This window comes from Eisenbergiella sp. OF01-20, from assembly GCF_003478085.1.
In the GTDB taxonomy this organism is placed as follows: Bacteria; Bacillota; Clostridia; order Lachnospirales; family Lachnospiraceae; genus Eisenbergiella.
Genome location: NZ_QUES01000031.1, coordinates 1 through 56,128 on the forward strand (window position 1 = coordinate 1; position 56,128 = coordinate 56,128).

Consider the following 56,128-nt stretch of genomic DNA (forward strand, 5'->3'; position numbering starts at 1 on the left):
CGTCCGGGGCAGACCAATGAAATCAGCCTGTTTGCCGGACTGATAAAATGCGGTGAGTGTGGGAAGTCGCTGACGATACGCTACACAAACGCAAAACATCCCCAGCAGATTTACTCCTGCAAAACCTACAATGCCTTTGGAAAGAACCACTGCACCCAGCACCGGATTGATTATGACACCCTTTACAGCCATGTGCTGCGGAAAATCCGGGAATGTGCCAGAGCTGCCCTGATGGACGGGGAAGCGGTTGCCGACCGCCTGACCAATACCTGTGAAGCAGAGCAGCGGGAACAGCGGGAAGCAATGGAACGCTCCCTTACAAGGGACGAGGAACGGATTGAGGTTCTGGACAAAATGGTAATGCGGCTTTATGAGGATATGATTGCAGGGCGTATCAGTGAGCAGAATTTCAGCACCATGCTGGAAAAGACACAGACCGAGCAGACGGAGCTTAAAACAAAAGTGTCCGAGGGCAGAAAGCGGCTGTCCGATGAAGTCCAGCTTGCCAATGACGCAAAACAATGGGTGGAAGCCATTCAGGAATACGCCAACATCACAGAGTTGGACGCAGCTACCCTTAACCGCTTAATCAAAGAAATCGTCGTGCATGAGCGCATTGACGAAGATAAAACAAGACACATTTCTATCGAAATTCATTTTAATCTCAAACCCATCCCGGAGGTGGAACAGGTCACTGCCTGACCTGTCCCGCCGGGACGGTTCTCTTAACAACACCATATAAATTTTTTGTACGCCGCCGCCCGCCATCGAGCAGAGTTTTACACCTAATTGGGTATAAAACAGCTCATGGCGGGCGGCGGCATCATCCTGCTGGGCACCACCCTGATCCCTCTGCTGAGCGGCCTGTTCTAAGGTAACGGCCTATGGAGTTTCTCACCGACTGGCTCACGGACTGGCTCAAAGAGCTGTTGATTGGCGGGATCATGGGGAACCTGGAGGGGCTCTTTGATTACGTCAATACCCAAGTCGGAGAGATCGCGGTACAGGTGGGGACTACCCCGGCGGCGTGGAACGCCGGGGTATTTTCCCTCATCCGCCAGCTTTCCGAAACGGTGATTTTACCGATTGCCGGGCTGGTACTGACCTTTGTTGCCACCTATGAGCTCATCCAAATGCTTTTGGAAAAGAACAATATGCACGAGTTTGACGTGGCGAATATCTACAAATGGATGTTCAAAACGGCTTGTGCCATCTTCATTCTCTCGAATACTTTTGATATTGTGATGGCCGTCTTTGACGTGTCGCAGACGGTGATTGCCCAGGCCGGAGGGCTCATCCAGGGCTCCACGGACATCACGCCGGATATGATTACGGAGCTGGAAACCACCCTGGAGGGGATGGATTTAGGGCCGCTTCTCGGCCTGTGGCTCCAGTCCTCGATTATCGGCGTTACCATGTGGGCGCTGGGCATCGTCATTTTCGTTCTGGTCTATGGGAGGATGCTGGAAATATATTTGCTCACCAGTTTGGCCCCGATCCCTATGGCGACAATCTCTCACCGGGAGGTGGGACAGATGGGGCAGAACTATCTGCGCTCCCTCTTTGCCGTGGGCTTCCAGGGGATGCTCATTCTGGTGTGCGTTGCAATCTATGCGGTGCTGATCCAGGGAATTGCCACGGGCGGAGATCCCATCGGGGCGATCTGGGGCACCGTGGGCTATACGGTTTTGCTCTGCTTCATGCTGTTCAAAACCGGGACGATAGCGCGCAGCATCTTTAGCGCGCACTAAGGAGGTTTGATTTTATGGCGAATATGCAGACAGCGGCACAAGGGGCCCCCGTTATGGACGAGGCGGCGATGGCGGAAATGCGCCGCCTGATTTTTGAAGCGCCCATCCAGGAGCTGGCGGACGCCCAGGGCATTTCCATTGACGAGGCCGTACAGCTCCGGGTGGAAAAGAACCTGGAGGCCGCCGAGGTGCCTATTGAAGTTTCGGTGCGGCCTATTGAGCCCCAGGGCAAGCTGATCGGCTTTGCCAGCGTGAATATTGGCGGCATCGTGATTGACGATTTTAAGGTAGTCAACGGGAAAAACGGGATTTTCCTGGGAGAACCCAGCAAGCCCGATCCCACAACCCGGACAGGCTACCGCTCCACAGCGCGGGTGACAAACCGGGCCTTGCAGGAGCGGCTGAGCGCGGCGGCGGCAGACGGCTATAACGTGGCTGTGGAAAAGCTGATTGCCCGCGCCGAGGCCCTGCGCCCGAAGCCGATCCGGGAGCAGATGGCAAATGCGGCAAAGGAGGCCGCAAAGGAAAACGCCGCCCGGCCTGCCCCGGCAAAGGGCAAGGAGGCCAGGGATGACCGATAAGGGCACCTCTGGACAAAGTGTCCAGAAGTCCCCGGAACTCTCAGAGGGGCTGTTCCTCAAGGATGGCATCGAGGGCCTGCGCTCTCTGCCCCGCCATTCTGTGGATATGCTCTTAACCGATCCGCCCTACGGCACAACCCGGAACTTTTGGGATGTGCCCCTGCCGCTCCCGGAGCTGTGGGAGGCGGTGAAATGGGCGGTCAAGCCGGATGGCGCGATCCTGTTTTTCGCGCAGTGCCCCTATGACAAAGTGCTGGGGGCATCCAACCTGTCCATGCTCCGTTATGAGTGGGTATGGTACAAAAGCCGCTCTACGGGCTTTCTCAATGCCCGCCGCGCCCCGCTGAAAAAGACGGAGAACATCCTTGTATTCTATCAGAAGCTCCCTCTTTACAACCCGCAGTTTGAACAGGGCAAGCCCTACAAGCGGAGCTTGACAAACAACGGGGACAGCCCGAACTATGGAAAATTCGTCCGTACCACGGGCGGCTCGGAGGACGGCCTGCGCTTTCCGGGGAATGTGCTCACGTTCCCCACCGTCCAGCACACCGTCCACCCTACGCAAAAGCCGGTGGCCCTGTGTGAGTATTTCATCAAGACCTATACCCGGCCAGGCGAGCTGGTGGCGGACATCTGCGCGGGCTCCGGCACAACGGCGGTGGCCGCCCTCAACACGGGCCGCCGCTTCCTCTGTTTTGAAACCGTCCCGGCCTACTATGCCGCCGCCAGTGAACGCATCCGCGTGGCGGGCGCGGCGGTGGAGGCCGGGGAGAAAGGAGTGTAACTATCGGGAAATATTCTGTAATCTATGCCGATCCCCCCTGGCGGTATGCTCAAAAGGGCTTGCAGGGGGCGGCGGAAAAACACTACCCCACAATGGGGATTGACGAGTTATGCACGCTCCCGGTGGCGGATCTGGCGGCCCCGGACAGCGTGCTTTTTTTGTGGGCTACGTTCCCGCAGCTCCCGGAGGCCCTGCGGCTCATCAAGGCGTGGGGCTTCACTTACAAAAGCGTTGCTTTCGTCTGGCTGAAGAAAAACCGCAAGTCCGAGGGCTGGTTCTACGGCCTGGGCTTCTGGACGCGGGGCAACGCGGAAGTCTGCCTGCTGGCAACACGGGGACACCCGAAACGGCAGGCGGCAAACGTCCACCAGTTTATCATTTCCCCAATCCAGGAGCACAGCCGCAAGCCGGAGGAGGCCCGTGAAAAGATTGTAGCCCTCATGGGCGATGTGCCCAGGGTGGAACTGTTCGCAAGACAGTCCCCGCCCGGCTGGGACGTGTGGGGGAATGAGGTGGAAAGCACGATCCCGGACTTCTGGACAAAGTGTCCAGAGGTGGCCGGGCCGGAAAGGAGTGATTAAAAATTCCCTATGTAAATGTCCCCAACGACTTATCCAAAATCAAGACCAAACTTGCCTTTAACCTGACGAAACGCCAGCTTGTGTGCTTCGGGATCGCGGCGGCGGTGGGCATCCCGTCCTACCTGCTGGCCCGGAGCGCCATCGGCAACACCGGGGCCATGTTCCTGATGATGGGAGTGGCGCTCCCGGCGTTCCTGCTGGCGATGTACGAAAAAGACGGGCTCCCCTTTGAAAAGGTGGTGCGGAACGTCCTGCGGGCAAAGTTCCTGCGGCCTGGGGTGAGGCCCTACCAGACGGAAAATATCTATGCCCCGTTCACCCAGCGGGGCGCTGTGAGAAAGGAGGATGCGATTGCAGAACGCAAAAAGCCCAAAGCGCGGCCCCGGAAAGGCCGCTAAACGGAAAGCGGCGCTCTCCGCCCAGCAGACGATCCCCTATCTGGTGATGCACCCGGACGGGGTGTGCCAGCTCCCCGGCGGGCTCTACACGAAAACCGTGGAATATGAGGACATCAATTATTCCGTGGCATCTACCGAAGATCAGACGGCGATTTTCAGCGGATGGAGCTCGTTCCTCAATTACTTTGACAGCTCCCTGCCGTTCCAGCTCTCCTTTATCAACCGCCGCTCCCGTTCCCGGAGCAAGTACAAGGTGAACATTCCCCCGGCGCAGGATGACTATGACAGCATCCGGGCGGAGTTCACGGGAATGTTAAAAAGCCAGATCGCCAAAAGCAACAACGGCATCGAGCGGTCAAAATACATCACGTTCGGCCTGCCCGCCGAGGGGATCGCGGAGGCCCGCCCCCGCCTGGAACGGGTGGAGGCCGACGTGACAGGCAACCTCAAACGGCTGGGCGTTCCCTCTGTCCCGATGGACGGGCAGGCGCGGCTGGCCCTGCTCCACGGCCAGATGCACCCCGGCAACCGGGAGCCGTTCCGCTTCTCCTGGCAGGACATCCCCAAAACCGGGCTCGGCACAAAGGACTATATCGCGCCGGACAGCTTCGACTTCCGGCAGTCCCGGACGTTCCGTATCGGCCAATACTGGGGCGCGGCGTCCTACTTGCAGATTTTGGCGTCCGAGCTCTCTGACAAGCTCCTGGCGGAGATCCTGGAGCTGGATGCGGAAATGACGGTTACGCTCCATATTCAGACGGTGGATCAGCTCAAGGCCATTAAGACCATCAAGGGCAAGCTCTCCGACATCGGCAAAATGAAGGTGGAGGAACAGCGGAAAGCGGTGCGGGCCGGGTACGATCCCGACATCCTGCCCCCTGACCTGATTACGTTTAGCAAGGACGCGGCGGAGCTCCTGGCCGATCTGCAGTCCCGCAACGAGCGGATGTTCCTCTTGACGTTTACGGTGATCAATATCGCGCCCACCCGCCAGCGGCTGGAAAACGATGTGTTCACGGTGGGCGGCATCGCGCAGAAATACAACTGCGCTTTGAAGCGGCTGGACTGGCAACAGGAGCAGGGCTTTGTGTCCTCTCTGGCCCTGGGATATAACGAGGTGGAGATCCAGCGGGGCATGACTACCAGCTCCACGGCGATCTTTATCCCATTTATGACCAGGGAGCTGCGGATGGCCGGGCCGTCCCTCTACTACGGCATGAACGCCCTTTCCCACAACGTCATCATGGCTGACCGCAAAAAGCTGAAATCGGCCAACGGACTGTATCTCGGCTCCACGGGCTCCGGCAAGAGCTTCGCCGCAAAGCGTGAGATCATCAACGTGTTTCTCGCTATCCCAAAAGACCGCATTATCATTGTCGATCCGATGGGGGAATATGCCCCGCTGGTGCGTAGGCTGGGCGGCCAGGTGGTGGAAATCGCGCCCGGCTCCCCCAGCCATATCAACCCTATGGACATCCAGCTTGATCTGGACGATGACGAAAGTCCGCTTTCCATGAAAGCGGATTTTTTGTTGTCCCTGTGCGAGTTGGTAGTGGGCGGCAAGGACGGTTTGCAACCTATCGAAAAGACGGTGATTGACCGCTGTGTACGGCTCATTTACCGGGACATGGCCCTGGGCCTGGGGGACGGCAAGCCGCCCTTGCTCCAGGACTTGTACGAGGAGCTTCTCAAACAGCCGGAGCCGGAGGCCCGCCGGGTGGCAACCGCCCTGGAGCTCTACTGTACGGGCTCCCTTAACCTGTTCAACCACCAGACCAACGTAAAACTGACGGCGCATATTGTCTGCATCGTCCTCAAAGGGCTGGGAGAAAACCTCCGCAAGATCGCCATGCACGTTACCAACGACTTTGTAACATCGGCGGTCAATGTGAATTTCCACAACGGCGTTTCTACCTGGTGCTACTTTGACGAGTTCCACATCCTGCTCCGGGACGCGCTCACCGCCAGCTACTTTGTGGCCGTGTGGAAGATGCTCCGCAAAAAGGGCTGTGTCCCCTCAGCTTTAACGCAGAACGTCAAAGACCTTTTGGCCAGCCGGGAGATCGAGGCCATTCTGGACAACACCGATTTTATGATCCTGTTGTCCCAGGCCCAAAGTGACCGGGCGATTTTGGCGAAACAGCTCGGCATTTCCGAGCATCAGCTCTCCTACATCACCCACTCCAATTCCGGCGAGGGCCTGCTGTTCTATGGCGATGTGACCATCCCCTTTGTGGATCGGTTCCCCAAAGGCGAGATCTATAACCTGCTCACTACCCGCCCGGAGGATTTGAAGAATGAAGCGAAAACCGAATAAACCCCAACAGGAGCCCAGGGAGCGCCCCGGCTCCTGGGAGGAGCCCGCCGATCCCGGCGGCGCTTCTTCCGGGGACGCTGGGGGCGGCTCCCCAGGCGGTGCCGGGACGGAGGACACTTCTGGACAAAGTGTCCACAAGTCAAAGTTCCGGCAGAAAAGCAAGCAGGAGCAGGCCGCCGCGTCTAAGCTCCGTATGGAAAAGCGCGGGGAAAAGCTGGAGGCGGCCAGGGGCAAGCTGGCAAAACAGAAGCCCCCGAAAAAGCCGGGCCCCGTCCGGCGGGTGGGCCGCGCCGCTGGCGGCACCGTTCACGGCTTTGTGCATGGAAAGATTTACGAAAACGAGCAGGAAAACGTGGGCATCGAGGGGGCCCACCGCTCCGAGCTGGTGGGCGAGGCCGCCCTGCGGCATGGCTCCCGGTTTGTGAAGCGGAAAGGCCGGGAACACCCGGCAAAGGCCGTTCAGCGGGCCGAGTCCAAATATGTCAAGGCCACGGCGGACTATCACTTCCGCATGGCCGCCCAGGAGCACCCGGAAATGTCCGGCAACCCGGTTTCCCGGATGTGGCGCAGGCACCGCTTGAAAAAGCAGTACCAGAAGCGGGCGCGGGAGGCGGTCAAGACCGGGGCGGCAGGCGCGGCGAAAAAGACAGCCGCCGCCACAGAAAAGGCCGGGGCAAAGGCGGTAGGCTTTGTGAAGCGGCATCCCGTGGGGGTGGTGCTGGCCCTGGCCTGTGTGCTCCTGCTCTTTATGATGCAGTCCTGTTCGTCCTCCCTGGTGACGCTTGGCAACGCTGGGGCGGGCGCGGTGGGCGCGACTACCTACCCATCCCAGGACGAGGAAATGCTGGCGGCGGAGGCGGCCTACTGTGGCATGGAGGCGGAGCTCCAGGACTACCTGGACAGCTACGAAAGCACCCACGACTATGACGAGTACCACTTCGACTTGGACAGCATTGAGCACGATCCCTATGTGCTGATCTCTATCCTGTCTGTGCTCCATGAGGGGGCATGGACGCTGGATCAGGTGCAGGGGACGCTGGAAACCCTCTTTGACCGCCAGTACATTCTCACCGAGGATGTGGTGGTTGAGGTGCGCTATCGGACGGAAAGCCGGACGGACAGCGAGGGCAACTCCTACACGGTAGAGGTGCCCTACAATTACTATATCTGTTATGTCACGCTGGAAAACCGCAACCTGTCCCATCTGCCCCTGGAACTGATGAACGAGGAGCAGATGTCCCGGTATTCCCTCTATATGTCTACCCTGGGGAACCGGCCTGACCTGTTCCCGGAGTCGGCCTATGTGGGGAAATACGTTACCAACCCGCCCGCCGGATATGATGTGCCGGGGGAATATCTGGACGATGAAACCTTTGCGGCCATGCTCACCGAGGCGGAGAAATACCTGGGCTATCCCTATGTGTGGGGCGGGAGCTCTCCGGCCACGTCCTTTGACTGCTCCGGCTTCGTGTCCTGGGTGATCAATCACTCCGGCTGGAATGTGGGCCGCCTGGGAGCCCAGGGGCTCTATAACATCTGTACCCCTACCAGCAATCCAAAGCCCGGCGATCTGGTGTTCTTTGTCGGCACCTATGACACGGCGGGCGTGTCCCACTGTGGCATCTATGTGGGGGACGGGATGATGATCCACTGTGGAGATGTGCGCCCAGCAGGGCGGAAGTAGAAGTAGAGAAAGGAGAGATGAAACAAGGCACTACCTCGGAAGATAACCCGAGAACTCACCTGTCTTACCGATGAGCCGAAAGGTGTAACGGGAACAGAGCACGACAGGAAAGCGGTAAATCATCTAAAGGTAATCGGATGCGACTGAACCGCAAGAGTAAGTGAATATAAGGATGAAACTGGATTTGTTGAATGCGAGTTTCGAGCCTCTGTTCAGTGTAGGCATAGGAAATTTACCTGAAACCTATGGTGCAGACGGTGAAAGGGAGGGTTGCCCCCTGACACGTTATCGAATGCCGGATAGGGTCTCCATTCGGCAGGTTATCAAAACGATGCACGGCAAGCCGGAGAACCGGTCTTAAAGAAACGAAAGCACATCCGAGAATTCACACAGCCTACTACTTCCGCAAACTGGGGATTGCCTAAATCAGAATGCCCGTTTGGGCTATGTGTAATCCGTCAAAAAACGGGATAAACCTCAAGGCTTTGCCAAGAGGAATGACACTGAAAATCTGACATGGCAACGGAGTCCTCGTAGTAGTCCGAGAACGGGAAAGCCGTTCACATGGCGAAGGAGGACAGTTTGAGCGAATTAAAATCGACATTGATTAGGGAGGAAAGCCTCAATGAAACCAACAATTGAGATTTTAACCAAGTTACAGGAGAACTCAGTTAAAAATCATGACGAAGTATTCACGAAGCTGTTTCGATATACGCTTCGCCCTGACATCTACTATGTTGCGTATCAGAACCTTTACGCCAATAACGGCGCGGCAACTAAGGGAGTCAACGAAGACACAGCGGACGGCTTCAATGAAGACTATGTAACCCGAATCATAGAATCTTTGAAGAACGGCACCTATACACCGAACCCGGTCAGGCGAACTTACATCAAGAAAGCCAACGGAAAGATGCGTCCATTAGGATTACCCACCTTTTCGGATAAGCTGATTCAGGATGTTATCCGCATGATTTTGCAAGCGGTGTATGAGCCAATCTTCTCGGATTTCTCACACGGTTTTCGCCCCGGACGGAGCTGTCATACAGCACTGTCACAGCTGAAGCACGAGTTTGTCGGTGCCAAGTGGTTTGTCGAGGGCGATATCAAGGGCTGCTTTGACAACATTGACCATACGGTGTTGTTGGAGATTATCGGCAGAAAAATCAAGGATGTACGCTTCCTGAATCTGATTCGTGTCTTTCTCAAGGCCGGATATATGGAGGACTGGAAGTATTACGGAACCTATAGCGGTTGTCCGCAGGGCGGTATCATTTCGCCTATCCTTGCCAATATCTATCTGAATGAGTTGGACAAGTTTGTGGAAACGCTTAAGGAATCCTTTGACGTAAAAACACCGTACACGCTTACCCCGGAATACAAGGCTCTTCAACAAAAGAGAGCCAATACCCGGGCAAAAATCAATCGCCGTCAGGCGGGCGAGGAGCGGAATCAGCTGATTGCACAGTATGAGGAGTTGGGGAAGGAATTACGTAAAACCCCGGCAAAACTCTGCAATGACAAAAAGCTAAAGTATGTGCGGTATGCTGATGATTTTCTGATTGCAGTAAACGGCAGCAAAGAGGATTGTGAGTGGATAAAAGCACAACTAACGGAGTTTATCCGAGGAACGCTGAGAATGGAACTCAGCCAGGAAAAGACGCTTATCACCCACAGCAATGAATCTGCACGCTTTCTTGGATATGATGTGCGTGTACGCCGTGACCAAACGGTTAAACCGTGGAAGAACTGCAAGCAAAGAACCTTGAACAATACCGTTGAACTGCTGATTCCATTAAAGGACAAGATTGAGAAGTATCTTTTCTCACATGGCGTTGTTCGTCAAAGGGAAGACAATGGAAAACTTGAACCTGTGGCAAGAGTGGCTCTGACCAGAAATACGGACTTGGAGATTGTAACAACGTATGATGCGGAGTTCCGCGGATTATGCAATTACTACTTCCTTGCGAGTAATTACCGCAGTTTGAACTACTTCAGCTACCTGATGGAATACAGTTGCTTGAAAACCTTAGCGTGGAAACACAGATGCAAGCTGTCGAAAATATATAACAAGTATCGCACCGGTGCCAAGCGTTGGGGTATCCCCTACGAGACGAAGAAAGGTAAGAAGATTCGCTACCTGACAAAATTCAATGAGATTGACGGGAAGAAATGCGAAGATGTTGAGCCCAAAATCGTAAAAATAATCGCTACAAGCAAAACAACAATCGACAGCAGGCTGAAAGCCTGCCGCTGTGAGCTGTGCGGTCACGAGGGGAACGATAGGAAATATGAAGTACACCATGTAAACAAGGTGAAGAACCTAAGGGGAAAAGAGCCTTGGGAAGTGGTGATGATAGCAAAGAAAAGGAAGACTCTGGTGGTTTGTCATGATTGCCATCAGATGATTCATCATGGATTTTGAGTTTGATTGTAATGGAGCAATACAACGGCGAGCCGGGTGCATTGAGAGGTGCATGCCCGGTTCTGAGAGAGGACTGCGCAAACCTGCCGCCGAAAGGCGGTAAGGCGGCGCTTTCCTACTCTACCCCATCCAATACGCAAACTTAAATACAAGCTACTGGCAATCTCATTTTTACGCCTACGGGCGTTTACCCTGACAAGGAGGTATCTATGGCGGTAAGCAAAAGCCAGAAAATCCAGGCCGAGATTGATAAGGTCAAGGCCAAAATCAGCGAACAGCAGGCCCGGCTCAAAGAGCTGGAAAAGAACAAGCAGGAGGCCGAAAACAGCGAGATCGTGGACATCGTGCGGGGCATGAGCATTTCCCTGGAGGAGCTCCCCCTGGTGCTCCAGCGGCTCCGTGACGGCACTTCTGGACAAAGTGTCCAGAAGTCCGGGGACGGCGGAAAGGAGGAAAACGAATAATGAAACGCTTTCGGGTGATGGCGGCGGCGCTTTGTGCCGCCGTTCTTTTATGCGGATTTAGCATCCCGGCCTATGCCTATGCGGACGGCGGCGAGGGCGCGGACTATGGCGATCCCACCATGACCGAGGAAACCCCGGCCCCGGAGCCGGAACCCACCATCGAACCGGGCGAGGGCTTTTCCGAAGAGGGCAACCTTGTGACCCGCGATCTGCTCTATGACGAGCACACCAACAAGCAATTTATCACGGTGCAGACGGCGGGCGGGAACACCTTTTACATTGTCATTGACTACGACAAGCCCGTGGACGAGGAGGGCGAGCAGTATGAAACCTACTTCTTCAGCGTGGTAGACGAGGCCGATCTGCTGGCCGCAGCCGAGGCCGCCGGGGTGGAGCAGGCGGTCTGCTCCTGCTCTGAAAAATGCGCGGCGGGTGCCGTGAATACGGAGTGCGCGGTCTGCTCAGTCAATATGGAAAAATGCGTGGGCGTGGAGCCGGAGCCCGTGGAAACCGAGGAGCCCGCCCCGGAGGAGGCCGGGCCGGAAACGGGCGGCAATACGGGGATGCTCCTGGCGGTGCTGGCCGTGGCCTTAGTGGGCGGCGGCGCGGCGTTCTATTTCAAGGTTCTGCGCCCCAAACAGCAGAAAGCCGCCGAGCCCCAGGAGGACTATGGCGACGAGCTCCCGGACTATGACGGGCCGGACGGCTACGGGGACGAGGACGATGACGGCCCGCCCTGGGACGAGGAGGACGATAACGGAGAGGAGGCGGACAAATGAAGTTTACCGACAGCCCCTTTGAAAAAATGATGAAGCAGAAGCCCCGCCCCCAGGCACCGTCTATCCCCAAAGCGCCCAGGGGCTCCCGGTGCTCCGGGTGCCCCTACTGGCGGGGCATCGGCTGTGTGTCCTGCTACCGGGAGCTTTTGAAAGCCCCGGCTGGCGGGAGGTGACGGCTTGGCCCGTGAACTGACACGCGAGGAAAAGAAGAAAATCCGCACCCTGGTAACAAAGTGGTGCGCCAACTACGACAAGGAATACGGGTGTCTGCCTCTGGAGTGCGAGTGCTATATGTTCGGGAAGTGTTGGACAGGCGCATACTGCCGCTATTTCCAGGAGGCCGTCCTGCCCCTTGATCCGGCGCTGGAGGCGGCCCTCTTGACCGAGGGGCCCAGGCCGGAGTTTAAGCCCTGTCCCATCTGCGGCGGGTCTGTCCCCGCTGATGGACGCATGGCCTACTGTTCCGAGTCCTGCGCCCGGATCGCCCTGCGGCGGCAAAAGCGGGACTATATGCGAAAAAAACGGAGGTGATGTGTGGAAAATTAGGCCCCGGAAACCCCACTTGTATCAAGGCTTTCCGGGGCCCTTTCGGGGGTGGGCTGTATCTTTCTATGGCTTACCTCTGTTTTGCTCAAATGCTTTCCACATCTATCCCCGCCGCTTCTGGACACTTTGTCCAGAGGTGCGGGGCATTTAAGGAGGTGTTATTCTGGAGGAAAATCAAGGCTATGTGATCCGCCGCACAATCCTGTTTGACAATCAATGCGGCTTTGCCCTGGGGGAAAACAGCAGGGCCCCTAATCCCTTTGTGACGTGGCGGTTCAATGAGCAGGACGGCCACCGGGATTACTTTTGGGGCCACTACATGAATGAGCCGGATATGGCGGAACGGGACTTACTCAACCGGGCCGAGGACTACCAGCGGCGTTACCATGTGCAGGAAGTGGAGCAGGCCCCGGACAAGGAAACCTATCTGTACTACTCCACCCAGCGGCCTATCGACATCGGCACCTACCCGAACAGCTACTTTAACCGCCCTGTCCACATGGATTTATACTTTACCCGCCAGCAAGTGACGGGTGAGGCGTTCCAGGCGTGGGGAGCCATCACCTATGCCCATCCCCTGACGGAACGGGAAATGCAGGACTATGAGCTCCGGCCCTCCCGCAATAACCTGGATATTCGGCGGCAGATGGATGCCCAGGCCCAGGTGGTGGGAAAATGGGAGGACGCTCACCGCATCCCGGATCAAGAGCGGCTGACCTGGTTTTACCCGGACTTCGGCAGTTATGTGGTGAAAGAATACATCACCCCGGAGCAACTGGCCGTCCGCGTCCGCAGCATTGAACGCCAGGAGGCGGCGCGGGCCCATAAGGAGGCCAAACGCCAGCCCCCGATTGCGGAGCAACTGAAAGCGGCCCAGCGGGAGGCCCAGGAGCACCGGGCCCCGGACGGCCCCAAAAAGAAAGCCCCTGACCGGGGCGACAGATAGGAGGACTGTTATGGAAAAGAAGCGTGAACAGGATTTTGCCAACCAGGAGGCCCTGCGGATCTCCGGGGTATTCAATACGCCGATCCCCGCCCAGCCACTGGAACGGGAAAAGGCGCTGGACAAGGTAAAGGAGCCGCCCCGCGTTTGCCGGAGCCTGGAACGGGAGGAGCGGTGACAAAGAAACGCCGCCGCCCCATCCATCTCCATGTGATGGTGTCCGAGGAGGAGCTGGCGTTGATCCGGGAGCGCATGGCCGAGGCGGGCATCCGCAATATGGGGGCCTATATGCGGAAAATGGCCCTCAATGGCTATGTGCTCCATGTTGACCTGTCACCCGTCCAGGAGCTGGTGTCGCTCCAGCGGCGGTGCTCCAACAATCTAAACCAGGTGGCGATCCAGGCCAACACCTACGGCGGCATTTACCCGGAGGAGATCACGGCCCTCCAGCGGGACTATGAAAAGCTGTGGCGGCCCCTTTCCGATCTGCTGGAAAAGCTCTCCGCCATCGTGCGGCTTTGACCTGCCGGGGAGCGGTTTTGCCGTTCCCCGGCTATCTCGACTTCTGGACATTTTATCCAGAGGTGGGGATAGCCGAGGCATCCTTGTTGGCCCCCTCCCGCAGAGTTATAATATACATATAGAAGCGAACAACGAACTTTTGTAGGAGGTATGAACCATGCGGACAATCTTAAAAATCATCGCGGCTCCCTTTGTCCTGGCCCTGATCCTCATTGTGGCGGTGCTTACGTTCCTGTCCTGCGTGGCGGGGGCGGTGTGCATTGTGGCTTGTGTGGGCCTGTCCCTGCTGGCGATCCTCTGCCTGCTGGCCGGGCAGACAGTAGGCTGTATCGCCATGTTTGTGCTGGCGTTCCTGGTTTCCCCCTTTGGGCTCCCGGCCCTGGGCGGCTGGCTGGTGGAGCGTCTGCATGGGATAAAGTATGCGGCGATGGACTTTATGTCGAGCTGATACTTATGGACACTTTGTCCAGAAGTGCCGGGCGGCGGGTGGAGTAGACCGCCGCCCGCTTTTTCTGCTGGGAAAGGAGGTGCGGCTATCGCTACAACTTACATCCGGCCCTACAAGGTAGCGGCGGGAAAAACTGCTATTCAGACAATGGAGGATCGGTTTGCCTACGGGCTCAATCCGAAAAAGCTGGGGGCCGTGTCTGCCTACCTCTGCGATCCGGCGTCGGCCCCCGCTGAGTTTCTTCTGACGAAAAGCCAGTACCAGGCGGAAACGGGCCGGGCCGTGGAGCGCGGGGCCCTGTTCTTTCAGATCCGGCAGGCGTTTCCTCCCGGTGAGGTCACGCCGGAGGAGGCAAACAAAATCGGCTATGAAACGGCCATGCGCTGGACAAAGGGCAAGTACCAGTTTTTCGTTTGTACCCACATCGACAAGGGCCACATTCACAATCACATTTATTACAACTCCACGGCCCAGGACTGCTCCCGGAAGTTTCATAATTTCATTGGCTCCAGCTTTGCGGTGCGGCGGCTCTCTGACCGGGTGTGCATCGAGCATGAGCTGTCCGTCATTCAAAATCCAAAACAGCACAGCAAAGGCCGCTTTCTTCACTATGGCCAGTGGATCGGGGAAAAACCGCCCTCTGCACAACAGCGGGTGCGGCTGGCCATCGTGGAGGCCCTGGGGCAACGGCCCGCTGACTTCCCGGCGTTCCTGCGGCTTATGGAGGAGTCCGGCTTTCAAGTAAAGCATGGGCGGGGCGGCGCGATCTCGTTCCTGGCCCCTGGGCAGGATAAGTACACCCGTCTGCGGGCATCCACCCTGGGCCCCGGTTTCGATCCCGATGACATCCGGGCGGTAATTGCCGGGGAGCGGCCCATCCCGGAGTTCCCGAAGGATGGCCCGGCCCCGGCCCGGCGCGTCAATCTGATTATCGACATTCAAGAGCGCATGGCCCAGGGCAAAGGCCCCGCCTATGAGCGGTGGGCCAAAGTTTACAACCTCAAACAGATGGCCGCCGCGCTCCAGTACCTCCGGGAACACGATCTGATGGATTATGACGCGCTGGCCGCCAGCACCGAGGCGGCGGTGGATCGCGCCCACAAGCTGGCTGGGGAGCTGCGGGACACGGAGGCGGCTCTCTCCAAAACTTCTGAGCTCATGGGCGCGGTGGTACAGTATGCAAAGACGCGCCCTGTGTTCGACGGCTACAAGGCGGCCCGGTATTCTAAAAAGTACCTGGCCCAGCATGAGGCGGAGCTGGCAGACTACCGGGCGGCCAAAGCTACTATGAACGATCTTTTGGGCGGGGCGAAGCTCCCGAAAATGGACGCGCTGAAAAAGGAGCGCCGGGAGCTCTCCGAAAAGAGAAAGGCCCTTTATGTGGAATATCGCAAGGCCCAGGCGGAAATGCGGCAGGCCGTGGCGGTCAAGGCGAACATTGACCATCTGCTCGGCCATACGGATGGGCGTGAAAATAAGGCCCAGGAGCGATAGCTCCGGGCCGCAGACAACCAGGGACTTCTGGACAAAGTGTCCAGAAGTCCGGCGGGTTTGGGGAGCTCCCCAACAAGCATTTTCACGAGCCTGCGGCCTGTGAAAATTTCGGAGTGTGGCCACACCCGAATTGCTTGCCGTTTTGTGCAAGCCCCGAAAATGGCGCGAAAAAACGGAGGTACACACTTTTCTTACGCATCCTCCGTTTCTTTAGCCGCTTTCATCGCTTGGATCGTGGCTTCTACAATTTTTAGTTCTTTTTCGTCCAGGGCGTTGAGCATGGCGTCAATCCGCTTTCTGCACTCGCTCCCTTTATTCTTGGACGGATAGAAGTATTGATCTACCGATATATCGAACATTGTGACCATCTGATAAAAGGTGTTGAGGCTGGGGTGCTGGCCGTCATTCTCGTTATACATGATGGTGCGCGGAGCCCGGTCAACAATATAGGCCAGTTGCTCCTGCGTCATCCCGCTGGCCTCCCTTGCCCGCTTGATGGCGAGCCCTATATCGTGAAAATCAAATCGTCGGTTATCTCTCTCAATCTTCATAATATCACCTAATGTAATTTTACATTTCAGGTGTTATTATTTGAACGAGTATGTATTTCATACTACTGACTGTTTAATTTCATGTTCGGATTTATTAAAGATAGGCCGGTCATAAATTAGCGCCTAACGCTTGACTTTTGCTATCATTGATAGTAATATTGATGATAGCAAAGTGGAGGTATTAAGAAATGTCAACGATAGATTTAGTGATTCTTGGAATTGTATCCGAAAAACCGCAAAGCGCATACGACATACAGAAAGATATTGAATATCATCATCTTTCAAGGTGGACGAAAATAAGTGTCCCCTCAATTTATAGAAAAGTCTTGCAGTTAAGCGAAAAGGGCTATCTTCAAAGCAACATTGTTAAAGGAGATAGATTTGCTGATAAGGCAGTGTATTCTCTCACTGACGAGGGAAGGAAATACTTTAATAGTTTGATGCAATATTATGCCACCCAGACAGTTCCTTTGCTCTTTGACTTTAATGTCGTTATCGCTAATCTAAATAAACTTGATAAAAGTGTTGCTCTCGATTTGATTTCTAAGCTAAAAGAAAGCATCATAGCTTCTGTTCACACTAACGAGGAATATTTGACTGAATACTCAAATATTCCTCTTGTCGGGAAAACTATTATTGAACAGCAGGGACTTCTTTATAAAACGCTTTTGGAATGGCTTAATACATTTCGAGAACAGTTTGAAAAGGACTGATACCATGAAATGTAGCCTAACTATTCTATTTGAAGATCCTTTTTGGATTGGCTTATATGAACGATTTGATGAGGACAAATATGAGGTTTGTAAAATAACCTTTGGTGCTGAGCCGAAAGACTATGAAATATATGAGTTTTTGTTAAAAAATTGGGGGAAGTTGCAATTTAGTCCCCCCATAAAAACCGAGCTTGCCGAAGAACGAAAAATAAATCCTAAACGAATGCAACGTGAAATTAACAATCATTTACAAAATAGAGGGATTGGGACTAAAGCACAACAGGCATTAAAACTTCAACACGAGCAAAATAAACTTGTGCGAAAAACAAAAAGTCGAGAACAGCGTGAAGCTGAACAAGAGCGTCAATATGCCTTACGGCAAGAAAAGAAAAAGGCTAAACACAGGGGGCGATAAAATGACGGATGAACAGTGGATATATTGCCCTATGTGTGGCAATAAAACGAGGATCAAAGTTAGATACGATACTGAATTAAAAAATTTCCCTTTATTCTGTCCAAAATGCAAACAAGAAAATCTAATTAACGCAAAAGATTTTCAAATAATTGTTATCAAAGAGCCAGACGCAAAGACGCAGAGCCGATAACCATTTTAGTGATGTGGTTTATTGGTTCTGCTTTTTTATATTATAGCCTTTACCCGCCCAACGGCATATAAAAAAACCGTTGTTTCGGCGGCTGGATCATCACGCGCCAAAGCAAAATACAGTAGCCTTACGGCGGTTTTGAAATAACAAATTTCAAGCCGCCGTTTTCTTTTTGAAAAATTAGAATACGGGGGGTGTATTAAAGTCGCCCTTTTTTAAGGATACGGCGGTGTCCGGGAGGTATCGCCGTGTCTTTTTCCCTTTTCCATCCCCCTAACCTGTCAAAAAAAGCTCGTCCCCCGAACAGGATCAGTCTGGCGGTGGATATGCAGTTTGGCAGTACATAAATAAATTTGTCATTTCGTGCGCTTGCGTGGCCTTGTGTCGCGCAGGCGCATTTTGTTTGTCCGACTTCTGGACACTTTGTCCAGAGGTGCGGGGCGGTTCTCCAGGTTGCCGCTCTCCACCAGCCCCCGTTTCGGTCACTCGTTCACCCAACACCGAAACGGAGGGTTATAATGACTACCATCAATCTGAAAGATTTTTATTATTGGTACATACAAGATCAGTTTATTGAGGTTTCCGAGGAAGTGGCCGAGGCGCTCCGGGCCAGCGTCCGCTATGAAGCGGCTTACCAGCGGCGGCTCACCCGGCACAAGGCGCAATATTCCCTGGACTGTGAGGACGGGATCGAATACTCCGCCTGCCTGCACGAGCCCACTCCCCAGGAAGTCCTGGAGCTCAAGGAGCGGTTTATCCGTCTTTGGAACGCCCTCAACTCCCTGCCGGAGATCCAGGGCCGCCGGATCGATGCTCACATCATTCTTGGCAAAAGCATCAAAGAGATTGCCGAGGCCGAGGGTGTGCATGAGGAGTCCGTCCGCCAGTCTATCAAGCGGGGCTTGGAACGCATGAAAAAAACTTTTTGATTTTTGCTGTTCCCTCACTTGGAATTGATGCAAAAATGTCTTTCTTAACAGAGTTGATTTATCAATAGTTTTGCAAGCGGAGGCTGCTACTTGCAGCCTCTGTTTGTTTTACACTTCCGTCATAGCTTCCACCTTGTATTCTTCGAGCTAATGAAATATAATAAGAAATGTTGTCGGGGGTGCGAATATGGACTACATGACACTAAGAGAGGCAAGTGAAAAATGGGGCGTTTCGTCCCGTCAAGTCAACTATTACTGCGTTGAGGGCCGTATTCCTGGCGCTGTGAAAATGGCCGGTGTTTGGCTTATGCCGAAAGGGGCCGAAAAACCAGTTGATAAAAGAAGAAAGAGTGGTGATGATTATGAGCAAAAATGGTGAAACAATCCTGATTGTTGATGACGAAAAGGAAATTGCCGACCTATTAGAAGTCTACTTAAAAAACGAAAACTATCAAGTCAGGAAATTCTATCGCCCCAAAGAAGCTCTTGCGTGTGTTGAACATGAGCCAATCAGCCTGGCAATTTTAGATATAATGATGCCGGAAATGGATGGCTTTGTATTGTGTAATAAAATCCGTCAAAAATATTTGTTTCCCATCATTATGCTGACTGCAAAAGGCGAAGATATAGATAAGATTCAGGGACTAACTTTAGGGGCAGATGATTATATTACCAAACCTTTCAATCCGTTGGAGGTAGTTGCCAGGGTAAAAACGCAACTTCGCCGGTATAAGCAGTATAATACCAATCAGGCCATTCAAGAGGTTCCAGAAGAATATGATAGCAAGGGCCTTTATATTTGCCCTGATAGTCATAAATGTACTTTGAATGGGGAGGCATTATCTCTGACGCCATTTGAGTTTAACATCCTATGGTATCTCTGTAAAAATCATGGACGTGTTGTTTCGGCAGAAGAATTGTTTGAAAATATTTGGGGCGAGAAATTCTTTGAAAGCAACAACAACACCGTCATGGCCCATATTGCCCGGCTGCGGGAAAAAATGCACGAGCCGCCGCGCAAGCCAAAGTATATCAAGACTGTTTGGGGGGTGGGTTACACCATTGACTAAGGCAAAAGACACCGAAAGCCGGGAGATGCACAAGAGGCTTGCATTGAAAATCACCGTCCAATTTCTTGCCCTGGTTCTCATTTTTGAGGTAGCCCTCATTCTGCTCGGCCTGCTTTTCCTGGTAATCATGGGAGTGACGAATCTGGATCGGACGGTTTGGTTTGAGGCCCTGAAACCTTTTCTGATCCCTCTTCTAATCGTTTTGTCGGTCGCCGGATGTGGGTATATCTCCTATCGCTTTATGCTGCGGCCACTGGAGCATCTGGACGAGGTGGCTGAGGCAGCTAAACAACTTGCTCACCCCACTGATGCGCCGATCATGCTCTCCCATGACCTCAAAAGCATAGAGGATGACCTGAATCTTGTGCGAGAGCAAACGCTGAACAGCATCAAAGATGCTCGTGAGGCGGATATCCGAAAAGATGATTTGCTGGTGTATTTGGCACATGATTTGAAAACACCGCTTACAAGCGTTCTCGGATACCTAAAACTTATGGAGGATGAACCGGAAATTGATCCCGCTCTCATAAAAAAATACAGCGGAATTGCGGGACGGAAAGCCGAGCGCCTGGAGTCACTGATCAACGAGTTCTTTGAAATCACTCGTTTCAGCACCCACAAATTATCTCTGGAACCGGCAAAAACAAATCTCAGCAGGATGCTGATGCAGATTACCTATGAGTTTCATCCGATCCTGACAGAAAAGAATCTGGAATGGGACTTACAGATCCCGGAAAATATTGAGATTGTCTGTGACCGGGATAAACTGGAGCGGGCGATTGATAACCTGATCCGCAATGCCATCAATTACAGTTATGCAGGTACGACGATTTTCTTTTCTCTGACGCAGTTGGGCGAGCAAGTCAGGATCTGTGTGCAGAACAAAGGACAGACGATCCCGCCGGAGAAGCTGGAGCGGATTTTTGAGCAGTTTTACCGCCTGGACGCCGCCCGTTCTTCCGACACCGGCGGCGCAGGACTTGGTCTGGCGATTGCCAAAGAGATCATCGAACTGCATCATGGGACTATCTCCGCGCACAGTGAAAGCGAGACAATTCAGTTCCTTGTCCAACTTCCCCTGGACTGTCAGAAAAATGTAAGAAGTTCATCAGAAAGAAATCATTGATTGCGAAGATAGAGCGAAAACATCATTTCCCCCGTTCTGATATACTTTTTGTATCAGGACGGGGGAGTTTTTTATTCCCTGAGAATAGGGAGGATGCACTATGAGAAAATTGATGATTTTCTGTTTCACCATTTTATTTGCCGTATTATCGGCGCTGTCCTGTCTGAATTTTGCCTTTTCATCGCTTGACCAAGTGGAAGAAGATAAGCTCATGCTGACCATCGAAAAACCGGCAGAACAGTCAAACAGCGACTTTCTCGCTGACATCGACCATGCGCTTGCCGAGGTTCACGCCGATTTGATGTTCCGCCATGTGGACAATTCAGGCGAAAAATCCCATTATCAATATTATAAAACAAACCACACAGCAGATTTTCTCGACCTGTCCGCTCACACTGTTTTAGAGAGCGGGGAGTGCTTGTCCACAACAGAGCCAGCGGGATACACCGTTTTTCCCCTTCATGTGGCTTCTCTCATGCAAGACATCTCCTTTTTCCCGTGGGCCGATGCTGGACAATTTGACCTGACCGCCGGGACCTATTATGTAAAAATGGGGCAGCAATTCATTGTGGCCGACACACTCCGGCAGCTGGGATACACGGTCACCATCCAACCCACAAACTACATTTCCGGCCAGTTTTCTGTTTTACTGTTTGGCTTTGTGCCCGCCTTTATGCTGATTGCCAGCATAGCCTTCTATATTCTTTCCAACGGGAAGCAAAATGTCCTGAAAAAGATGGAGGGCTACACAACGAGGAATATCCTGGCCGATGAAGTTCGGTCTGTTGGGTTTCCATTGGCGGTCAGCTTTCTGGCCGTAGAAGGAGTTAGCTTAATCGCTGCGGCAGTTCTATACCGATCCGCATGGGGCCAGTATATTCTATTCTCCCTGCCTAATTTTGCGGTTTTGTTCGTGGCGACCCTGATTGGACTTGTGCTCGCCGGTCTATTGGTCAGCCGTCAAAAGAGCGCCGAACATATCAAGGGGCGGGTGCCAAAGCGGGGAATCTATGTAACAACGATTCTGGCAAAAATCGTGTTTGTCACTTTCCTCGTCTTTTTCCTCTCCATTGCAGTTAGGAATGTGGCTATCTCCTATCATTCGATGCAGACGGCGGATTATTTAGCAGAAAAGGTTGCCGGATATGTTACGATCCCGGTCAACACCAGCAATACCTCGACACAGGGACTGGCAGATCATTACAAGGATTTCTACGCCGCCACAGTGGATCGGTATCACGGTGTCCTGATAGATGCCAGCAATTATGAGTACGATCTGATTGGCGGAAAAACACTGGCCCAAGAGTTTGGGCAGACCTCTGTTACCGTCAATCGAAACTATTTGGAATTTAACCCGATTTATGGACTGGATGGAAGCCCCATTTCATCCGCTCAGCTGTCAAATGCCGCGTTCAATGTACTGTTGCCGGAATCGAGGGAGCAGGAAGAAGAATACTGGCGTGAGTATGTCCGCAATGCGTATTCGATGGAGACAAACTTCATTTTCTACGACGGGGAAGCCAGTAAGATTTATACCTACAATGCCGATACAGGGAGTGGGAATTATGGAGCAATCAACGAGCCTGCAATCCTTGTAGTGGAAGAAGAACAGCTGGAAGGTATTTTTGTACTGAGCTATTGTTCGCAGGGTTCTTATTTCCTAAAGGTAGACGGAACCGATCCATACCAGAAACTGCTGCCGGTCCTCCGCGAAACCGGGATTGCCGGAGTGACGCTGAGTACACCCAGCATTTCCGATACTTTCTCTGACGCTATTCAGCATCAGCGGCAAATGTTGATCCTTTATGGAACACAATCTGCTGTCCTGCTGGCCGGCTTGTTCTGCCTGATCCTTTTCAGCGCCAGACTCCACTGTGAGAATTATAAAAAGAAGATAGCCTCCTGCCTGATCGAAGGGTACTCCACATGGAGCTGCTTGAGAAAGCATTTCATTGTAACGGTCCTTTACTATGGTGTTGTCATTCTCATGCTTCAAGCTCTAACCGCAATGATGCAGGTATCGCTGGACTACATTCTTTTGCTCGGCTCACTGGTCGGAGAGTTGTTTATAACACTGATCGTGGGACGAAAGTATGCACATCGAAATCTATACCAAATCGTGAAAGGAGCGGACTGATATGGCTGACATTATCCTATCTAATATCCATAAGAAGTTTGGGAACAAGACCTTATTCCGGGATTTTTCTCTGAAAATTGAGCGTGGGGAGTTTCTGGCAATCATGGGTGAGAGCGGTGCCGGGAAAACAACACTGCTGAACATGATGGGCTTGCTGGAACGGCCGGACAGCGGCGTAGTCACGATCTGCGGCCAGAAGAATCCGGCGTTCTCCTCTCACGTCGCTGTGGAACTGCGCCGCCACCACATCTCATATCTTTTTCAAAACTATGGCCTGATTGACACGGAAACCGTGGAAAGTAATATGCGGACGGCTACCCATTTCAAACAGGTCAGCAGAAAAAAGGAGCGGCGTCTGATTGCCGCCGCATTGGAACAAGTTGGCCTGCAGGGGTATGAGCAGAGGAAAGTCTACACATTGAGCGGCGGAGAGCAGCAGCGGGTGGCTTTGGCCAAGGTCATTGCGAAGTCTCCGCAAATCATCTTTGCAGACGAGCCAACCGGGAGCCTCGACGAGCACAACCGCAGCTATGTCATGGAAATTTTGAAGGAGTTGAATCACCGGGGAAAAACCATCGTTGTGGTCACCCATGATCCGTTTGTCAATGCCTGCGCGACAACCCACATGATGCTGAAAGGCGTGTCATAAAAAGGATGATAAAAATGAGAAAGAAGAAAATGTGTTACAGCCCTGAAGAAAAAGAGTACATTGCGGCGATGGGTCGTCTGCATTTCCAGCCGGAGGATAAGGTGGCAATCGTGAATCAGGTTGTCTCTGAAGTGGGAAAAAGGGCTACGCAGGGGCAATCAGATACGGGAGCGGAAAAAACGCCTGAGGATACACATAAAGAACGAAAATAATTATTCTCTTCATTCTGCCGGACGACGGCAAAAGAAAAAAAGCCGTCGTGAAGCAGACGTATTGACACGCCCATATTAACTTTACGGCGGCTTTGACAAAATCAAGGCCGCCGTTCTTTATGCCCTCGACAAAGGAGTGACGCCTATACGCTGACACGGCGGCTTTAGGAGGGAGCCGCCGTGAAGCAAAGACAGCTTCGACATAATTCATCAGGGATTTACCTGCCAAAAAAAGCTCACCCGCCCAGCAGAATCAGTCCGGCGGTGGATGCGAAATTTGGCAGTACATAAATAAATTTGTCATTTCGTGCGCTTGCGTGGCCTTGTGTCGCGCAGGCGCATTTTGTTTGTCCGACTTCTGGACACTTTGTCCAGAGGTGCGGGGCGGCTCCCCTGGGTGTCGCTCTCCACCACCCCCCCGTTTCGGTCACTCGTTCACCCAACACCGAAACGGAGGTTTATAATGACTACCATCAATCTGAAAGATTTTTATTATTGGTACATACAGGATCAGTTTATCGAGGTTTCCGAGGAAGTGGCCGAGGCGTTTCGGGCCAGCGTCCGCTATGAAGCGGCCTACCAGCGACGGCTTACCCGGCACAAGGCGCAGTATTCTCTGGACTGCGAGGACGGGATCGAATACTCCGCCTGCCTGCACGAGCCCACTCCCCAGGAAGTGCTGGAGCTCAAGGAGCGGTTTGTCCGGCTCTGGAATGCCCTCAACTCCCTGCCGGAGATCCAGGGCCGCCGGATCGATGCTCACATCATTCTTGGCAAAAGCATCAAAGAGATTGCCGAGGCCGAGGGTGTGCATGAGGAGTCCGTCCGCCAGTCTATCAAGCGGGGCTTGGAACGCATGAAAAAAACCTTTTGATTTTGCTGTTTTCCCACTTGGAATTGATGTAAAAATGTCTTGGTTAGTAGAGAGGGAAATATAAACCTCTCCGCAACGGAACCGCGGCGGCCCTGAGCATAGCGCGGGGAGCCGGGCGGCGGGTGCGCGGTGACTTCTCTCCACGGAGAACGAGCGACAAACACCAGCGCCGCAGGTGGGCTGGGCCAGCTCACGGCCACGAACCGCCATTGGACAGGCTGGCCGCCTGTCCCTCCGGGCCGCCGTTCCTCCGTTGCGTGGGGATGCCGCGCTGAGTATGGTTGTCTTTGGACAGGTCAAGGAAACGGGCGCGGCACTCCCTAATTTATCAAGAAAGAGGGAAACGCTCTATGAACTATGATCCAGAACTGGCGGCCCTGCTCTCCCAGCCGTGGAGTAACAATGCCTGTCGCGGCTATGTGATCTACGCGATGGAGAACTGCGGTTTTTCACCCCAGGACATCCGGCGTGTGGTGGCTGAGCTCTACGAGGTCTTTGACATCCGTGGACTGGAAGAGGCCCAGCAACACTACGAGCGGAGTCCCTACTGACTTCTGGACACTTTGTCCAGAGGTACATATCCGGCCAAAGGCCAGCACTTTCGCGGTGCTGGCCTTTGCCATGTTTCAAAACATTCTTTGATTGTATGGGAGGGATTTTATGCAGGCACAGGTCAAATACGAAAGTGAAGTCAAAACTGCTGTTCTCGGAGATCGCACGATCACCGTTAGAAATCTCACCCCCGTTCTTTCCCCGCAGGAACAGGATAAGCGCAACCGCGAAGTCGAGCGGCGGCTGTTTGATGTGTTCCGCAAATATGCCGGGCGGGGGTAGGCCAGAGTCATCCTTGTGGTAAGGGGGCGGCAGAGGTACAATATAATTGTAGGTTGGCTCCCGTTTAACGGAAGGGAGCTAATTATGGATAGTAGAATAGATGCAATTTACGGGCGGCAGTCGATTGACAAAAAGGACAGTATTAGCATCGAAAGTCAATTTGAGTTTTGCCGCTATGAGCTTAAAGGCGGTGAGGGTAAGGAATACAAAGACAAGGGCTACTCTGGCAAGAACATTGAGCGCCCCGACTTCCAGCGGCTTCTGCAGGACATCCGGCTGGGCCTGATTAAGCGGGTGATTGTCTACAAGCTGGATCGGATTAGCCGTTCCATCGTGGACTTCGCAAAACTCATGGAACTGTTCAAACAGTACGATGTGGAATTTGTGTCCTGTACAGAAAAGTTTGACACTTCCACACCAATGGGCCGGGCGATGCTCAATATCTGCATTGTCTTTGCCCAGCTTGAACGCGAAAGCATCCAGATGCGTGTGCAGGACGCTTTCTATTCCCGGTGTACCAAAGGCTACTATATGCGGGGCCGGACGCCATACGGTTTTGATACCGAGCCCATCGTCATGGACGGGATCAAGACAAAGAAGCTGGTGGAAAATGCGGAAATGGATTTTGCTGAGCTGATGTTTCAAATGTATGCGGAGCCGGGCAATTCCTACGGCGATATAACCCGGTACTTTGTCAAACACTCCATCAAGGTCTATGACAAGGCGTTGCAACGGGCCTTTATCTCTAAGCTGCTGAGAAACCCCGTTTACGTCCAGGCCGATATGGACATCTACGAATACTTCAAAGCCCAGGGCGTAAAAATCGAAAGTCCCCCGGAAATGTTCACAGGGGACAATAGCTGTTATCTCTATCAAGGGCGCGAGGGTGAGGAGCCGATCCTTGTGATTGCGCCCCACCAGGGGCGCATCCCCTCCCAGCTTTGGCTGACCGTTCAGCGCAAGCTCTCACAAAACACCACATTCCAGAATGGCCGGAAATGCCATAACACATGGCTGGCCGGGAAAATCAAGTGTGGGCGCTGTGGTTATGCGCTAACTGCCCTGAGAGCTCAAAATGGCGTTGTTTACCTACGATGCAAACAGCGGGCGGACAATGGGAGCTGCGAGGGGGCCGGTACGCTGACCGCGCAAAGCATGGAGGCGTTTGTTTACGGCGAGATGGTTAAGAAGATGCGGAAATTCCACACGCTGAAAGGCGGTAAGGAACAAAGCTACAATCCGAAGCTGACCGCCGCCCGCGTTGCGCTGGCAAAGACGGAAAGCGAGATCGAGAAACTTCTGGACACTTTGTCCGGTGCTAATCCGCTTCTCCTGCAATACGCAAATACACGCATTGAGGAACTGGATGCAGAACGGCAGAAACAGCTCCGGCTGGTCGCAGACCTCACCGCCAATTCTGTTTCCGCTTCACAGATTGATAGCATTACGGGCTATCTCGATGACTGGGAGTCCGTGAGCTTTGACGATAAGCGCAAGGTGGTTGATATACTCATATCACAGATTGACGCTACCAGTGAGAGTGTTACAATCCACTGGAAAATCTAAAACCTTTTCACTTGGCATTATGCCCTTGTAAAAAATAGTTTAAATTTTTCCAGCATAATCTGCCCGAACCATCCGATCTGCTCTCCGGAATAGTTGGCAAGCTGATCAAATACGTCCAGCGTAACCGTTTCTTCCGGGATGATTTCCGCAAGAAGTTCTTCATAGGAATCCCCGTTTTCCCCGGCCTGCGTATCCGTGTCAGCCGTATTCCCGTCCGTTTCCCCATCTGCCGGGGCAGCGGTGTCTGCAGCAGGCTCTGAAGCCGGCGTGCCTGAATTTCCGCAGGCAGCCAATGATATAGTCATCATGGCAGCCATAAGCAATGCAGTTAATTTTTTTACTTTCATATTCGTCCTCCTTTTTAATTGTGTTACAAAACCGTTTTAACGGATAACACCAACATGTAATATAGTAACAAATCGCTCAGCCTTTTACGGCTCCCAGCATAATTCCCTTTTCAAAATATCTCTGCATAAATGGATATACCACCAGAATAGGGATTACCGTAACCATGGAAATGGTATATTTTATAACCTTTGCACTGAGTGCCGATTTGAGGACGGCATCGCTGACCTGGCCTCCGGACTCCATCAATGCGCTGAGGTTGGATGCTGTATTGAGATAAATATATAGTCTGTGCTGCAAGGTATACAGATTGGGGGCCGACTGCATCAATATCAGGGAATCCGTAAAGGAATTCCAGTGCCCTACCGCGCCGAATATTGCTATGGTTGCCAGAATGGGCTTACTCAGCGGCCATATAATTTTGCGGAAAATTACCATATGGGTAGCACCGTCAATCTGTGCGCTTTCTTCCAGCTCTGCCGGAATGGATTCTATATAGGTCTTTACCAGGATGATATTATAAGGGGCCACGATTCCGGGGATAATGTACGCCCAGAAGGTATTAGTCAGACCCAGCATCTGCATATTCAGAAACCAGGGGATCAGGCCTGCATTGAAATACATGGTGATAATCAAAAATCGGTACCAGAATTTTCTGCCCCACATTTCCTGCTTTGTTACCAGATAACCCACAAAAGCGGAGGCGGCTACCATGAAAGCGGTTCCCAGAAGGGTTCTTCCCACCGAAACAAGAAAGGCGTTGGAAAGATCACTGACATTCAGCAGGGATATGTAATTATCCAGGTGAAGTCCCCGCGGTATAAAGTTAATTACGCCTTTCACCACCAGGTCATTATCACTGATTGTATTGATAAACAAATAATAGAATGGGAAAATACAGGCGATGGTAAACAGAATAAAAACCAGATAATTTATCAGGTTAAAAAGCATATCTCCCGGTCTTGTCCTGTATTTTTTCCTGTGCGTTTTTTCATAAAGCTTTTCAGCCTTTCTGTCCGCTTTTTCCTGCGCTGATTTTGCCATGCTCTTCCCTCCTATACAATACTTTCGCCGCGGATCAATTTAGATACTCCGTTTGCGGCGAACAGCAGCGTCACGCTGACTATGGATTTGACCATACCGATTACGGTAGACAGAGGTATGGCCCCTTTTCCGATACCCAGTTTATATACATACAGATCAAGAACCATAATGGCGTTCTGGTTGGTGGCATTTTCAAATACCAGATATTGATCCATTCCGTTGCTGAGAATATTGGCAATGGACATAAGCAGAAGAACGCAGAACGTGGGGATCAATCCGGGAACCGTTATATGCCACATTCTCTGGAACCTGCCGGCACCGTCCACGGTTGCGGCTTCGTACAGCTGCTGGTCTATTCCCGATATGGCGGCTATATAAATAATGGCGCTCCAGCCGATTCCTTTCCAAAGGCCCCAGCCCAGCATCTTAATCCATACATAATCACCGCTCATAAGCATATTCACGCCCTGATCCCAGATTCCCAGATTTACCATAATGCTGCTGACAAAACCGTCTGTTGAGAAAATACAGAACGCTATGGCATATACCAGGACCCAGCTTATAAAATTGGGAACCGTCGTGAAGGTCTGTACAAATCTACGGAATCTTACATTTTTTATTTCCGACAGGAATATGGCAAAAGCCATAGGAAGCCAGCTTGTTGCGATTCCAAGGCCGCTCATGGCCAATGTGTTCTTCAGAACACGCACGATATCCCTTACTGTGGCCGGATTTTTAAACAGCTCGGTAAACCACTTGAAGCCTACAAAGTTTTCCATACTTATGGAATCTCCTACCTTATAGTCAAAAAATGCATACCGCCATCCCCATAAGGGCATATAAGCAAATACTCCCACCAGAGCAAGAAAAGGCATTAACATCAGGAAAAGCCTGAACTTAGTAGGCATTTCAAATTTGCTTTTCCCGGTTAGTTTAGGAAACAGAATCAGCTGCAGGGCCGATATCACGAGAATGAGCAACGTAATTGCAAGTATCAGAAGGAGTCCCGAAGGAAAAACAGGTTCCACTTTTCCCGGTTTGGCTGTCTGCGCCACCTGCGTATACGCGGCATATATCCCTCCGATACCCGCAAGCTCCACAATACATCCTATGGTGCCAATGATATTTCCTGTTTTTTTACATTTCAGATTTCCCAGTGACATACAGCCGCTCACACTAAATGCTGCTATCCCAAGACACATAGCCATGGATGCTATAAATAACAGCTGCATGGAGCTTTCTTCCACCCATCCTTTTCTGAAAGCGCGGCCGAATTCCGCCGTTAAGGATGAATAGGAAATACCTGCCGTAAACAGGGACATGTTTTTATTAATCATGCCGCTTATCCTTGCCGGGTTGAGATTTGGTATAAACAGAAATACCACAGATAAAAGAATGGCAATCCGTATGGGATAATAAAGTTTATCCGTAAGAATTTCCTTTCGTGACTTTGTACTGCTCATTTTATTCCTCCCTTTCCTGAACTTAATTTCCGTATTTTTAGTAAAAAAAATACACCACAGGGTTTCACAACCCTTATGATGTATTAATTATAATAAAGGTAAAACTAGAAAAATACGGTAAAATTCTGATTAAAAATACATTCACTTTTTGAATTCTTCCCTTGTTTTCTGCAATGCCTCAGCCGTCTCATTCATACGGTTCATGGGAAGCAAAAGACAGACCCTTGTTCCTTCTCCCAAAACCGAATAAATTCTGACCCCATATTTATATCCATAGGTAAGCTTAATCCGCTGATTGATATTATACAGACCAATACTCTTATTCCTGCTCATATCCTTTTCTTCAATCGTTCTCTGCAGACAGGCAAGATCTTCTTCTGTCATTCCATTTCCATTATCTGCTATGCCGATACAAAGCAGTTCCTCCTCCCCTTCCTGCTTTCCTACCGATATATGGATAAATCCTCCCCGTTCCTTTTCCTCCAGCCCATGCAGTATGGCATTTTCCACCACCGGCTGAAGCAGTAACGGCAGGATAAGAAGCTTTCCGGGATCCATATCCTTTGTTACTTCTATTACACTGTCAAACTTATCCGTGAAACGCAGCTTCTGAATATCCAGATACACTTTTATATGTTCCAATTCCTTGCTCAGGGTGGTAAAGGAGGTACCTGTATTCTCCAGGACATAACGCATGGATTTCCCCAAAAGCTTGATTGCTCTGGCGACTTCTCTGTCATTGGCTTTAAAAGCCTTCATCCGTATAGTTTCCAGTGTATTATAAAGAAAATGGGGATTAATCTGGCTTGCCAGCATTTTAAATTCCATGACCTGCTGTTCATTCAGAAGCTCCGCTTTGTTAATGCGGGCCTCATACATTTCCGCATCCTTCTTTTTTATATTCCGGACCATAATTTCCAGATCCGAAAAAGCCTCCGATATTTCATCCTGTCCCTGGATAAAGCTGTGTATGTCGTAATCCTCATTGCTGGCCTGGTGCATGGCTTTTCTTAAAATAAGGACACGGGATGTAAAATACTCGGTAAAATAATGGATGATAATCCCGGGTATCAGTATAGCCACTGCCAGGATTAAAACACAGATTGTCAGGATTCTCTTAATGCTGATATAACCCTGGTCATTCATGGTACATATATAAAGCCGGGAATCGGACTGGTACAGATTCAGAGTGGAAACATCCACAAAATATGTCACGCCATTAATCTTTTTTGTACCTGTATACTGGTAGTAGTTCTCCGTATAATCAATAGGTACCTTCTGCTTTATACCATATTCACTCCTGTCGGTATTAAAAAAAACTTCTCCTTCGTTTACGGATACCATAGCTGCATATTCCTGGCTGTTGATCCTTGTCCTTAAATAATTATCACTGAGTTTGATAACCAGAACCGCATTATATTCCGCATCCGGCAGGGGGAGCCTGCGTACCAGGCTCAGGTTCCAGTATTCATTTCCATACTTGTCTGTGGTTGTCATGGGAACCCAGAACACGCTGGACTGGGTAACCGCCTTTTGGTACCAGCCGGAATGCTGTATCTCCTCTCCCGCTTGACAGAACTGTTTATAATCCGTAAAAGTAGGATTGTCGGTATATATCTCTATACTTTCGATTTCCGCATAATTCTGACCGTAATTATCAACCACTGTCAGATTCCCGGCCTTTTGGATCAGACTGGCCCTCTGTCCATAATCTGTGGACAGTACTTCCTTTACCTTTTCATCGAAAATCAGATTTTCGGAGATATTATAAACCTGGGTGGTTATTTCAAATAAAATATTTTTAACCCGGAGATTATCTGATTCCAGGAGATCCCTGTGGTAATTTGCGAGCAGCGTATAGGTATTCATCAGAAGAAAAATACCGATAATCATAATAGGAAGAAACAAAGCAGCAAAATATATGGTATATAACTGCTGTCTTATATTTGTGAGCTTTTTAAAATGAAATATTATCTTTTTCATAACTGTTCCGCCCTGTATTTTTCATCCGTACCCATATAAATTTATATATAAAAAAATCCGTACAAAAAGACGATCTTCTTTCTGTACGGATCTACGTTCCCTGGGGGAATCGAACCCTCAACTGCCCCTTAGGAGGCGAACGCTCTATCCTGCTGAGCTACAGAGACTTATATTAAATTGAGACTGGCAACGATCACTTTTCCCCGTAAGGCAGCTGGTAGAGCACAACCTTAGGAGATGGACCCAGTGCATATATTCCCTATCAACAGGGATAAAGAAAATGCAGTTATATCAAGGCTTTTCTCCATGTTCTCTATAAACCTTGTACAAGCAAAATCAAGCAAAAACAAAGGATTTTAGCCCCCTATTGTTTGCACTCTGTTTGCAAAGGCGCGAAATTTGGCGTTAGCCAAAAGTTCAATTCCCGTCGAGACTTAATTATATTCATGGTATCGTGGACATAGTTTACCATACATAGAGGTTCATTACAAGAGGTATTGAGCCAGTGAAAGTGCCTGTTTTATCTTTCTCAGGAAAGGTAAAGCAGGCACTTTTTTTCATATCTAAACTTAGAAAGAAATGAGGTGAAATCATGAATACACAGATTATTGCCATAGCCAACCAAAAAGGTGGTGTCGGCAAAACAACCACTTGTGCCAATCTTGGAATTGGTCTGGCGCAGTCCGGGAAGAAAGTCCTTCTGATTGACGGAGACCCACAGGGAAGCCTGACCATCAGCTTGGGCAATCCCCAGCCTGATAAGCTGCCCTTTACACTGTCAGACGCTATGGGCCGTATTTTGATGGATGAACCAATTCGTCCCGGCGAGGGTATCCTGCACCACCCTGAGGGCGTAGACCTGATGCCTGCGGACATCCAGCTATCTGGTATGGAGGTATCTCTGGTAAACGCTATGAGCCGAGAAACCATTCTGCGACAATATCTGGACACGCTGAAGGGGCAATACTCCCATATCCTTATTGATTGCCAGCCCTCCCTGGGTATGCTTACGGTCAATGCACTGGCTGCCGCTAATAGGGTTATAATCCCCGTCCAGGCAGAGTATCTTCCAGCTAAAGGTTTGGAGCAGCTTTTGCAAACTATCAATAAGGTTCGCAGACAAATCAATCCCAAGCTGCAAATTGATGGGATTCTGCTGACGATGGTAGACAGCCGAACCAATTTTGCCAAAGAAATCTCCGCTCTTCTGCGCGAAACCTATGGCAGTAAGATCAAGGTGTTTACATCAGAAATTCCTCATTCTGTCAGGGCTAAAGAAATCAGTGCTGAAGGAAAAAGCATTTATGCCCATGATCCTAATGGCAAAGTGGCTGAGGGCTACAAAAATCTGACGAAGGAGGTATTGAAACTTGAAAAGCAGCGCGAAAAAAATAGAGCTGGCCTCAGTAGATGACCTGTTTTCTACAGAAGAAAGTCGGCAAGACGAGCAACTGGAAAAAATTCAGGAAATTCCCCTATCTGAACTGCATCCGTTCAAGGATCACCCCTTCAAGGTCAAGGATGATGATGCAATGATAGAAACCGCAGACAGCATCAAAAAGTATGGTGTGTTGGTTCCTGCGATTGCCAGACCACTGCCTGATGGCGGTTATGAGCTGGTAGCCGGTCACAGACGCCGCAGAGCCAGCGAATTGGCCGGAAAAGAAACCATGCCTGTCATTGTGCGCGACTTGGATGACGATGCTGCCACAATTATTATGGTTGACAGCAATTTGCAGCGAGAAAATCTGCTCCCCAGTGAAAGGGCTTTTGCCTACAAAATGAAGCTGGAAGCCATTAAACATCAAGGAGCAAGAACAGACCTGACTTCTGTTCAAGTTGAACAGAAGTTGAGCGCCAGAGACCAGGTGGCAAAAGAAGCCGGTGAACGAAGCGGTATCCAGGTAATGCGATATGTTCGTTTGACTGAACTGATTCCAGAGCTTTTGGATATGGTGGATGAAAAGAAAATCGCATTTAACCCAGCCTATGAACTCTCTTTTTTGAAACCGGACGAACAGCAAATGCTGGTGGAAACAATGGACTATGAGCAGGCTACCCCTTCTCTCTCTCAGGCTCAGCGAATGAAAAAGTTCAGCCAGGAAGGGAAATTGTCAGAAGATGTGATGCTTGCCATCATGTCAGAGGAAAAAAAGGGTGATCTGGATAAAGTGACCTTGAGCAGCGATACCTTGCGAAAGTATTTCCCCAAAAGCTATACACCGGCCAAAATGCAGGAAACCATTATTAAACTGCTGGAACAATGGCAGAAAAAACGCCAACGAGATCAGGAACGATGAAGGGAGAGCCTATGAAAGATATTGCAGCAAGGGAACTGAAAGGCCACAACATTCTTGCAGTGGAGCGATTTTGGGACAGCACTTTCTGGATGATTGAGTTTACTGTCTTGCGCCCTACTGCTTATGGAGAACCTGGTGACGAAATGAGGCTTTTTCTCACAGAGGACGGGTATCAGTCAGCTCTGCAAAGCCAGCAGCGTCGAGAAATCAAAATTAAGAGATATGCCCATGTTATTGAGGGGCATATCCTCGACTTCAAGCCTAAAAAACACCGTCGTTCATAACCGATACAACGAAAGGAAAGGAATGAATATGTGTACTGTAAGAGAAATCCGAGAAGCTATTCAAGAAGATTGCCGCTCACAGCGTGATATGGAATCCACCGAGATTGACCGTGTTTTTCAAACCTTACCATTTTCTCAGGAAAGGGATCTGTTTGATAAACCACCAATGCCAAAACGCCCCTACCGACGCAAGAAAAAAGATACAGACAGACCCTAACCGCTGCCACAATTCTTTTATGAATTGCGGCTTTTTTCATACCTGAGAAATGAAAGGAGTGAAGTAAATGGCTGTTTTTCGTGTAGAACGCACTGGCGATTACACGGTTATGAGCAATTTTCATCTAAAAGACAAACGACTTTCTTTGAAGGCAAAGGGTCTCTTGTCGCAAATGTTATCTCTGCCTGATGACTGGGATTATACGCTGTCAGGACTCAGCTATATCAATCGAGAAAGCAAAGATGCAATCCGCTCTGCTGTCAATGAGCTTGAAACAGCCGGATACATTCGGCGCAGACAGACAACTGATGCTTCTGGTAAATTCGCAGCCAATGAGTATACCATTTTTGAGCGTCCCATCGAGGGAGAACCGATGTTGGATAAGCCGTTGTCGGAAAACCCGATAACGGTAAACCCGTCAGCGGTAAATCCGTTACCGGAAAATCCAACACAATTAAATACTAAGAAATCAAATACCCAAAAACAAAATACTCATGGATCAAATACCGATTCCATTCCCTTCCGGGAAACAGCGGCGGTAATACCGCCGGAACGGAAAGGAAGGGATGCGATGTCTGTCACAGAGATAGAAAATTATCGGGAATTGATTTTGGAGAATATCGAGTATGATTGTCTGAAGCAGCGTTATCCTCTCTACCTGGATGACCTGAATGAGATCGTAGAGCTGTTGGTAGAAACGGTCTGTGCCAAACGAAAGACCACCCGGATCTCTGGTGCGGACTTTCCTCATGAAATTGTACGCTCCCGCTTTTTGAAGCTGGACAGCTCTCACATCGAGTTTGTCATGGACTGTCTGCAAAAGAACACCACCCAGGTACACAACATCAAGCAGTACCTGCTTGCAGTGCTGTTCAACGCTCCTACCACCATGAATAACCACTACACTTCACTGGTAAATCACGATATGCACGCAGGCGGCTGGTAATCAGCCGCTTTTGTATTACACCAAAGGAGGCACAGCATGAATCAGATTGAAATTTTCAATAGTCCAGAGTTCGGAAGCATTCGCACTTTGGAACAGAATGGCAAAGTATTATTTTGCGGTACAGATGTGGCAACAGCGCTGGGATATACCAATCCACGCAAAGCCGTCCGCGACCATACCAGGGGTGGAACGAAATGTTCCATAGGGGTCCAGACTGGGAAAAAGGCAGATGGAAGCCCCGCGGTACAAATGGTCGAAATGCTCTTTATCCCCGAAGGTGATCTATATCGTCTGATCGCCCATAGTAAACTGCCGTCAGCGGAACGGTTTGAACAATGGGTGTTTGATGAAGTTCTACCTGCCATTCGCAAGCACGGAGCCTATCTCACAAAAGAAAAGTTGTGGGAGATAGCCACTTCTCCGGAAGCTCTGATAAAGCTCTGCTCCGAGCTGCTTGCTGAGCGGGAAGAAAATGCGTCGCTACGAGAGGAAAATGCCCTGCTGGAGAGTAAGGCAGCCTTTTATGATTTGTTCATCGACCTCAATCACAGTACCAACCTCCGCACCACCGCCAAAGAGTTGCTTGTCCCGGAGCGTCGGTTTGTCCGTTTCCTTCTGGAAAAGCGTTTTGTGTACCGCACCGCATCCGGTAATGTACTGCCCTATGCAAAGCCAGCCAATGAAGGACTGTTTTGTGTCAAAGACTACTGCAATCACGGGCATATCGGCTCCTATACGCTGATAACCCCGCAAGGCAAACTCTACTTTGCTCAGCTGAGAGACATGATTTTGATGGTTGTATGAGAGTGGGAAAGGAAGTGAGTTTTATGCCAGAAGGCAAAACAATCGGTCAGCTGATGGAAGAAATGCGCCAGAAAGCTGGAGCGCAGAACTATCACGGCCATGACTACATGGATCTCCAGCGATTTGCTGAGAACACCCGGCACATGATTATTTTTGATGTGCTGACGCATGACTCCCCGGTGGGCTGGAAAGGTGAACGAACCCGCCTGTTTTTGTCAGATAAGGGCTATGAAAAAGCTCTGGACAGTCAGGCAAAGGGACAGATCAAGATTCTCAGTTATGCAAAGGTCAGAAATGGAGATTTGCTCTATGACCGTTCTGAGCAAATTCGTTGAGGGCGGTTCGATGAAGAAATACCTTCTCCGGCGGCTGGTGGTCCCGCCTTAGAAATAAATGCACCACCCCTGCACATTTTGTGGAAAGGAGGCGATGAAAATGCAGGAAGAAGTGGAAAACAGGACTTTAACGCTGGTTGTCAGCGGAACAAAGTTCACCGGCAGGCTGCTCAAAGCCGCCATCAGCAAGTACCTTGCCCACCGCAAGGAAAAGAAGCTGCAAAAGCAGAGAAGCCGTGACGCGCCTGTGAAGCCCCAGGGCAAGCAGACGGTGAAACAGCTGATTGGTCAAAACCAAGGGGTTTCCAACATCGAGATCACCGACCCCTCCATCAAGGAGTTTGAGAAGATCGCCCGGAAATACGGCGTGGACTATGCGGTGAAGAAGGACCGCAGCAGCTCCCCACCCAAGTACCTGATCTTTTTCAAGGGTCGGGACGCGGATGCCCTGACCGCTGCTTTTACCGAGTACACCGGGAAAAAGGTCAGAAAGGCGGAGAAATCCGAGCGCCCGTCCGTGCTGGCAAAGCTGAGCCAGTTCAAAGAACTGGTAAAACACGCCGTCGTGGACCGGAACAAGCGGAAGGAGCTGGAACGATGAAAAAGCAGCTGAACATCAAAAAGCTCATTTTGCTGAATCTGCCGTATATCCTGATGGGGCTTTTCTCCACCAACTTCGGTGAAGCGTGGCGGATGGCCGTGGGTGCGGACGCTTCGGCAAAAATGCTCTCGTTCTTCTCCACGCTGCCGGTGGCGCTGGCCAGCTGGTGGCCCAGCCTGCACCCGCTGGACCTGCTGGTGGGCCTGTGCTGCTGCGGCGGCCTGCGGCTGGCTGTGTACCTGAAAAGCAAGAACGCCAAGAAGTACAGGCACGGCATGGAATACGGTTCCGCCCGGTGGGGAACCCATGAGGACATTACACCCTACATCGACCCGGTATTCCAGAACAATGTGATTCTGACGAAAACGGAGAGCCTGACAATGAACAGCCGCCCCAAGGACCCAAAGACCGCCAGAAACAAAAATGTGCTGGTGATTGGCGGCTCCGGTTCCGGTAAGACCCGCTTCTGGCTCAAACCGAATCTGATGCAGATGCACAGTTCCTATGTGGTCACAGACCCGAAGGGAACCATTTTGGTGGAGTGCGGAAAAATGCTCCAAAGGGGCGCACCCAAGCTGGGGAAAGACGGAAAGCCTATGAAGGATAAGCACGGCAAGGTCATTTATGAGCCGTACCGAATCAAGGTCCTAAATACCATTAACTTCAAGAAGTCCATGCACTATAACCCTTTCGCCTATATCCATAGCGAAAAGGACATTTTGAAGCTGGTAACAACGCTGATCGCCAATACCAAAGGCGAAGGCAAGGCCGGAGACGATTTCTGGGTAAAAGCAGAAACCTTGTTGTACTGCGCGCTTATTGGCTATATCCATTATGAGGCTCCGGTGGAGGAACAAAACTTCTCCACCCTCATTGAGTTCATCAACGCCATGGAAGTCCGTGAGGATGACGAGGAGTTCAAAAACCCCGTAGACCTGATGTTTGATGCACTGGAAGCCGAGAAGCCAAACCACTTTGCGGTGCGCCAGTATAAGAAATATAAGCTGGCCGCCGGAAAAACAGCCAAGTCGATTTTGATTTCCTGCGGCGCTCGCCTTGCCGTGTTCGACATTGCAGAGTTGCGTGAGGTCACGGCTTATGATGAGCTGGAGCTGGATACTCTGGGAGACAGGAAAACTGCCCTGTTCCTCATCATGAGTGACACTGATGACAGCTTTAATTTCCTTATATCCATGTGTTATACCCAGCTGTTTAACCTGCTCTGCGAAAAGGCCGACGATGTGTACGACGGCAGACTGCCGGTTCATGTGCGCTGTCTGATCGACGAGTGCGCCAACATTGGCCAGATACCCAAGTTGGAAAAGCTGGTGGCCACCATCCGAAGCCGTGAGATCTCCGCCTGTCTGGTGTTGCAGGCGCAGAGTCAGCTCAAGGCGATTTATAAGGATAACGCAGATACCATTATCGGAAACATGGATACTTCCATCTTTCTGGGCGGTAAGGAGCCGACCACTCTCAAGGAGCTGGCCGCCGTGCTGGGTAAGGAAACCATCGACACCTACAACACCGGAGAGAGCCGTGGGAGGGAAACATCCCATTCACTCAACTATCAAAAATTGGGGAAAGATATGCCATAATTCATGGTGACGAGTTCAGTTGCCTTGAATAACAGATGAACAGGGACACGATCAACTGGATTCGGATAAAACGAAAACAGGAGGTCGCTATGGAGAAATTGAAAAAGCATATCCATGATGACAGTAACGGTCTGGACTATGTTCTGGTCGGAGACTACTATATTCCAGACTTACAGCTGCCGGAGGAAAGCCGCCCAATCGGACGGTGGGGACGGATGCACAGGGAATATCTGCAAGAGTATTGTCCCGACCGGTACAATGAATTGCTTCTGTCTGGAAAGCTGTGGACATATCTTGCCGATCTGGATGAGCAGGCACAGAACCGTCTGGATTGTATCATTGCCCAGATAAAAGAAACAGAGGGAGTCACGGAGGAATTGAAAGCAAAAGACCAGCTTGCATGGGTCGGTCACATGAACAGCATACGCCACCGGGCAGAGGAAGTCATTCGGTCTGAGATGATTTTCGTCTGAGAAGGTGGAAAAACTGAGGCCATTCACTTTTATAGTGGATGGCCTTTTTGCTACCTGCGCTTTTTCTTTTTTGGCATATAATACGGCTGTGACTTGGCTTTTCCCCGCATATTGTTTGGGTTTTTAAGCAGTTTGGACAGGCTCAGTATCCGCAGAAAAGCCGAAAAGTCCTCGGATGAAATTTTTTCAAAAGGAATCTGCATTTTATCACAGAACTCATGGATCATAGCTTCTGTGTCGGTTCCCATCTGTATGGCCTGTTCAAAATTCTCTTTGACCTCATCCAGTGTTGGCTGTGGGTCGGCTGTGGTCTTGTCTTTCAAATGGGCTTCCCGTATATCCCGGACAATGCTGTCCAGATCATCATGAAGGATATGGCTGTAAAAATCGTTCTCCTGTACCTGACCCAATTCCAGCGTCCGCATATACAGATCATTTTCTCCCGGTGCGTGTTCTTTCAGAATGGTCTGCCGGGTAGCTTCCAGAATCAGATTCATCTGGTTCACTCGCATATCAGCGATCTGGTCAATAAAGATTTCCATATCAACCATCAGCCGCAAAAAATTTGGATGAGTCGCCAGTTCACAAAGCAGGCGGTTGTTGATCTTTCCGCTGCTCAAAAGTTCCACCATAGCGTCACTCAGATGCAGAGCTTGAAGCTCCGTGTTTGGGTGATTTTTATTTTCTGACACACCCATCAGATAATCAGTGGACACACCGTAAAACTTTGCCAGTGTCGCAATCGCAAATGGGCTGATGTCTTTGTAGTCATCGCTCTCATATTTTCCCAGTGCCGACTTAGACAGGCCGGTCTGTTCTGCCAGCTGTTCCAGCGTCAGGTGCTTATCCACCACCCGCAGGTCTTTGAGCCGTTCCGGGATCGACAGTTTTGTGTACATCAAAGCACCTCCTTGCCAACGGTTTTTGTTTTCCATTATAGCACATTTCCGAGAGCGTGGAAATATGCGGTTTTCGTGTGATTTTCCTGCGTCTTGGACATACGGGAGCAGCCCTCTTTTTTCGGTAAACTGGTTCTTGTCAGGAGACATAGAACCTTGAAAAATGAATGACCGACTGCAAGGGGGATGACCTCCGGGGAAGTGACGCCACGATAAGAGCGCACCAAAGAGGACAATACGCTGGGAGAGAATCCGGGCAGGAATATTTTGCAGACAGACCGGCAGACAGAAAAATAAACGATGCGGGACATACCGCATCAAATGAATGGAGGTAGATCATTATGAAACTGAATATGAAGGAAAAGAAAATACTTTACGCTTACGCCTGCCCCAGCCATCACAACACAGTGACAAGGCTGAAATGGCTGACAGCATTGACTGTTGACCCGGAGGCGAAAAGCCAGATGCTTCATCTTGCTCGTAAAATTGAGACAGAGACAGAGGAAAGGTGGTACGAAGCCTTTTACCATCATCTGCGTATGGAGATGGACGAATACCGCCGGATTAGACGCAGTCTGCGTGCGCTGAAAGCAAACACCGATTATGAGGAGGAACTGTATGAGGAAGCTGTCTAAATATGAAAAAGAAACCATCATCAACTGGAATGAGGGCGAGACGATTGCCAGTATCTACACCTTCAATGCCAGCTTGAAACGCAGACTGGAGGATTTCAGCCGGAAGTACCCTCTGCTGTGCCGCTTGGAACGCAGTACGCCGGAAGGTAGCGTGACCTATGTACTGGACAAGTCCCGACTTTCGATCCGGCTGGTGCCGCCGTACAGCGAAGAACGGCTGGCAGCTACAAGGGAGTACGCAAAAGAGCATGGCTTTCAGGTCATACAGACAGAAGAAAAAATCGCTTAAAATGAGGGCGATTTACGAAAAAATATCGGGTCTGCACCCGCTGTTTTGATTGGCAATTTCCGCAGGCGTATTCTGTATCCACTTCTCGCCTATGGGCGTAAATGTACGGATACGGAGCCGGTGAAACTGGCAAAAACCGCTTCTGCGGTGAAGGCCAGCTTCGCCGGTGCGGGAGTACAGAGGGCAGCCAGCCCTTTGTGCCGGGGTGCAGGGGCGGCAGCGCACTGCTGGGGTCAAGGGGCAACGCCCATTGGCGGGGTGAGGGCAGCCAGCCTCATCGGGTCAAGGGTGAAACGCCTTGCCCAGGGAAAGTTGATGCCTGCGTCAACTTGTACTGGGTATTACCTGACGCAAAACTTCGCAGGTCTGGCGGCTTTGCCGCCCTCCCCAGCCCAGAACATCTTTGCAGGAAGGAGGAAAAATGTTTGAAATTAACAAGACACAATGGACGATCTGGGAAGCATGGCACTTACAATCCCCGGCACAATGACCGTCGGTTCGATGTAGAAAATAGCGAACACATTGACGCTGAGCGTGCCAGACAAAATGTGTACTGGGACTGTTACCGGGGCTTTACCACCCACGACTTTCGGGAAAACCCAGAGCAGCCGGATTTCAGCTTTGAGGAAATTGAACGGATGTATTACTACGAGCATTATGCCGACCATGTCAATGCTCAGAACGCCCGGAACGAGAAAACCCGGCACATTGAGCGCAATCGCACTGTGGATGATCTTTTGAAAAATAACAAGACCTGTCCAGAAGAAAGCATCTACCAGATCGGCACTATGGAAGAATCCGTTCCACCGGAGACTTTAGCGCTCATTGTCAGTGAATTTTATGAGGAATTTGAAAACCGTTTCGGTTCTCATATCCACATTTTAGACTGGGCGCTCCATCTGGATGAAGGGACTCCGCACATCCATGAGCGCCATGTATTTGACTGTGAAAATCGGTATGGAGAGCTGTGCCCCCAGCAGGAAAAGGCGTTGGAGGAACTGGGTATCCCTCTCCCTAAACCGGAACAGCCAAAAGGAAAGCACAATAACCGGAAACAGACTTTTGATGCAGTCTGTCGGACAATCTTATTTGACATTGCCAAACGGCATGGGCTGCATCTGGAACAGGAGCCGTCTTATGGTGGGCGTGACTATTTGGAAAAGCAGGATTATATCCTGATGAAGCAGAAGGAGCAGCTGGCGACACAGGAGCAAAAGCTGGAGGAACTGACGCTAAAAATTGAGGATGTAGAAACCTTACTGGAAGATGTTTCCGGTGCAGCCTATGACAAGGCGGTGGAGGTTGTGACCGACAAGGTTCGGGAACAAACCCAGCTTGAAGATATGGAAGTAATTGAGAAATATCGAAAGAGCGTGGTATCGCCCAATGCCAAAAATTCGCCAGAAGTTGTGAAGATAGCGAACACTCTGCTGAGTAGGGTGCGAGAAAAATTACAGCAGTCTGCTGAAAAAGTTCTCAAAAAGGTACAGGCGGTGCTGTTAAAACCGGAGGTCAAACAGGCTGGCAAAGAGCAGATCAAAAATAAAGCCAGAAAATCCATTAAGGAGAAGCTGGCACAAGGCAAACTGGACGCTGATCGGGAGAACCGGGAGCGCTGGGAGCGTGAAGGACGGATTGCTCCAACAAGAAAACAGGATATGGAATTGTGAGGCATCTGATTTTCTATGGAAACCGGATGCCTTTTGCATTGTTTGGAGGTGGAAGAAACGAATGTATTTGAAGCAGTAAAACAGTCTGTTACCACAAGGCAGGCTGCTTTGGTTTATGGAATTTCAGTAGGACGCAACGGGATGGCTTGTTGCCCGTTTCACGATGACAGGCATCCCAGCATGAAGGTGGACAGACGGTTCCATTGTTTTGCCTGTCAGGCAGATGGAGATGTGATTGATTTCACTTCCCGTCTTTTTGGACTAAGCAGTAAAGAAGCTGCCTTAAAGCTGGCAGAGGACTTCTCAATCAGCTTTGACCGCAAAGGCCACGATCCGCCACAAAAGAGAGTAATCAAAAGAAAAATCAGCGAGGAAATGCGATACCGGCAGGCAGAGCAGAAATGCTTTCGGGTGCTGTGCGACTACCTGCGTTTGCTGGAACGATGGAAAGAAGAATATGCGCCCAAACAACCGGAGGATGACTGGAATCCTTTGTTTGTGGAGGCTCTGCACAGGCAGCCATATATCGAATATCTGTTGGATCTTCTTCTGTCTGACAGCATAGAAGAACGAGCTTTTGTAGTTGCTGAGTATGGAAAAGAGGTGAGGAAAATTGAACAGCGAATATCAGAGTTTATCGCCAGCCACCCAGCAGGCTGTGATGAGCGCAGCCGAAGCCATAGCGCCGGAACAGAGCGTTGATGAGGTGCGGCAGAGCCTTTCTGTTACCGACAAGGGAAAAACAGCCAACACCATCGACAACTGCCGGATTGTGTTCTGCTGCGATCCACTCCTGCGGGATGCCATCCGGCTTAATCTCCTGACAGACCGGGTAGACATTGTACAGGACTTGGGCTGGCGCAGGAATACCAGCGCTCTGACGGATACGGATGTGAAATATCTTCTCCTCTATTTTGAGAGAAACTATGAGCTGACCAGTGAGAAAAAGATCACGGCTGCCCTTTCTATCGTAGCAAACGAAAATTGTTACCATCCAATTCAGGATGTGCTGAACAGCCTTGTCTGGGACGGTACACCACGCATACGCTCCTGTCTGCACCATTTTCTTGGTGCTGATGAAAGTGACTATGTGGAAGAAATGCTGAAACATTTCCTGCTGGGTGCTATACGCCGGGTATTCCGTCCCGGTTCCAAATATGAGGAAATGCTTTGTTTGGTGGGCGGTCAGGGTGCCGGGAAGTCCACCTTCTTCCGACTGCTGGCGATCCGGGACGAATGGTTCTCTGATGACCTGAAGAAGTTGGATGACGACCGGGTATTCCAAAAGCTACAAGGTCACTGGATCATTGAGATGTCAGAGATGCTTGCCACCAGCAGCGCAAAGAGCATTGAAGAAATCCGTTCCTTTATTAGCCGACAGAAGGAAACCTACCGGACACCTTATGAATCTCAGCCTAAAGACCGGCTTCGGCAGTGTGTGTTCGGTGGTTCCTCGAATACGCTGGACTTTCTGCCGCTGGATCGAGCCGGGAACCGGCGCTTTCTCCCAATCATGATTTACCCGGAGAATGCAGAGGTTCACATTTTGGAGGACGAGGGCGCTTCCAGAGCGTATCTGTTGCAGGTATGGGCAGAAGCTATGAGCATTTACCACAGCGGCAAATATTCCATGAAATTCAGCAAGTCCATCCAGCGTCAACTGGTGGAGGTGCAGAAAGACTTCATGCCGGAGGACACCGAAGCCGGACAGATACAGGGATTTCTGGAACACTACACCGGAAACATGGTCTGCTCAAAACAGCTGTTCAAGGAGGCGCTGGGACATACCTTTGATGAGCCGAAGCGGTGGCAGCTCCACAATATCAATGAGATCATGAACACGGTCGTGACCGGTTGGAAGCCTTTTTCCAATCCCCGGATGTTTGCCGGATATGGCAGACAAAAGGGCTGGGAACGGGACACTTCCGGCAACGAACTACCCAGCAACGAAGGTGGATTTGTAGAACTGAGTGAAGAAGAATGCCGTCAGCTGGAACTTCCGCAGGAGTGGATCGCCTGACAAGGACGGTCTGTTGCCGGGATGGTTGCCGGTTGGTTGCCGGGTTCGTTGCTGATAAATTTATGGTTTTGATATAGAAAAAGCCCGCAAGTAAAGGATTTTTATGATCTATCTATGTTTTCGGCAACGAAAGCAACGAGATTTTATAAGAAAATTTGAAAAGTTAAGAAATCAGGGTCAGACGATAGTTTACAGGTTTTTTGATGTCCGTTGCCGGACTTCGTTGCCGCAACCACCGTCTAATCCCCCTATTCTATGGAGGTAGCCTATGGAGAAAAACAAGAAGCAGAATAAAAAAGTCCAGTTTGTAGTGGTTCGTGAGTTTTCTGGGGACAAAACCATGCGAGAAGCCTTTGAGCAGCTGATCGAGCGTCAGACCTGCGAACACTTTGAGGAATGGCTGGAGCATCGGGAAATGGCACAGAAAGCGGCGTAAAGCAGTTGAATCATGGACAGGGACATGGTATTATAATGATATCGTGTCCCTGTTCATAGAAGGAGAACACTATGAGCAGGAAAAAACAAGTTAATCAGAAAATCACAGCCCTTTATTGCCGTATCTCTCTGGAGGATGGCGGCGATAATGAAAGCATGAGCATCAGCAACCAGAAACTTATGCTCCGGGACTTTGCCGAAAAAAATGGGATGTTCCAGTATGAGTATTATGTAGATGACGGTTATACAGGCCGCAACTTCAACCGCCCCTCTTTCCAGCGCATGATTGCCGATATTCAGGCGGGAAAGATAGGCTGCGTTATCACCAAAGACCTGTCCAGGCTGGGCAGGAATTATATCGAAGCTGGCAGCTATATCGAAATCTTTTTCCCAAAACACAATGTACGCTATATTGCCATTACAGACGGAGTGGACAGCCTGACCCGTCAGGAAATGGACATTACGCCGTTTAAGAATATCCTGAACGATATGTACAGCCGGGATATTTCCAAAAAGGTGCTGGCAGGGCGTATGACCCGTTCCCGGCAGGGGAAGTTTTGTGGTGGGCAGCCGCCCCTCGGTTTGATGCGTGACCCGGAGGATAAGGGACATTTGATCCGTGACCCTGAGACAGCACCGGTAATCCGAAAAATCTATGATATGGCGCTGGATGGCTGGGGATGCATGCGGATTGCAAAGCAGCTCATGGATGATAAAGTCCCGATCACCAGAGTAAAAAGCAACACAGAATGTGATGTAAATTACTATTCATGGGGAAGTGCAAGAATCAGCCATATTCTGCGGAATCCCTTTTATAAGGGCGCACATCTGGTCTGCCGGACACATCAGAAAGGGATTCGCTCCAACACCTATGACATTATCCCTCGTGAGGACTGGGAAATTATCGAGGATTGCCATGAAGCAATCATCTCCCCGGAAGAATGGGAGCAGGTACAGGAAATCATTGACCGCAGACCAACCATTATGAAGGGCAACTCCTGCCCCTTTTATAACCTGTTCCACGGTATCATTTATTGTGCGACTTGCGGAAAGTCCATGCAGGTGCGGTATGAAAAGGTTGGCAGAACCGGAAAGAATCGTTTTACCGGCGAACAGCGAGAACCGATTGATAAGGCGTATTATATCTGCCAGACCTACAACAGGCTGGGCAAGAACGCCTGTACCAGCCACAAGATCGAAGCCAGAGATTTGTACAACCTTGTGCTGAAAGATATTCAGGAACTGGCAAAGACTGCGCTCAAAGATGCCGATGCTTTTTATCAGCGGCTGAGCAGCCGGATGGAGCGCCGGTATCTTCTGGATGCCTCCCAGACACAGAAGGAATGTCAACGACTGGAAAGCAGGAATCGTGAAATTGATGAGATGTTCCTGAGCCTATATACCGATAAGGCAAAAGGAATCCTGACTGAGCAGCGTTTTATGAAGCTGACAGCAACACTGGAACAAGAGCAGGAAGCCAACCAGAAGCGCCTGCAAGACCTACTGTTGATGATGCGCCACTCTGACGAACAGGAAAATGAAGTCCGCACCTTCATCAAAGAAATCCGGCGCTATGCAGCCATTGAAGAACTGGATGAAGCGGTGCTGAACCGGCTCATCAGCAAAATTTTGGTGGGCGAAGTCAAGAAGATTGACGGACAGAAGGTGCAGGAAGTCAGAATCGTTTATAACTTTGTCGGAGAAATCCCGGAGATTACAGCATAATCATTTCGCCTCATCTCTCAATCAGCGAGGGATGAGGCTTTTCTTTTTGTAAAATTGCAATAGATATATTCATAATTTATTTACAATTAAATTCCTAGCCGTACAGCAGAAAAATGATGACGAAAGATGATGCAAATGCTATAATGTTTGCATATAGATATGACAATTTGACCATATCGGAATCTTTATTCAAACAGATGATTGGAGATATTGCTATTATGAAAAATCCATGGCCAATTTTCAGCATTGCGGCTCTCTCTGGAGCTGCGTGCTTGATTTATGATCACTTTTTTTCTTACGAGACTATGTGGATTGCTGTTGTAGTGTTTCTTGCGCTGCTGGCTCTATGCTTTTTCGCATATTGCAAATATGAACACTGGCTGGCAAAGAAATTGAACCCCTATGTGGTGTCATATCAAAGCGACCATAATCTTGAGAATTTAAAACAGGGATTGGATCGCTGGCGTCCCTGGGCATTCAGCAAACATTCCAAAAATATCATTACAGCGAACTGGTTCTCCGCTCTGCTGGACCAACAGCGCTGGACAGAAGCAGAAGAAACTTTGGAGCAGTTTTTGCATCGAGCAAAAAATACGCAGGATAAAATAGGGTATCACCTGCTTCGGGGAGATTACGCAAGGGCGATCGGAGATACCAAATTAGAGGAACAGGAACGACTTCTAAGCGAACAGCTAAAAACCCAGCTTGGAAACAAAAAGGGAGAATCAAGAGTACCCGCAAACGCCAAAGAGAGTAAATATGCTTTCTTTTGCTGGCTCTCTTTCAGCTTTGGTCTGGCACTGTTCGGAATCATCAGCAATATAGCCACCGGGGACTCTATACTCGGGTCAGTTGGAGCCGGACTTTTTATTTTGGGTTTGTTCTCATTCCCAGTCTGCTTGATCTGGCTGATTCTCTGGTTGATCCGGCGCAGAAAGGAGGTTGTTAAATGACTTATATCCTCCCGGTACTCTATGTAATTGTGTCTTATACATTCTTCCTTTTGGCAGGCTGTTTTGACAATGCGATCAAATTGCAGATATTATCCATCCTTCTGCCTTTTATCATGGGAATCGTCAATTTGATTGTTGTGCTGACCGTAGGAAGAAAGTGGTCAAGAAAGACATTGCTGAACTGCACTTTGATCATCAAGTATGGACTGATCCCGTTCTACCTGGTCGGAGGGAGCATCACCGTATATGTAACGCTGATGGCATTCTTCCCATTGCCGCTGATGGCGTTGTTTGGACTGGTAACCATTGTTTTTTTGATTTTTGGATACGGGATTCTATTAGGGGCAGCTCCCTATGCTATCGCTTATCTGATAAAGTCATGCAAAGACGGCATTCATCCGAAATGGTTGGCGGTTTTAGCTGGAATCTGCCAGTTCTTCTTTTCCTTTGATGTACTTGCAATGATGGTTCTGACATTAAAGGAGCGGCACAGGGTCAAAACGACGATTGCCGTTTTCTGTGCAATGTGTCTTGCGCTCCTGCTTATCGTACTCTATGTGGTCATGACGCTGATAGGGGCATAATCGACCTTTATATAGGATATGAGTTGTTCATACATAAAACAAATTTGATAGAATCGCAGAAAGGATTTACGCTTATGAAAAAACAATGGATTGCTTTACTGACAGGATGTGTGCTGGTATGCAGTATGCTGGCCGGATGCGGCTCAAAACCTCAGACATCAGCTCCGGCAGCTGCGGGCAGCGATAAAGGCTGTACGGATGAGGCCATTCTGTCTCAGCTGAAAAATGACGGGACACCTGAGTTCGTACTGGATGGCACTTACTACACACTTCCTTTGGAAACTTCCCAGCTGATACAAGCCGGCTGGAGTTTGGAAACGGAAGAATATGATGCAGCAGAGGTTTCTCTGCAACCCGGCGAGCGTATTTATGGGGAACTTTCCAAAGACGATCAGGAAATAGATGTTGCAATCGTAAATGCCGGGACAGAGCCATGCAAGCCTGCTGAGGGCGGAACGGTGGTAGAACTGGAATACTCTGCCGATAAGGATCAACCAAATCCTGATTTCTTTGTAACGCTCAATGGGATCAACTGTGCGATGTCCAACTCAGCTTTACAAAAGGCGCTGGAAGGTGTAGACGGATATGAACTGAATTCCGCAGGAAATATCGACATCAATCGTACTGTTGATGATGATGAAATTGCTGTTTATAAAGTCATTCTGGATGATGACTACACAGCAATCACGCTTGCTTCGGACAATGTTTTTGAATACAAGGATTATCAGCCGCAAGAGGTAAAAGAACAGGCATCTAATGAAAAGATTGCCGCTTACAAGGATACTACAAAAGCCGAGATGGAGCCGTATGCTCAGGATTTCAATGCGATCATCGAGGGATATGAAGAAAATATGGTCGTTGGATTTTACAGTGAAGGTACTATTTGGGGCGAAGAAGTCGGTGAACATAAATCTATTGCCGGAACGCCGCTCGCTTCGGATGTGTCTCTCTACATCGCAGAGGATACAACCGGCCAGCTCTACTGTATTGATAACCAGATTTTGAATGAAGATGGTATTGTAAGCACTGCCATTGAGCTTGAGGAAGGCGATCAGGTCAAGGTTTGGGGTTATGCTTCACAGTATCTGGAATTGCAGGAAGGTCTGAAAATCGTCGTGGTTCAGCCTGGTATCATTGAACGCAACGGCGAACTGGTGATCCTGGACAAAAATTTGAAAGTAGACTAATGCTTTTGAACGCCGGGTGCATATATCAAAGGATTGCATCCGGCGTTCTCAACTTAAAACAATAATTAGGAGGAATAATTATGCTTACAATGAATGAAAAAGATAAAAATGAAATGCTGGAAGCCATTTTGAACGAAAATGAATCCTATCAGTGCAAGTTATGGGCGGTCATCATGGCCGGGGCTGATACCTATGCACTGATCGGAGGACTTTCTACACTGACGGGGGGCGCTGCCGCTGCATTGGGCGCACTGAGCAATGCTTACTGCTATCTAGGAGTTACCGAGCAACACCTGAATATGGTCATCGTAAATTCCGTTAATGTCTCCAAAATTGAAAACCGGCTTTCTCTGCCCCTAAGCAGCATAACAAAGGCAGAAGTCAAGGGTGGACTGCTGCCCGGAAGAAAAGTCGTAATGCTGCATTTTGGAAAAGAGAAAATGAAAATTTCTTTGATGAACAATGCGATTGGCTCTGATATTCAGGGGCAGAAAGAAAATGTTGAGATGTTCTGCCAGATTGTTTCCAAACTCGGATAACCCGTATTATAAAGCGAGAGGAATCAGAGCATGAAAAAAATCTTAATTGTGTTATTAGCTATGGTGCTGCTCCTTGCTGGATGCGGTAAAAATGGGACTTCATCGCCACAATCTCCCTCTGATGAATCTGTGGCGGATCAGCAGGAACCTTCTTCTTCCGAAACCGAAATATCATCTGAATATAATGCGATTCCCGGAAGTTATACCGTCCCGGATGGATGGGAGGAATCTGAGAAGCATTCTACTGATTCGCAGATTTTCTATATAGAGGAAGGCCACGAAAATGATGAAAAGCCGGACAACATCTCCATCCATGTAGGAAAGAACAAATATAGTCTGGATGAGCATGAGCAGTTTCGGGATGCGATCGTCCAACAGATTTTGATGCAGCTGGATGGTATTGAAGCACAACTGAACGGGGATGGAACCTATACCGAGCAGGGGGAGCTGCTTTATATCTTTACTATCGACGAGGGCGATATTGTCACCACGCAATACTATATTGTAAAGGATTACGGGTTCTGCCTGATCCAGCTTACAAATTTCAGCGGATCAGAAACCACTGAACAGGCCGCCAGGGACATGGTAGATAGCTTTGTTTGGGATACAGAAGGATAAATTGATACAGGAACAGTGATTTTATAGGAAAACGACGAAGATGGAGAAACGAAAACTTTCAGGAAAAACAATTTTGAAGCTGGCAGGGGCACTTTGGGCTCTGGCTTATTTGGGATTCTATTTTTATGTAGGTATTACAGGAAAACTTCCTTATATGCACGAAACTGTACATATCATGCGATACGGAGATCGTAAAAAATGGGTGGCAGGTGGTATGACAGCAGCCATGATTCTTGGTATATGTATCAACTCTGCGCTTAATGACTTAAATCTCAAGAGGATACGCAAGGAGTCATTTCTACCCTTGTTTTTCACTATGATTTTTCCGATTATCCTCCTTCTGTTTCTGGAAGCTTTTCTGGATAATGGCTGGCTCGGGATTGGCATTTATGCCAGTGTTGTAATCTTCATGTGTGCGACTGCATGGATTCCACTGATCCTAAGAAAATGGATCACCCATCTACTTTTGCGTGACAAACCTATGAGTGGCAAACAGCAAGTGCGGATCATTGAGTGGATTCATTTTCATCCACTGAAAAAGTTGCTGGTTTTCGGGCTGTGGGGCTTTGGCGTTGTACTGGTTCTGCGTGGCATCTGGGTAACGGCAACCGGGAAAATCGAAATGGATGGAGAGCTTTTTCTGTTTTTACTTGGCACAGCAGTTCTGGTTGTAGCGCTGTTTCAGAAAATGAGGCGTTATATCTGCGCGCCTTACCGGAACATACCGGTACTGAATCAGATTCTCAGCAAAAAACAGTTGGAGCAGCTGTTGGATGGAGAACACTTTGAACCAATAGCGTTTGAAGATGAGGGCATGAAAAAGTATCTGGAAATATACCAAAGCCAGAACTGGATGCTGATTGGCGGTAAGCTACTCTCAAAAAAGCTGGCTTTATGGTTCACAATGAATCGGTTCAGAAACCATACTTCCTTGAAGGTACTTTACCTTAACGGCATGACTGCCAAAGCGACAGTCGATCTGGATATTCGAGGGGACCGGTACAAGGAGTCTACTGCTGTGCTGAAAGAATTGATTGGATACGAAGGCACACTTAAACTGTATGAAAAAGAAGAACAGCTGGCACAGAAATTTGCGTCCTTTTTCCCAGAGCAAACTTCCGAACAAGATCGTGTCGCTGCTTTTCTTTCTCAGGATGTGACGCTGATCCGGCAGGACTATATTCAGACCTTCTCTCCGCCGCCAGATCCCCGAAAGAAAAAAAGGAGTAGACGGGAACGGGAATAAAAGATTTTTTCATTTTTCAATGGAGAAAGGCTTACGAAAATAAAGAGGATATAACTTGGAGGTTACCTATGAACTATGATATGAATATGATTAAATACCGCAAAAGTGGTTTTTTCAGAATTGCAGCAGCTATTCTGATGATCTGTTTTACACTATTTGGGCTTACCGCTTGCGCCGGTACTACTGATAGCAAAGATAATAACGATGATAATGCACTGATACAAGGAACATGGGAAATAGATACCGGCTCTGGTGCTGGTTATAAATTCGTTGACGATAAGTTTATGTGGTTAAAAACCATCGAGAATGTTAACGATAACTACTGGTACGGAGATGTTGAGTATTATAACGGTGCTGAAGCAATGGATATAGCAGGATTAACAGAGGAGGAACTTAAGAGCAGCCTGCCAGGTCTTAAACCCGAAAACATTTTTGTAACAAAAATAGATCCTGAAAAAATCATTACCGATGGTGAGGACAAAACTGCTACCAATATGAACGACCAAACCTTATGGACTCGCTTATGGCTTATTGAAGAAAATGAGGACAGTGTTGCTGCGGTAGTGTTTGATTTAGAAACTTTTAGTATGGAGAGCTACACTAAAGTTAAGTAAAACCAGAAATTTGAAGTTGTGTAATTGAAATGTCACAGATGTATTGGGAGAAAGAGTTATGGTTATAAAGAACTGGGAAGGAGAAATATTATGGCTGTTGATAACGCAAGTCAGATTGATGCAATCGCAAACGATAAAGAAAATGCTTGTTTGGTACTCCTTATTACCGACCATTTGAATTGGGACAATGAGTTTGAACACTTGAAGATTTTACAAGATAAAATCAATGCGTATGTGGCTTTTATCGAAAGCGAACAGTACGATGAAATATACCCCAATGCTGATTTTAAGATGGCTATGATAGAAATCCATTTCAAGTATGATATAACAGATAACTGCCAGAAATTTTTGCAAGTAGTTCAAGATCAATTAGGACGGATAGGGATAAAAATCAAGGCACAGATTAGCTAACAGTTTCCAGTTTGTAGAACTTAGTAAAACAAAATTCAGTTTGCATAGCAGGCAGCCCAACCACAATTAAATCTTCACAGCTTTACTAAGCAGGAGATCCGAAAAGGTCTCCTGCTTTTTTGCACCCTAAATTAAATGTATCACAGCTAAAACTATCGAAAACAAAATAGGCAGATACCATGAAAGAAGTTTTTCTTTGGATAGTGCTTGTCTTTTTTGAATTCATCACTTGACATTGTGGCAAAGAGCTGATGAGCCAGGATGAGCTTGCTGTTATGGATGGCGGCAAGTGTATCCTCCAGCTGCGCGGTGTGCGTCCTTTCCTTTCGGATAAGTACGACATCACCAAGCACCCCAATTTCAAGTACACTGCCGACGCGGATGACAAGAACGCTTTTGATATTGAAGCATTCTTGTCCGCAAGGCTGAAACTCAAGCCCAATGAGGTCTGCGATGTATATGAAGTAGACACAAAGGGCGCTTAATTTCGTTCCGCTTTAGAAGGGAGTGATCTTATCTATTCGCCGCATCTGCCCTCTATGGGCCATTGGCGTACAAAGCGGACAATCGCGAGAAAAAATAATGAAAAAGGAGGACAGCCGGAATCATGCCCCCGGAAACCGGGCGGCAGATTGTTCCGGCTTTTGTATGCCTATGAAACATGACAAACCTATTTTTTAATCAGATTCCGGCTAACAAACTATATGGCATTTTTTGAACAGGCAATCACCGTTCTTCAGACCCTCGTTATCGCGCTCGGTGCCGGTCTCGGTATCTGGGGCGTTATCAACCTGCTGGAAGGTTACGGCAACGACAACCCCGGCGCCAATGCTCATGTACGGTAAGGAAGCAAGCAACCGAAAACAAGAGATAGACCGCCAGCACTACACTATTCCGAACCAAAGACCAAAAGATAAGCATTGTGGGAAAATCTAAACTTTTGGATTTTCCTACAATGCCAACTACGGCGGAATCCCTCCCACTCCTTATATCTTTCTGTATACATTGAATTTGTATTTAGTAAAATGCAGACAACACCACGGATCGGCTTTTGGTTGGACAATTCCAACCAAACACCACAGCAGACAGCAGAAAACATTCTGAACGCTAGGAAGCCGGTATGATTGTTACATATAAGGGGAAGAAAAATTTCTTTTAGGTACTTGCTTTCCTAAAACTGATGTGATACAATGATTTAATCCAGAAAAGGAGTAAAAAATATGCGGCAAGGTATTCTTAAATAAAACTATAATCAAATAGTGGGAACAAAGGATTATGATAGCTCCTTTTGTAGGGGCTTAGTTTTTTGTACCCAATTTAAGAATACTTTTGCCTTATCAATTTTGACATATCCCCAAAAACAGCAATCACAAACAGGTGTATGCTGTATATGTGTATGTCCGCAACTTATAATCCCCAGTGGTAAAAGTATTTTACTGCTGGGGATTTTTATGCCCTTTGGGGCTGTAAAGGGAGGACAATCACATGAAAATAATCAATATTGGAATTCTTGCCCATGTAGACGCTGGAAAGACGACCTTGACGGAGAGCCTGCTATATGCCAGCGGAGCCATTTCAGAACCGGGGAGCGTCGAAAAAGGGACAACGAGGACGGACACCATGTTTTTGGAGCGGCAGCGTGGGATTACCATTCAAGCGGCAGTCACTTCCTTCCAGTGGCACAGATGTAAAGTTAACATTGTGGATACGCCCGGCCACATGGATTTTTTGGCGGAGGTGTACCGCTCTTTGGCTGTTTTAGATGGGGCCATCTTGGTGATCTCCGCTAAAGATGGCGTGCAGGCCCAGACCCGTATTCTGTTCCATGCCCTGCGGAAAATGAACATTCCCACCGTTATCTTTATCAACAAGATCGACCAGGCTGGCGTTGATTTGCAGAGCGTGGTTCAGTCTGTTCGGGATAAGCTCTCCGCCGATATTATCATCAAGCAGACGGTGTCGCTGTCCCCGGAAATAGTCCTGGAGGAAAATACCGACATAGAAGCATGGGATGCGGTCATCGAAAATAACGATGAATTATTGGAAAAGTATATCGCAGGAGAACCAATCAGCCGGGAAAAACTTGCGCGGGAGGAACAGCAGCGGGTTCAAGACGCCTCCCTGTTCCCAGTCTATCATGGCAGCGCCAAAAATGGCCTTGGCATTCAACCGTTGATGGATGCGGTGACAGGGCTGTTCCAACCGATTGGGGAACAGGGGGGCGCCGCCCTATGCGGCAGCGTTTTCAAGGTTGAGTACACCGATTGCGGCCAGCGGCGTGTCTATCTACGGTTATACAGCGGAACGCTGCGCCTGCGGGATACGGTGGCCCTGGCCGGGAGAGAAAAGCTGAAAATCACAGAGATGCGTATTCCATCCAAAGGGGAAATTGTTCGGACAGACACCGCTTATCAGGGTGAAATTGTTATCCTTCCCAGCGACAGCGTGAGGTTAAACGATGTATTAGGGGACCAAACCCGGCTCCCTCGTAAAAGGTGGCGCGAGGACCCCCTCCCCATGCTGCGGACGACGATTGCGCCGAAAACGGCAGCGCAAAGAGAACGGCTGCTGGACGCTCTTACGCAACTTGCGGATACTGACCCGCTTTTGCGTTGCGAAGTGGATTCCATCACCCATGAGATCATTCTTTCTTTTTTGGGCCGGGTGCAGTTGGAGGTTGTTTCCGCTTTGCTGTCGGAAAAATACAAGCTTGAAACAGTGGTAAAGGAACCCTCCGTCATTTATATGGAGCGGCCGCTCAAAGCAGCCAGCCACACCATCCATATCGAGGTGCCGCCCAACCCGTTTTGGGCATCCATAGGACTGTCTGTTACACCACTCTCGCTTGGCTCCGGTGTACAATACGAGAGCCGGGTTTCGCTGGGATACTTGAACCAGAGTTTTCAAAACGCTGTCAGGGATGGTATCCG

The 56,128-nt window shown here is 49.7% G+C and carries 64 protein-coding genes and 3 pseudogenes (1 of these 67 cut by a window edge); 61 read left to right on the top strand and 6 right to left on the bottom strand.

What is annotated here, in order from left to right; all coding sequences use genetic code 11:
• The 19 genes and pseudogenes from DXA36_RS24810 to DXA36_RS24900 all read left to right on the top strand — a co-directional run.
• A partial coding sequence (locus tag DXA36_RS24810) for a recombinase zinc beta ribbon domain-containing protein (protein ID WP_118682121.1) occupies positions 1-702 on the top strand: 702 nt, incomplete at its 5' end.
• A 90-nt stretch (positions 703-792) separates the two neighbouring features.
• Positions 793-873, top strand: a pseudogene (locus DXA36_RS24815) (Maff2 family mobile element protein); the annotation flags it as partial.
• 11 nt (positions 874-884) lie between these two features.
• Positions 885-1,751: a VirB6/TrbL-like conjugal transfer protein, CD1112 family gene (locus DXA36_RS24820; protein ID WP_118682122.1), complete on the top strand. Its 867-nt coding sequence runs from the start codon at positions 885-887 to the stop codon at positions 1,749-1,751.
• A gap of 14 nt (positions 1,752-1,765) precedes the next feature.
• Positions 1,766-2,332, top strand: a complete 567-nt coding sequence (locus DXA36_RS24825; protein WP_087232226.1) for a septation protein SpoVG family protein — start codon at positions 1,766-1,768, stop codon at positions 2,330-2,332.
• Positions 2,322-3,116 (top strand): DNA-methyltransferase, encoded by a 795-nt coding sequence (locus tag DXA36_RS24830; RefSeq protein WP_118682123.1) that lies wholly within the window; start codon positions 2,322-2,324, stop codon positions 3,114-3,116. Before DXA36_RS24825 ends, DXA36_RS24830 begins: the two co-directional genes overlap by 11 nt.
• Positions 3,117-3,118: 2 nt before the next feature.
• Positions 3,119-3,697 carry an MT-A70 family methyltransferase gene (locus tag DXA36_RS24835; protein ID WP_118682124.1) on the top strand — a complete coding sequence of 193 codons (579 nt, stop codon included), beginning with the start codon at positions 3,119-3,121 and terminating at the stop codon, positions 3,695-3,697.
• 2 nt (positions 3,698-3,699) lie between these two features.
• Positions 3,700-4,095: a PrgI family protein gene (locus DXA36_RS24840; RefSeq protein ID WP_082419229.1), complete on the top strand. Its 396-nt coding sequence runs from the start codon at positions 3,700-3,702 to the stop codon at positions 4,093-4,095.
• Positions 4,043-6,412: a VirB4-like conjugal transfer ATPase, CD1110 family gene (locus DXA36_RS24845; protein WP_334295106.1), complete on the top strand. Its 2,370-nt coding sequence runs from the start codon at positions 4,043-4,045 to the stop codon at positions 6,410-6,412. The genes DXA36_RS24840 and DXA36_RS24845 overlap by 53 nt, the downstream gene beginning before the upstream one ends.
• Positions 6,393-8,096, top strand: a complete 1,704-nt coding sequence (locus DXA36_RS24850; RefSeq protein WP_118682125.1) for a C40 family peptidase — start codon at positions 6,393-6,395, stop codon at positions 8,094-8,096. Before DXA36_RS24845 ends, DXA36_RS24850 begins: the two co-directional genes overlap by 20 nt.
• A 625-nt stretch (positions 8,097-8,721) precedes the next feature.
• Entirely contained in the window at positions 8,722-10,518 is a 1,797-nt protein-coding gene (locus tag DXA36_RS24860) for a reverse transcriptase domain-containing protein (RefSeq protein ID WP_118682126.1), read from the top strand.
• Positions 10,519-10,727: 209 nt separating this feature from the next.
• Positions 10,728-10,982: a DUF4315 family protein gene (locus tag DXA36_RS24865; RefSeq protein ID WP_118682127.1), complete on the top strand. Its 255-nt coding sequence runs from the start codon at positions 10,728-10,730 to the stop codon at positions 10,980-10,982.
• Positions 10,982-11,761 (top strand): DUF4366 domain-containing protein, encoded by a 780-nt coding sequence (locus DXA36_RS24870; RefSeq protein WP_118682128.1) that lies wholly within the window; start codon positions 10,982-10,984, stop codon positions 11,759-11,761. The genes DXA36_RS24865 and DXA36_RS24870 overlap by 1 nt, the downstream gene beginning before the upstream one ends.
• Positions 11,758-11,934 (top strand): hypothetical protein, encoded by a 177-nt coding sequence (locus tag DXA36_RS33115; protein ID WP_182479257.1) that lies wholly within the window; start codon positions 11,758-11,760, stop codon positions 11,932-11,934. The genes DXA36_RS24870 and DXA36_RS33115 overlap by 4 nt, the downstream gene beginning before the upstream one ends.
• A 4-nt stretch (positions 11,935-11,938) precedes the next feature.
• Entirely contained in the window at positions 11,939-12,292 is a 354-nt protein-coding gene (locus tag DXA36_RS24875) for a cysteine-rich VLP domain-containing protein (RefSeq protein ID WP_118682129.1), read from the top strand.
• Positions 12,293-12,491: 199 nt separating this feature from the next.
• Positions 12,492-13,253: a hypothetical protein gene (locus DXA36_RS24885; RefSeq protein ID WP_118682131.1), complete on the top strand. Its 762-nt coding sequence runs from the start codon at positions 12,492-12,494 to the stop codon at positions 13,251-13,253.
• Between the two features lie 10 nt (positions 13,254-13,263).
• Entirely contained in the window at positions 13,264-13,428 is a 165-nt protein-coding gene (locus DXA36_RS33120) for a hypothetical protein (protein ID WP_182479258.1), read from the top strand.
• Positions 13,425-13,772 carry a plasmid mobilization protein gene (locus tag DXA36_RS24890; RefSeq protein WP_022512589.1) on the top strand — a complete coding sequence of 116 codons (348 nt, stop codon included), beginning with the start codon at positions 13,425-13,427 and terminating at the stop codon, positions 13,770-13,772. The genes DXA36_RS33120 and DXA36_RS24890 overlap by 4 nt, the downstream gene beginning before the upstream one ends.
• A gap of 157 nt (positions 13,773-13,929) precedes the next feature.
• Positions 13,930-14,220, top strand: coding sequence for a CD1845 family protein (locus DXA36_RS24895; RefSeq protein ID WP_118682132.1), 291 nt, complete (start codon positions 13,930-13,932; stop codon positions 14,218-14,220).
• A gap of 147 nt (positions 14,221-14,367) precedes the next feature.
• Positions 14,368-15,714: a relaxase/mobilization nuclease domain-containing protein gene (locus tag DXA36_RS24900; protein ID WP_118682133.1), complete on the top strand. Its 1,347-nt coding sequence runs from the start codon at positions 14,368-14,370 to the stop codon at positions 15,712-15,714.
• A 191-nt stretch (positions 15,715-15,905) separates the two neighbouring features.
• Here DXA36_RS24900 and DXA36_RS24905 read toward each other — a convergent pair whose 3' ends face one another.
• Positions 15,906-16,265, bottom strand: a complete 360-nt coding sequence (locus tag DXA36_RS24905) for a helix-turn-helix transcriptional regulator (protein WP_118682134.1) — start codon at positions 16,263-16,265, stop codon at positions 15,906-15,908.
• Between the two features lie 188 nt (positions 16,266-16,453).
• Between DXA36_RS24905 and DXA36_RS24910 the strand changes: the two genes are divergently transcribed.
• The 14 genes from DXA36_RS24910 to DXA36_RS24970 all read left to right on the top strand — a co-directional run bounded on the left by DXA36_RS24910 (position 16,454) and on the right by DXA36_RS24970 (position 26,980).
• On the top strand, positions 16,454-16,978 hold the full coding sequence (locus tag DXA36_RS24910; RefSeq protein WP_118682135.1) for a PadR family transcriptional regulator: 525 nt from the start codon (positions 16,454-16,456) through the stop codon (positions 16,976-16,978).
• Between the two features lie 4 nt (positions 16,979-16,982).
• Entirely contained in the window at positions 16,983-17,393 is a 411-nt protein-coding gene (locus tag DXA36_RS24915) for a YjdF family protein (protein WP_118682136.1), read from the top strand.
• Between the two features lies 1 nt (position 17,394).
• Entirely contained in the window at positions 17,395-17,583 is a 189-nt protein-coding gene (locus DXA36_RS24920) for a cysteine-rich KTR domain-containing protein (protein ID WP_118682137.1), read from the top strand.
• 518 nt (positions 17,584-18,101) lie between these two features.
• Complete coding sequence (locus DXA36_RS24925; protein ID WP_087232188.1) at positions 18,102-18,512, top strand: RNA polymerase sigma factor; 411 nt, start codon at positions 18,102-18,104, stop codon at positions 18,510-18,512.
• A 187-nt stretch (positions 18,513-18,699) separates the two neighbouring features.
• Entirely contained in the window at positions 18,700-18,891 is a 192-nt protein-coding gene (locus DXA36_RS24930) for a DNA-binding protein (RefSeq protein WP_118682138.1), read from the top strand.
• Positions 18,875-19,582 carry a VanR-ABDEGLN family response regulator transcription factor gene (gene vanR / locus DXA36_RS24935; RefSeq protein ID WP_118682157.1) on the top strand — a complete coding sequence of 236 codons (708 nt, stop codon included), beginning with the start codon at positions 18,875-18,877 and terminating at the stop codon, positions 19,580-19,582. Before DXA36_RS24930 ends, vanR begins: the two co-directional genes overlap by 17 nt.
• A complete protein-coding gene (locus tag DXA36_RS24940; protein ID WP_243114738.1) occupies positions 19,575-20,708 on the top strand; it encodes a sensor histidine kinase in 1,134 nt (377 codons plus the stop codon). The genes vanR and DXA36_RS24940 overlap by 8 nt, the downstream gene beginning before the upstream one ends.
• A 100-nt stretch (positions 20,709-20,808) precedes the next feature.
• Positions 20,809-22,845 carry a hypothetical protein gene (locus DXA36_RS24945; protein ID WP_118682139.1) on the top strand — a complete coding sequence of 679 codons (2,037 nt, stop codon included), beginning with the start codon at positions 20,809-20,811 and terminating at the stop codon, positions 22,843-22,845.
• Position 22,846: 1 nt separating this feature from the next.
• Positions 22,847-23,494, top strand: a complete 648-nt coding sequence (locus tag DXA36_RS24950; protein ID WP_118682140.1) for an ABC transporter ATP-binding protein — start codon at positions 22,847-22,849, stop codon at positions 23,492-23,494.
• A 14-nt stretch (positions 23,495-23,508) separates the two neighbouring features.
• Positions 23,509-23,706 (top strand): hypothetical protein, encoded by a 198-nt coding sequence (locus DXA36_RS24955; RefSeq protein WP_118682141.1) that lies wholly within the window; start codon positions 23,509-23,511, stop codon positions 23,704-23,706.
• Between the two features lie 463 nt (positions 23,707-24,169).
• Positions 24,170-24,580, top strand: coding sequence for an RNA polymerase sigma factor (locus tag DXA36_RS24960; RefSeq protein ID WP_118682142.1), 411 nt, complete (start codon positions 24,170-24,172; stop codon positions 24,578-24,580).
• A gap of 350 nt (positions 24,581-24,930) precedes the next feature.
• A complete protein-coding gene (locus tag DXA36_RS24965; protein WP_087307739.1) occupies positions 24,931-25,131 on the top strand; it encodes a hypothetical protein in 201 nt (66 codons plus the stop codon).
• A 109-nt stretch (positions 25,132-25,240) separates the two neighbouring features.
• Entirely contained in the window at positions 25,241-25,414 is a 174-nt protein-coding gene (locus tag DXA36_RS33125; RefSeq protein WP_182479259.1) for a hypothetical protein, read from the top strand.
• Positions 25,415-25,498: 84 nt separating this feature from the next.
• Positions 25,499-26,980 carry a recombinase family protein gene (locus DXA36_RS24970; protein ID WP_118682143.1) on the top strand — a complete coding sequence of 494 codons (1,482 nt, stop codon included), beginning with the start codon at positions 25,499-25,501 and terminating at the stop codon, positions 26,978-26,980.
• Between the two features lie 17 nt (positions 26,981-26,997).
• Here DXA36_RS24970 and DXA36_RS24975 read toward each other — a convergent pair whose 3' ends face one another.
• The 4 genes from DXA36_RS24975 to DXA36_RS24990 form a co-directional block, all read right to left on the bottom strand.
• Positions 26,998-27,327 (bottom strand): hypothetical protein, encoded by a 330-nt coding sequence (locus DXA36_RS24975; protein ID WP_182479260.1) that lies wholly within the window; start codon positions 27,325-27,327, stop codon positions 26,998-27,000.
• A gap of 76 nt (positions 27,328-27,403) precedes the next feature.
• Positions 27,404-28,369, bottom strand: coding sequence for a carbohydrate ABC transporter permease (locus DXA36_RS24980; RefSeq protein ID WP_118682144.1), 966 nt, complete (start codon positions 28,367-28,369; stop codon positions 27,404-27,406).
• An 11-nt stretch (positions 28,370-28,380) separates the two neighbouring features.
• Complete coding sequence (locus tag DXA36_RS24985; RefSeq protein ID WP_118682145.1) at positions 28,381-29,832, bottom strand: ABC transporter permease; 1,452 nt, start codon at positions 29,830-29,832, stop codon at positions 28,381-28,383.
• A 141-nt stretch (positions 29,833-29,973) separates the two neighbouring features.
• Positions 29,974-31,815, bottom strand: a complete 1,842-nt coding sequence (locus tag DXA36_RS24990; protein WP_118682146.1) for a sensor histidine kinase — start codon at positions 31,813-31,815, stop codon at positions 29,974-29,976.
• 592 nt (positions 31,816-32,407) lie between these two features.
• Between DXA36_RS24990 and DXA36_RS24995 the strand changes: the two genes are divergently transcribed.
• From DXA36_RS24995 to DXA36_RS25040, 10 genes and pseudogenes are all read left to right on the top strand, one after another.
• The gene (locus DXA36_RS24995; RefSeq protein WP_002569249.1) at positions 32,408-33,229 is read left to right on the top strand and encodes a ParA family protein; all 822 of its coding nucleotides are present in this window, start codon (positions 32,408-32,410) and stop codon (positions 33,227-33,229) included.
• Positions 33,186-34,115 carry a ParB/RepB/Spo0J family partition protein gene (locus DXA36_RS25000; protein ID WP_006059569.1) on the top strand — a complete coding sequence of 310 codons (930 nt, stop codon included), beginning with the start codon at positions 33,186-33,188 and terminating at the stop codon, positions 34,113-34,115. Before DXA36_RS24995 ends, DXA36_RS25000 begins: the two co-directional genes overlap by 44 nt.
• An 11-nt stretch (positions 34,116-34,126) precedes the next feature.
• A complete protein-coding gene (locus tag DXA36_RS25005) occupies positions 34,127-34,399 on the top strand; it encodes a DUF5720 family protein (protein ID WP_007862445.1) in 273 nt (90 codons plus the stop codon).
• Positions 34,400-34,421: 22 nt separating this feature from the next.
• Positions 34,422-34,616, top strand: a complete 195-nt coding sequence (locus DXA36_RS25010) for a hypothetical protein (protein ID WP_008818008.1) — start codon at positions 34,422-34,424, stop codon at positions 34,614-34,616.
• Between the two features lie 67 nt (positions 34,617-34,683).
• On the top strand, positions 34,684-35,562 hold the full coding sequence (locus DXA36_RS25015) for a DUF6017 domain-containing protein (protein ID WP_006059572.1): 879 nt from the start codon (positions 34,684-34,686) through the stop codon (positions 35,560-35,562).
• A gap of 36 nt (positions 35,563-35,598) precedes the next feature.
• Positions 35,599-36,366: a BRO family protein gene (locus tag DXA36_RS25020; protein ID WP_002589066.1), complete on the top strand. Its 768-nt coding sequence runs from the start codon at positions 35,599-35,601 to the stop codon at positions 36,364-36,366.
• 23 nt (positions 36,367-36,389) lie between these two features.
• On the top strand, positions 36,390-36,701 hold the full coding sequence (locus tag DXA36_RS25025) for a DUF5720 family protein (RefSeq protein WP_118682147.1): 312 nt from the start codon (positions 36,390-36,392) through the stop codon (positions 36,699-36,701).
• A gap of 100 nt (positions 36,702-36,801) precedes the next feature.
• A complete protein-coding gene (locus tag DXA36_RS25030) occupies positions 36,802-37,302 on the top strand; it encodes a PcfB family protein (RefSeq protein WP_008723309.1) in 501 nt (166 codons plus the stop codon).
• Positions 37,299-38,894: pseudogene (locus DXA36_RS25035) on the top strand (VirD4-like conjugal transfer protein, CD1115 family); the annotation flags it as partial. The gene DXA36_RS25030 and the pseudogene DXA36_RS25035, both read left to right, overlap by 4 nt.
• A gap of 95 nt (positions 38,895-38,989) precedes the next feature.
• Positions 38,990-39,373, top strand: a complete 384-nt coding sequence (locus tag DXA36_RS25040; protein WP_002593334.1) for a TnpV protein — start codon at positions 38,990-38,992, stop codon at positions 39,371-39,373.
• A gap of 50 nt (positions 39,374-39,423) precedes the next feature.
• Here DXA36_RS25040 and DXA36_RS25045 read toward each other — a convergent pair whose 3' ends face one another.
• Positions 39,424-40,272: a helix-turn-helix domain-containing protein gene (locus DXA36_RS25045; RefSeq protein ID WP_002594259.1), complete on the bottom strand. Its 849-nt coding sequence runs from the start codon at positions 40,270-40,272 to the stop codon at positions 39,424-39,426.
• 341 nt (positions 40,273-40,613) lie between these two features.
• Between DXA36_RS25045 and DXA36_RS25050 the strand changes: the two genes are divergently transcribed.
• The 18 genes and pseudogenes from DXA36_RS25050 to tet(W) all read left to right on the top strand — a co-directional run.
• Positions 40,614-40,907, top strand: coding sequence for a hypothetical protein (locus tag DXA36_RS25050; RefSeq protein WP_002594258.1), 294 nt, complete (start codon positions 40,614-40,616; stop codon positions 40,905-40,907).
• Positions 40,891-41,196 (top strand): molecular chaperone, encoded by a 306-nt coding sequence (locus DXA36_RS25055; RefSeq protein ID WP_118263088.1) that lies wholly within the window; start codon positions 40,891-40,893, stop codon positions 41,194-41,196. The genes DXA36_RS25050 and DXA36_RS25055 overlap by 17 nt, the downstream gene beginning before the upstream one ends.
• 425 nt (positions 41,197-41,621) lie before the next feature.
• Entirely contained in the window at positions 41,622-42,866 is a 1,245-nt protein-coding gene (locus tag DXA36_RS25065; protein WP_025489029.1) for a hypothetical protein, read from the top strand.
• A 15-nt stretch (positions 42,867-42,881) separates the two neighbouring features.
• A complete protein-coding gene (locus DXA36_RS25070) occupies positions 42,882-43,568 on the top strand; it encodes a CHC2 zinc finger domain-containing protein (protein WP_004612786.1) in 687 nt (228 codons plus the stop codon).
• On the top strand, positions 43,528-44,886 hold the full coding sequence (locus tag DXA36_RS25075; RefSeq protein WP_118633822.1) for a virulence-associated E family protein: 1,359 nt from the start codon (positions 43,528-43,530) through the stop codon (positions 44,884-44,886). Before DXA36_RS25070 ends, DXA36_RS25075 begins: the two co-directional genes overlap by 41 nt.
• A gap of 268 nt (positions 44,887-45,154) precedes the next feature.
• The gene (locus DXA36_RS33130) at positions 45,155-45,322 is read left to right on the top strand and encodes a hypothetical protein (protein ID WP_002594253.1); all 168 of its coding nucleotides are present in this window, start codon (positions 45,155-45,157) and stop codon (positions 45,320-45,322) included.
• Positions 45,323-45,393: 71 nt separating this feature from the next.
• Positions 45,394-47,046: a recombinase family protein gene (locus DXA36_RS25080; protein WP_002594252.1), complete on the top strand. Its 1,653-nt coding sequence runs from the start codon at positions 45,394-45,396 to the stop codon at positions 47,044-47,046.
• Positions 47,047-47,159: 113 nt separating this feature from the next.
• On the top strand, positions 47,160-47,999 hold the full coding sequence (locus DXA36_RS25085; RefSeq protein WP_118682149.1) for a ribonuclease III: 840 nt from the start codon (positions 47,160-47,162) through the stop codon (positions 47,997-47,999).
• Complete coding sequence (locus tag DXA36_RS25090; protein WP_002592080.1) at positions 47,996-48,583, top strand: hypothetical protein; 588 nt, start codon at positions 47,996-47,998, stop codon at positions 48,581-48,583. The genes DXA36_RS25085 and DXA36_RS25090 overlap by 4 nt, the downstream gene beginning before the upstream one ends.
• 74 nt (positions 48,584-48,657) lie before the next feature.
• Entirely contained in the window at positions 48,658-49,770 is a 1,113-nt protein-coding gene (locus DXA36_RS25095) for a hypothetical protein (protein WP_118682150.1), read from the top strand.
• A gap of 80 nt (positions 49,771-49,850) precedes the next feature.
• On the top strand, positions 49,851-50,309 hold the full coding sequence (locus DXA36_RS25100; protein ID WP_117553161.1) for a hypothetical protein: 459 nt from the start codon (positions 49,851-49,853) through the stop codon (positions 50,307-50,309).
• Between the two features lie 30 nt (positions 50,310-50,339).
• A complete protein-coding gene (locus DXA36_RS25105) occupies positions 50,340-50,927 on the top strand; it encodes a hypothetical protein (RefSeq protein WP_054356919.1) in 588 nt (195 codons plus the stop codon).
• A 40-nt stretch (positions 50,928-50,967) separates the two neighbouring features.
• The gene (locus DXA36_RS25110) at positions 50,968-52,173 is read left to right on the top strand and encodes a hypothetical protein (RefSeq protein ID WP_118682151.1); all 1,206 of its coding nucleotides are present in this window, start codon (positions 50,968-50,970) and stop codon (positions 52,171-52,173) included.
• 68 nt (positions 52,174-52,241) lie between these two features.
• Positions 52,242-52,787: a hypothetical protein gene (locus tag DXA36_RS25115; protein WP_118247834.1), complete on the top strand. Its 546-nt coding sequence runs from the start codon at positions 52,242-52,244 to the stop codon at positions 52,785-52,787.
• Positions 52,788-52,877: 90 nt separating this feature from the next.
• The gene (locus DXA36_RS25120) at positions 52,878-53,198 is read left to right on the top strand and encodes a DUF6572 domain-containing protein (protein ID WP_025489039.1); all 321 of its coding nucleotides are present in this window, start codon (positions 52,878-52,880) and stop codon (positions 53,196-53,198) included.
• 239 nt (positions 53,199-53,437) lie between these two features.
• Positions 53,438-53,683: pseudogene (locus tag DXA36_RS25125) on the top strand (VirD4-like conjugal transfer protein, CD1115 family); the annotation flags it as partial.
• A gap of 219 nt (positions 53,684-53,902) precedes the next feature.
• Complete coding sequence (locus DXA36_RS25130) at positions 53,903-54,043, top strand: Maff2 family mobile element protein (protein ID WP_007037419.1); 141 nt, start codon at positions 53,903-53,905, stop codon at positions 54,041-54,043.
• 640 nt (positions 54,044-54,683) lie between these two features.
• Positions 54,684-56,128: the 5' portion of a tetracycline resistance ribosomal protection protein Tet(W) gene (gene tet(W) / locus DXA36_RS25140; protein ID WP_002586627.1), read on the top strand. 475 nt of this gene lie beyond the right edge of the window; 1,445 of the gene's 1,920 nt are visible here — the first part of the coding sequence; the start codon lies at positions 54,684-54,686; the stop codon falls past the right edge of the window.

Bases quoted from the DNA above. Each gene is read 5' to 3' on its own strand.
- DXA36_RS24915 (WP_118682136.1), top strand. From the start codon at position 16,983: ATGAAATGTAGCCTAACTATTCTATTTGAAGATCCTTTTTGGATTGGC.
- DXA36_RS24980 (WP_118682144.1), bottom strand. From the start codon at position 28,369: ATGGCAAAATCAGCGCAGGAAAAAGCGGACAGAAAGGCTGAAAAGCTT.
- DXA36_RS25005 (WP_007862445.1), top strand. From the start codon at position 34,127: ATGAAAGATATTGCAGCAAGGGAACTGAAAGGCCACAACATTCTTGCA.
- DXA36_RS33125 (WP_182479259.1), top strand. From the start codon at position 25,241: ATGCAGGCACAGGTCAAATACGAAAGTGAAGTCAAAACTGCTGTTCTC.
- DXA36_RS25075 (WP_118633822.1), top strand. From the start codon at position 43,528: ATGAGCGCAGCCGAAGCCATAGCGCCGGAACAGAGCGTTGATGAGGTG.
- DXA36_RS24860 (WP_118682126.1), top strand. From the start codon at position 8,722: ATGAAACCAACAATTGAGATTTTAACCAAGTTACAGGAGAACTCAGTT.
- DXA36_RS25085 (WP_118682149.1), top strand. From the start codon at position 47,160: ATGATGACGAAAGATGATGCAAATGCTATAATGTTTGCATATAGATAT.
- DXA36_RS33120 (WP_182479258.1), top strand. From the start codon at position 13,264: ATGGAAAAGAAGCGTGAACAGGATTTTGCCAACCAGGAGGCCCTGCGG.
- DXA36_RS33130 (WP_002594253.1), top strand. From the start codon at position 45,155: ATGGAGAAAAACAAGAAGCAGAATAAAAAAGTCCAGTTTGTAGTGGTT.
- DXA36_RS24900 (WP_118682133.1), top strand. From the start codon at position 14,368: ATGGAGGATCGGTTTGCCTACGGGCTCAATCCGAAAAAGCTGGGGGCC.
- DXA36_RS24970 (WP_118682143.1), top strand. From the start codon at position 25,499: ATGGATAGTAGAATAGATGCAATTTACGGGCGGCAGTCGATTGACAAA.
- DXA36_RS25110 (WP_118682151.1), top strand. From the start codon at position 50,968: ATGGAGAAACGAAAACTTTCAGGAAAAACAATTTTGAAGCTGGCAGGG.
- DXA36_RS24895 (WP_118682132.1), top strand. From the start codon at position 13,930: ATGCGGACAATCTTAAAAATCATCGCGGCTCCCTTTGTCCTGGCCCTG.
- DXA36_RS25080 (WP_002594252.1), top strand. From the start codon at position 45,394: ATGAGCAGGAAAAAACAAGTTAATCAGAAAATCACAGCCCTTTATTGC.
- DXA36_RS24845 (WP_334295106.1), top strand. From the start codon at position 4,043: ATGCGATTGCAGAACGCAAAAAGCCCAAAGCGCGGCCCCGGAAAGGCC.
- DXA36_RS24850 (WP_118682125.1), top strand. From the start codon at position 6,393: ATGAAGCGAAAACCGAATAAACCCCAACAGGAGCCCAGGGAGCGCCCC.
- DXA36_RS24995 (WP_002569249.1), top strand. From the start codon at position 32,408: ATGAATACACAGATTATTGCCATAGCCAACCAAAAAGGTGGTGTCGGC.
- DXA36_RS24990 (WP_118682146.1), bottom strand. From the start codon at position 31,815: ATGAAAAAGATAATATTTCATTTTAAAAAGCTCACAAATATAAGACAG.
- DXA36_RS25025 (WP_118682147.1), top strand. From the start codon at position 36,390: ATGCCAGAAGGCAAAACAATCGGTCAGCTGATGGAAGAAATGCGCCAG.
- DXA36_RS24960 (WP_118682142.1), top strand. From the start codon at position 24,170: ATGACTACCATCAATCTGAAAGATTTTTATTATTGGTACATACAGGAT.
- DXA36_RS24950 (WP_118682140.1), top strand. From the start codon at position 22,847: ATGGCTGACATTATCCTATCTAATATCCATAAGAAGTTTGGGAACAAG.
- DXA36_RS24930 (WP_118682138.1), top strand. From the start codon at position 18,700: ATGGACTACATGACACTAAGAGAGGCAAGTGAAAAATGGGGCGTTTCG.
- DXA36_RS24955 (WP_118682141.1), top strand. From the start codon at position 23,509: ATGAGAAAGAAGAAAATGTGTTACAGCCCTGAAGAAAAAGAGTACATT.
- DXA36_RS25105 (WP_054356919.1), top strand. From the start codon at position 50,340: ATGAAAAAAATCTTAATTGTGTTATTAGCTATGGTGCTGCTCCTTGCT.
- DXA36_RS25100 (WP_117553161.1), top strand. From the start codon at position 49,851: ATGCTTACAATGAATGAAAAAGATAAAAATGAAATGCTGGAAGCCATT.
- DXA36_RS24905 (WP_118682134.1), bottom strand. From the start codon at position 16,265: ATGAAGATTGAGAGAGATAACCGACGATTTGATTTTCACGATATAGGG.
- DXA36_RS25095 (WP_118682150.1), top strand. From the start codon at position 48,658: ATGAAAAAACAATGGATTGCTTTACTGACAGGATGTGTGCTGGTATGC.
- DXA36_RS24985 (WP_118682145.1), bottom strand. From the start codon at position 29,832: ATGAGCAGTACAAAGTCACGAAAGGAAATTCTTACGGATAAACTTTAT.
- DXA36_RS24945 (WP_118682139.1), top strand. From the start codon at position 20,809: ATGAGAAAATTGATGATTTTCTGTTTCACCATTTTATTTGCCGTATTA.
- DXA36_RS24870 (WP_118682128.1), top strand. From the start codon at position 10,982: ATGAAACGCTTTCGGGTGATGGCGGCGGCGCTTTGTGCCGCCGTTCTT.
- DXA36_RS25090 (WP_002592080.1), top strand. From the start codon at position 47,996: ATGACTTATATCCTCCCGGTACTCTATGTAATTGTGTCTTATACATTC.
- DXA36_RS25020 (WP_002589066.1), top strand. From the start codon at position 35,599: ATGAATCAGATTGAAATTTTCAATAGTCCAGAGTTCGGAAGCATTCGC.
- DXA36_RS25010 (WP_008818008.1), top strand. From the start codon at position 34,422: ATGAATATGTGTACTGTAAGAGAAATCCGAGAAGCTATTCAAGAAGAT.
- DXA36_RS25045 (WP_002594259.1), bottom strand. From the start codon at position 40,272: ATGTACACAAAACTGTCGATCCCGGAACGGCTCAAAGACCTGCGGGTG.
- DXA36_RS25015 (WP_006059572.1), top strand. From the start codon at position 34,684: ATGGCTGTTTTTCGTGTAGAACGCACTGGCGATTACACGGTTATGAGC.
- DXA36_RS24830 (WP_118682123.1), top strand. From the start codon at position 2,322: ATGACCGATAAGGGCACCTCTGGACAAAGTGTCCAGAAGTCCCCGGAA.
- DXA36_RS25120 (WP_025489039.1), top strand. From the start codon at position 52,878: ATGGCTGTTGATAACGCAAGTCAGATTGATGCAATCGCAAACGATAAA.
- DXA36_RS24865 (WP_118682127.1), top strand. From the start codon at position 10,728: ATGGCGGTAAGCAAAAGCCAGAAAATCCAGGCCGAGATTGATAAGGTC.
- DXA36_RS25115 (WP_118247834.1), top strand. From the start codon at position 52,242: ATGAACTATGATATGAATATGATTAAATACCGCAAAAGTGGTTTTTTC.
- DXA36_RS24965 (WP_087307739.1), top strand. From the start codon at position 24,931: ATGAACTATGATCCAGAACTGGCGGCCCTGCTCTCCCAGCCGTGGAGT.
- DXA36_RS25070 (WP_004612786.1), top strand. From the start codon at position 42,882: ATGGAAACCGGATGCCTTTTGCATTGTTTGGAGGTGGAAGAAACGAAT.
- DXA36_RS24820 (WP_118682122.1), top strand. From the start codon at position 885: ATGGAGTTTCTCACCGACTGGCTCACGGACTGGCTCAAAGAGCTGTTG.
- DXA36_RS24825 (WP_087232226.1), top strand. From the start codon at position 1,766: ATGGCGAATATGCAGACAGCGGCACAAGGGGCCCCCGTTATGGACGAG.
- DXA36_RS24975 (WP_182479260.1), bottom strand. From the start codon at position 27,327: ATGAAAGTAAAAAAATTAACTGCATTGCTTATGGCTGCCATGATGACT.
- DXA36_RS33115 (WP_182479257.1), top strand. From the start codon at position 11,758: ATGAAGTTTACCGACAGCCCCTTTGAAAAAATGATGAAGCAGAAGCCC.
- DXA36_RS24910 (WP_118682135.1), top strand. From the start codon at position 16,454: ATGTCAACGATAGATTTAGTGATTCTTGGAATTGTATCCGAAAAACCG.
- DXA36_RS25130 (WP_007037419.1), top strand. From the start codon at position 53,903: ATGGCATTTTTTGAACAGGCAATCACCGTTCTTCAGACCCTCGTTATC.
- DXA36_RS25050 (WP_002594258.1), top strand. From the start codon at position 40,614: ATGAAACTGAATATGAAGGAAAAGAAAATACTTTACGCTTACGCCTGC.
- DXA36_RS25040 (WP_002593334.1), top strand. From the start codon at position 38,990: ATGGAGAAATTGAAAAAGCATATCCATGATGACAGTAACGGTCTGGAC.
- DXA36_RS24925 (WP_087232188.1), top strand. From the start codon at position 18,102: ATGACTACCATCAATCTGAAAGATTTTTATTATTGGTACATACAAGAT.
- DXA36_RS24920 (WP_118682137.1), top strand. From the start codon at position 17,395: ATGACGGATGAACAGTGGATATATTGCCCTATGTGTGGCAATAAAACG.
- DXA36_RS25030 (WP_008723309.1), top strand. From the start codon at position 36,802: ATGCAGGAAGAAGTGGAAAACAGGACTTTAACGCTGGTTGTCAGCGGA.
- vanR (WP_118682157.1), top strand. From the start codon at position 18,875: ATGAGCAAAAATGGTGAAACAATCCTGATTGTTGATGACGAAAAGGAA.
- DXA36_RS25055 (WP_118263088.1), top strand. From the start codon at position 40,891: ATGAGGAAGCTGTCTAAATATGAAAAAGAAACCATCATCAACTGGAAT.